This is a genomic window from Actinomadura hibisca NBRC 15177, from assembly GCF_001552635.1.
GTDB classification, from domain to species: domain Bacteria; phylum Actinomycetota; class Actinomycetes; order Streptosporangiales; family Streptosporangiaceae; genus Spirillospora; species Spirillospora hibisca.
Genome location: NZ_BCRO01000030.1, coordinates 1 through 56,538, shown reverse-complemented (window position 1 = coordinate 56,538; position 56,538 = coordinate 1). Strand labels below are relative to the sequence as shown.

52 protein-coding genes and 1 pseudogene (1 of these 53 only partly in view) are annotated in these 56,538 nt (G+C 73.9%); 35 read left to right on the top strand and 18 right to left on the bottom strand.

Features of this window, described 5'->3' with window-relative positions; translation table 11 throughout:
- Positions 1 to 470, bottom strand: the 5' portion of a protein-coding gene (locus AH6_RS15345) for a TetR/AcrR family transcriptional regulator (RefSeq protein WP_067479902.1). 148 nt of this gene lie to the left of the window's left edge; 470 of the gene's 618 nt are visible here — the first part of the coding sequence; it begins with the start codon at positions 468 to 470; its stop codon lies beyond the left edge, outside the window.
- 105 nt (positions 471 to 575) lie between these two features.
- On the opposite strand from AH6_RS15345, the gene AH6_RS15340 reads away from it, so the two are divergent.
- The 5 genes from AH6_RS15340 (at position 576) to AH6_RS15320 (ending at position 7,325) form a co-directional block, all read left to right on the top strand.
- Positions 576 to 1,556 (top strand): hypothetical protein, encoded by a 981-nt coding sequence (locus AH6_RS15340; RefSeq protein WP_218005831.1) that lies wholly within the window; start codon positions 576 to 578, stop codon positions 1,554 to 1,556.
- Between the two features lie 159 nt (positions 1,557 to 1,715).
- Positions 1,716 to 2,717 carry an ABC transporter permease gene (locus tag AH6_RS15335; RefSeq protein ID WP_067479900.1) on the top strand — a complete coding sequence of 334 codons (1,002 nt, stop codon included), beginning with the start codon at positions 1,716 to 1,718 and terminating at the stop codon, positions 2,715 to 2,717.
- Positions 2,714 to 3,553, top strand: a complete 840-nt coding sequence (locus AH6_RS15330; protein ID WP_067479898.1) for an ABC transporter permease — start codon at positions 2,714 to 2,716, stop codon at positions 3,551 to 3,553. Before AH6_RS15335 ends, AH6_RS15330 begins: the two co-directional genes overlap by 4 nt.
- A complete protein-coding gene (locus AH6_RS15325; RefSeq protein WP_083982872.1) occupies positions 3,550 to 5,640 on the top strand; it encodes a dipeptide ABC transporter ATP-binding protein in 2,091 nt (696 codons plus the stop codon). Before AH6_RS15330 ends, AH6_RS15325 begins: the two co-directional genes overlap by 4 nt.
- A complete protein-coding gene (locus AH6_RS15320; RefSeq protein WP_245679316.1) occupies positions 5,637 to 7,325 on the top strand; it encodes an ABC transporter family substrate-binding protein in 1,689 nt (562 codons plus the stop codon). Before AH6_RS15325 ends, AH6_RS15320 begins: the two co-directional genes overlap by 4 nt.
- Before the next feature lie 19 nt (positions 7,326 to 7,344).
- Here AH6_RS15320 and AH6_RS15315 read toward each other — a convergent pair whose 3' ends face one another.
- The 5 genes from AH6_RS15315 to aceB all read right to left on the bottom strand — a co-directional run bounded on the left by AH6_RS15315 (position 7,345) and on the right by aceB (position 13,894).
- Positions 7,345 to 8,070 carry a hypothetical protein gene (locus AH6_RS15315; RefSeq protein WP_067479894.1) on the bottom strand — a complete coding sequence of 242 codons (726 nt, stop codon included), beginning with the start codon at positions 8,068 to 8,070 and terminating at the stop codon, positions 7,345 to 7,347.
- A gap of 139 nt (positions 8,071 to 8,209) precedes the next feature.
- Positions 8,210 to 9,508 carry a (Fe-S)-binding protein gene (locus AH6_RS15310; protein ID WP_067479892.1) on the bottom strand — a complete coding sequence of 433 codons (1,299 nt, stop codon included), beginning with the start codon at positions 9,506 to 9,508 and terminating at the stop codon, positions 8,210 to 8,212.
- Positions 9,509 to 9,510: 2 nt separating this feature from the next.
- A complete protein-coding gene (locus tag AH6_RS15305) occupies positions 9,511 to 10,710 on the bottom strand; it encodes an FAD-binding oxidoreductase (protein ID WP_067479890.1) in 1,200 nt (399 codons plus the stop codon).
- A complete protein-coding gene (locus AH6_RS15300; protein WP_067479889.1) occupies positions 10,710 to 12,164 on the bottom strand; it encodes an FAD-linked oxidase C-terminal domain-containing protein in 1,455 nt (484 codons plus the stop codon). The genes AH6_RS15305 and AH6_RS15300 overlap by 1 nt, the downstream gene beginning before the upstream one ends.
- Positions 12,165 to 12,286: 122 nt before the next feature.
- Positions 12,287 to 13,894 carry a malate synthase A gene (gene aceB, locus AH6_RS15295; RefSeq protein WP_067479887.1) on the bottom strand — a complete coding sequence of 536 codons (1,608 nt, stop codon included), beginning with the start codon at positions 13,892 to 13,894 and terminating at the stop codon, positions 12,287 to 12,289.
- Positions 13,895 to 14,151: 257 nt separating this feature from the next.
- Between aceB and hflX the strand changes: the two genes are divergently transcribed.
- The 4 genes from hflX (at position 14,152) to AH6_RS15275 (ending at position 19,128) form a co-directional block, all read left to right on the top strand.
- A complete protein-coding gene (hflX, locus tag AH6_RS15290; protein WP_067479885.1) occupies positions 14,152 to 15,582 on the top strand; it encodes a GTPase HflX in 1,431 nt (476 codons plus the stop codon).
- Positions 15,583 to 16,114: 532 nt separating this feature from the next.
- Entirely contained in the window at positions 16,115 to 17,329 is a 1,215-nt protein-coding gene (gene hutI, locus AH6_RS15285; protein ID WP_067479883.1) for an imidazolonepropionase, read from the top strand.
- 48 nt (positions 17,330 to 17,377) lie between these two features.
- On the top strand, positions 17,378 to 18,226 hold the full coding sequence (locus AH6_RS15280) for a DegV family protein (protein WP_067479881.1): 849 nt from the start codon (positions 17,378 to 17,380) through the stop codon (positions 18,224 to 18,226).
- Positions 18,227 to 18,294: 68 nt separating this feature from the next.
- A complete protein-coding gene (locus AH6_RS15275) occupies positions 18,295 to 19,128 on the top strand; it encodes a ComEA family DNA-binding protein (RefSeq protein WP_083982870.1) in 834 nt (277 codons plus the stop codon).
- 149 nt (positions 19,129 to 19,277) lie between these two features.
- Here the strand turns inward: AH6_RS15275 and AH6_RS45895 are convergent, their stop codons facing one another.
- On the bottom strand, positions 19,278 to 19,631 hold the full coding sequence (locus tag AH6_RS45895) for a hypothetical protein (RefSeq protein WP_245679315.1): 354 nt from the start codon (positions 19,629 to 19,631) through the stop codon (positions 19,278 to 19,280).
- A 54-nt stretch (positions 19,632 to 19,685) separates the two neighbouring features.
- Between AH6_RS45895 and AH6_RS46615 the strand changes: the two are divergent.
- The 3 genes and pseudogenes from AH6_RS46615 to holA form a co-directional block, all read left to right on the top strand.
- A pseudogene (locus AH6_RS46615) lies at positions 19,686 to 20,006 on the top strand (ComEC/Rec2 family competence protein); the annotation flags it as partial.
- Between the two features lie 165 nt (positions 20,007 to 20,171).
- Positions 20,172 to 21,803: a ComEC/Rec2 family competence protein gene (locus tag AH6_RS15265; protein ID WP_281180238.1), complete on the top strand. Its 1,632-nt coding sequence runs from the start codon at positions 20,172 to 20,174 to the stop codon at positions 21,801 to 21,803.
- A 306-nt stretch (positions 21,804 to 22,109) separates the two neighbouring features.
- Positions 22,110 to 23,069: a DNA polymerase III subunit delta gene (holA, locus tag AH6_RS15260; protein WP_067479875.1), complete on the top strand. Its 960-nt coding sequence runs from the start codon at positions 22,110 to 22,112 to the stop codon at positions 23,067 to 23,069.
- Positions 23,070 to 23,080: 11 nt separating this feature from the next.
- Here holA and AH6_RS15255 read toward each other — a convergent pair whose 3' ends face one another.
- Positions 23,081 to 23,929, bottom strand: coding sequence for a LysR family transcriptional regulator (locus AH6_RS15255; protein ID WP_245679314.1), 849 nt, complete (start codon positions 23,927 to 23,929; stop codon positions 23,081 to 23,083).
- 84 nt (positions 23,930 to 24,013) lie between these two features.
- On the opposite strand from AH6_RS15255, the gene AH6_RS15250 reads away from it, so the two are divergent.
- The gene (locus tag AH6_RS15250; protein WP_067479871.1) at positions 24,014 to 24,556 is read left to right on the top strand and encodes a hypothetical protein; all 543 of its coding nucleotides are present in this window, start codon (positions 24,014 to 24,016) and stop codon (positions 24,554 to 24,556) included.
- On the opposite strand, the gene AH6_RS15245 is transcribed toward AH6_RS15250, so the two are convergent.
- Both AH6_RS15245 and rpsT read right to left on the bottom strand, forming a co-directional pair.
- A complete protein-coding gene (locus tag AH6_RS15245) occupies positions 24,501 to 25,040 on the bottom strand; it encodes an RNA 2'-phosphotransferase (RefSeq protein ID WP_067479869.1) in 540 nt (179 codons plus the stop codon). The genes AH6_RS15250 and AH6_RS15245 overlap by 56 nt on opposite strands.
- 91 nt (positions 25,041 to 25,131) lie before the next feature.
- On the bottom strand, positions 25,132 to 25,401 hold the full coding sequence (gene rpsT / locus AH6_RS15240) for a 30S ribosomal protein S20 (RefSeq protein WP_067479867.1): 270 nt from the start codon (positions 25,399 to 25,401) through the stop codon (positions 25,132 to 25,134).
- A 253-nt stretch (positions 25,402 to 25,654) separates the two neighbouring features.
- Here rpsT and lepA point away from each other — a divergent pair, with 253 nt between their 5' ends.
- A complete protein-coding gene (gene lepA / locus AH6_RS15235) occupies positions 25,655 to 27,496 on the top strand; it encodes a translation elongation factor 4 (protein WP_067479865.1) in 1,842 nt (613 codons plus the stop codon).
- Positions 27,497 to 27,724: 228 nt separating this feature from the next.
- Positions 27,725 to 28,480, top strand: coding sequence for a Uma2 family endonuclease (locus tag AH6_RS45335; RefSeq protein ID WP_067479863.1), 756 nt, complete (start codon positions 27,725 to 27,727; stop codon positions 28,478 to 28,480).
- Positions 28,481 to 28,496: 16 nt separating this feature from the next.
- On the opposite strand, the gene AH6_RS15225 is transcribed toward AH6_RS45335, so the two are convergent.
- The 3 genes from AH6_RS15225 to AH6_RS15215 all read right to left on the bottom strand — a co-directional run bounded on the left by AH6_RS15225 (position 28,497) and on the right by AH6_RS15215 (position 31,483).
- Positions 28,497 to 29,003: a DUF4870 domain-containing protein gene (locus AH6_RS15225; RefSeq protein WP_067479861.1), complete on the bottom strand. Its 507-nt coding sequence runs from the start codon at positions 29,001 to 29,003 to the stop codon at positions 28,497 to 28,499.
- Positions 29,004 to 29,093: 90 nt separating this feature from the next.
- A complete protein-coding gene (locus AH6_RS15220) occupies positions 29,094 to 30,482 on the bottom strand; it encodes a hypothetical protein (protein WP_067479859.1) in 1,389 nt (462 codons plus the stop codon).
- Between the two features lie 134 nt (positions 30,483 to 30,616).
- A complete protein-coding gene (locus AH6_RS15215) occupies positions 30,617 to 31,483 on the bottom strand; it encodes a hypothetical protein (protein ID WP_067479857.1) in 867 nt (288 codons plus the stop codon).
- A gap of 202 nt (positions 31,484 to 31,685) precedes the next feature.
- Between AH6_RS15215 and AH6_RS15210 the strand changes: the two genes are divergently transcribed.
- Positions 31,686 to 32,150 carry an antitoxin YezG family protein gene (locus AH6_RS15210; RefSeq protein ID WP_067479855.1) on the top strand — a complete coding sequence of 155 codons (465 nt, stop codon included), beginning with the start codon at positions 31,686 to 31,688 and terminating at the stop codon, positions 32,148 to 32,150.
- A 55-nt stretch (positions 32,151 to 32,205) separates the two neighbouring features.
- Entirely contained in the window at positions 32,206 to 33,417 is a 1,212-nt protein-coding gene (hemW, locus tag AH6_RS15205) for a radical SAM family heme chaperone HemW (RefSeq protein ID WP_067479853.1), read from the top strand.
- A 6-nt stretch (positions 33,418 to 33,423) separates the two neighbouring features.
- On the opposite strand, the gene AH6_RS15200 is transcribed toward hemW, so the two are convergent.
- Positions 33,424 to 34,062 (bottom strand): DUF4870 domain-containing protein, encoded by a 639-nt coding sequence (locus tag AH6_RS15200; RefSeq protein WP_067479851.1) that lies wholly within the window; start codon positions 34,060 to 34,062, stop codon positions 33,424 to 33,426.
- Positions 34,063 to 34,072: 10 nt separating this feature from the next.
- Complete coding sequence (locus AH6_RS15195; RefSeq protein WP_245679313.1) at positions 34,073 to 34,906, bottom strand: DUF3097 domain-containing protein; 834 nt, start codon at positions 34,904 to 34,906, stop codon at positions 34,073 to 34,075.
- A 163-nt stretch (positions 34,907 to 35,069) separates the two neighbouring features.
- On the opposite strand from AH6_RS15195, the gene hrcA reads away from it, so the two are divergent.
- The 3 genes from hrcA to AH6_RS15180 all read left to right on the top strand — a co-directional run bounded on the left by hrcA (position 35,070) and on the right by AH6_RS15180 (position 38,069).
- The gene (gene hrcA / locus AH6_RS15190) at positions 35,070 to 36,083 is read left to right on the top strand and encodes a heat-inducible transcriptional repressor HrcA (protein ID WP_067479847.1); all 1,014 of its coding nucleotides are present in this window, start codon (positions 35,070 to 35,072) and stop codon (positions 36,081 to 36,083) included.
- Positions 36,084 to 37,220 carry a molecular chaperone DnaJ gene (dnaJ, locus tag AH6_RS15185; RefSeq protein ID WP_067479845.1) on the top strand — a complete coding sequence of 379 codons (1,137 nt, stop codon included), beginning with the start codon at positions 36,084 to 36,086 and terminating at the stop codon, positions 37,218 to 37,220. It begins immediately after the preceding gene.
- Positions 37,221 to 37,337: 117 nt separating this feature from the next.
- Positions 37,338 to 38,069 (top strand): 16S rRNA (uracil(1498)-N(3))-methyltransferase, encoded by a 732-nt coding sequence (locus tag AH6_RS15180; protein WP_067479843.1) that lies wholly within the window; start codon positions 37,338 to 37,340, stop codon positions 38,067 to 38,069.
- Positions 38,070 to 38,159: 90 nt separating this feature from the next.
- On the opposite strand, the gene AH6_RS15175 is transcribed toward AH6_RS15180, so the two are convergent.
- Together AH6_RS15175 and AH6_RS15170 are read right to left on the bottom strand one after the other, a co-directional pair.
- On the bottom strand, positions 38,160 to 38,822 hold the full coding sequence (locus tag AH6_RS15175) for a hypothetical protein (protein WP_067479841.1): 663 nt from the start codon (positions 38,820 to 38,822) through the stop codon (positions 38,160 to 38,162).
- Positions 38,819 to 39,406, bottom strand: coding sequence for a SigE family RNA polymerase sigma factor (locus AH6_RS15170; protein WP_067479839.1), 588 nt, complete (start codon positions 39,404 to 39,406; stop codon positions 38,819 to 38,821). The genes AH6_RS15175 and AH6_RS15170 overlap by 4 nt, the downstream gene beginning before the upstream one ends.
- Before the next feature lie 296 nt (positions 39,407 to 39,702).
- Here AH6_RS15170 and AH6_RS15165 point away from each other — a divergent pair, with 296 nt between their 5' ends.
- From AH6_RS15165 to AH6_RS15105, 13 genes are all read left to right on the top strand, one after another.
- Positions 39,703 to 40,047, top strand: a complete 345-nt coding sequence (locus AH6_RS15165; RefSeq protein WP_067479835.1) for a histidine triad nucleotide-binding protein — start codon at positions 39,703 to 39,705, stop codon at positions 40,045 to 40,047.
- 204 nt (positions 40,048 to 40,251) lie between these two features.
- On the top strand, positions 40,252 to 41,307 hold the full coding sequence (locus AH6_RS15160) for a PhoH family protein (RefSeq protein WP_067479833.1): 1,056 nt from the start codon (positions 40,252 to 40,254) through the stop codon (positions 41,305 to 41,307).
- The gene (ybeY, locus tag AH6_RS15155; protein ID WP_067479831.1) at positions 41,308 to 41,784 is read left to right on the top strand and encodes an rRNA maturation RNase YbeY; all 477 of its coding nucleotides are present in this window, start codon (positions 41,308 to 41,310) and stop codon (positions 41,782 to 41,784) included.
- A 10-nt stretch (positions 41,785 to 41,794) separates the two neighbouring features.
- The gene (locus tag AH6_RS15150; RefSeq protein ID WP_067479830.1) at positions 41,795 to 43,093 is read left to right on the top strand and encodes a hemolysin family protein; all 1,299 of its coding nucleotides are present in this window, start codon (positions 41,795 to 41,797) and stop codon (positions 43,091 to 43,093) included.
- An 85-nt stretch (positions 43,094 to 43,178) separates the two neighbouring features.
- Positions 43,179 to 43,946, top strand: coding sequence for a hypothetical protein (locus tag AH6_RS15145; RefSeq protein WP_067479829.1), 768 nt, complete (start codon positions 43,179 to 43,181; stop codon positions 43,944 to 43,946).
- Positions 43,947 to 44,094: 148 nt separating this feature from the next.
- Complete coding sequence (locus tag AH6_RS15140) at positions 44,095 to 44,877, top strand: 2OG-Fe(II)-dependent halogenase WelO5 family protein (RefSeq protein WP_067479827.1); 783 nt, start codon at positions 44,095 to 44,097, stop codon at positions 44,875 to 44,877.
- 39 nt (positions 44,878 to 44,916) lie between these two features.
- A complete protein-coding gene (locus AH6_RS15135; RefSeq protein WP_067479825.1) occupies positions 44,917 to 45,615 on the top strand; it encodes a tRNA-dependent cyclodipeptide synthase in 699 nt (232 codons plus the stop codon).
- Positions 45,612 to 46,985 (top strand): MFS transporter, encoded by a 1,374-nt coding sequence (locus tag AH6_RS15130; protein ID WP_067479823.1) that lies wholly within the window; start codon positions 45,612 to 45,614, stop codon positions 46,983 to 46,985. The genes AH6_RS15135 and AH6_RS15130 overlap by 4 nt, the downstream gene beginning before the upstream one ends.
- Positions 46,982 to 48,595, top strand: a complete 1,614-nt coding sequence (locus tag AH6_RS15125; RefSeq protein WP_067479821.1) for an ABC transporter substrate-binding protein — start codon at positions 46,982 to 46,984, stop codon at positions 48,593 to 48,595. Before AH6_RS15130 ends, AH6_RS15125 begins: the two co-directional genes overlap by 4 nt.
- A complete protein-coding gene (locus AH6_RS15120) occupies positions 48,592 to 49,509 on the top strand; it encodes an ABC transporter permease (RefSeq protein WP_067479819.1) in 918 nt (305 codons plus the stop codon). Before AH6_RS15125 ends, AH6_RS15120 begins: the two co-directional genes overlap by 4 nt.
- Positions 49,509 to 50,690: an amidohydrolase family protein gene (locus AH6_RS15115; protein ID WP_083982866.1), complete on the top strand. Its 1,182-nt coding sequence runs from the start codon at positions 49,509 to 49,511 to the stop codon at positions 50,688 to 50,690. The genes AH6_RS15120 and AH6_RS15115 overlap by 1 nt, the downstream gene beginning before the upstream one ends.
- A complete protein-coding gene (locus AH6_RS15110; RefSeq protein ID WP_067479817.1) occupies positions 50,687 to 51,484 on the top strand; it encodes an ABC transporter permease in 798 nt (265 codons plus the stop codon). The genes AH6_RS15115 and AH6_RS15110 overlap by 4 nt, the downstream gene beginning before the upstream one ends.
- Positions 51,481 to 53,022, top strand: coding sequence for a dipeptide ABC transporter ATP-binding protein (locus AH6_RS15105; protein ID WP_067479816.1), 1,542 nt, complete (start codon positions 51,481 to 51,483; stop codon positions 53,020 to 53,022). The genes AH6_RS15110 and AH6_RS15105 overlap by 4 nt, the downstream gene beginning before the upstream one ends.
- Before the next feature lie 6 nt (positions 53,023 to 53,028).
- Here AH6_RS15105 and AH6_RS15100 read toward each other — a convergent pair whose 3' ends face one another.
- Complete coding sequence (locus tag AH6_RS15100; protein WP_067479814.1) at positions 53,029 to 53,370, bottom strand: cytidine deaminase-like protein; 342 nt, start codon at positions 53,368 to 53,370, stop codon at positions 53,029 to 53,031.
- 102 nt (positions 53,371 to 53,472) lie between these two features.
- Here AH6_RS15100 and AH6_RS15095 point away from each other — a divergent pair, with 102 nt between their 5' ends.
- Positions 53,473 to 55,614 carry an MMPL family transporter gene (locus AH6_RS15095; protein WP_067479812.1) on the top strand — a complete coding sequence of 714 codons (2,142 nt, stop codon included), beginning with the start codon at positions 53,473 to 53,475 and terminating at the stop codon, positions 55,612 to 55,614.
- A 45-nt stretch (positions 55,615 to 55,659) separates the two neighbouring features.
- Positions 55,660 to 56,538 (top strand): AfsR/SARP family transcriptional regulator (locus AH6_RS15090; protein WP_169807861.1); only part of this gene is annotated, 879 nt, incomplete at its 3' end.

Sequence of the window (56,538 nt, the reverse complement as noted above, 5' to 3'; positions counted from 1 at the left end):
GCGTCGGTCCCGGCGGGCAGGAGACCGGCCTCCACCAGCCGCCGCGCGTAGGCGATCCAGGTGTCGCGCAGCCGCGACATGGTCGCCCGCACGTGCTGCCCGAGCTCCGGGTCGTACAGCGCCAGCGCCCACGCCTGCGGCGCGAGCCGCACCGGGCCCGTCGCGGTCGCCATCGTCACCACGCGCTCGGCGAAGCGCGCGGCGACCTCGTCCAGCGGCAGCGGCGGGTCGGCCGAGGCGAGCTCGTCGAAGAAGTGCTGCAGGCCGCCGATCACGGTGACGGTGATGGCCCCGATGATCTCGTTCTTGCTCTTGAAGTAGCGGTAGACCGCCCCGGCCGACAGGCCGGACTCGGCGAAGATGTCCTGCATCGACGTCTCGTGGACGCCCTTGCGGATGAAGCAGACCCGGGCGGCGTCGAGGATCTGCTGGCGGCGGCGTTCCAGGTGCTCTTCGCTGACTCGTGGCATGCGGCGAATATAAAACGAACATTCGTTCTTGACCAGCGCGACCCGCCATGTGAGGATACGGGCGATAAAAGAGAACGAACATCCGATTTTCTGGAGATAGTCACCGTGTCCTCCTCTCTCGCCAAGCGCGCCGCGGGCGTCGCCCTCGCCGCCGCGGTGCTGCAGATGCTCATGATCCTGGCCTTCTCCTGGCCCGCCTCCCGGGTCGCCCCGCGCGACCTGCCCCTGGTGACGGCCGGTCCCCAGGCCGCCGCCGTCGCCGAGCGCCTGGAGCAGGAACGGCCCGGCGCCTTCGCGGTGAAGACCCTCCCCGACGAGGCCGCCGCCCGCCGCGCCCTGGCCGACCACGAGGCGTACGGCGCCATCGTCACCACCCCCGCCGGCCCCCGCGTGCTCGTCGCCTCCGCCGCCTCGCCGACGGCCTCCCAGCTGCTCGGCCAGCTCGCCCAGCAGCTCTCCCAGAGCCCCGCCGCGCCCGTCCAGGACGTGGTCGCCGCCGACCCCGACGACCCGCGCGGCGCCGCCTTCGGCACCCTGGCGCTGCCGCTGATCATGTCCGGGCTGGCCGCCGCCGTGCTGCTGACCTTCGTCGTCCCCGGCCTCGGCGCCCGCGCCGCCGGGGTGGCGGCCTTCGCGGTGCTCGGCGGGCTGGGCAGCACCCTGATCGCCCAGACGTGGTTGTCGCTGCTGCCCGGCTCCTACTGGGCCATCGCCGCCGTGATCGCCCTGACACTGCTGGCGGTGACCGGCACCGTGGCGGGCCTCGCCGCCGCCGTCGGCCGCGCCGGCATCGGGATCGGCGCGCTGACGCTCCTGCTGTTGGGCAACCCGCTGTCGGGCGCGACCTCGGCGCCGGAGATGTTGCCCGAGCCGTGGGGCGCGCTCGGCCAGCTCCTGCCGCCCGGCGCGGCGGCCACCCTGCTGCGCTCGGTCGCCTTCTTCGACGGCGCGGGCTCGGCCGGGCCGATCGCCGTCCTGGCGGTCTGGGCCGCCGCCGGGTTCGCCCTGATCGGCGTGGGCGTGCTGCGCGGCCGCCGCGCCGAGGCGGCGCCCGCCGCCGACCGCGAACCCGCCCTCGCCTCCTGAGCCCTCGCCCGTCCTCCTGAACCGAACGGTGACCTGCGCCTTTGCGGCCGGGTCACCATTCGATCACATTTGGTGACGCCTCGCCGGACCTCCTGCGCCGCAAGTGATCGATCAGTAGCATTCCGTAACTGACCTCACGCGCGCGGGGGAGGAGGGAGAATGGCGGGTTTCCTGCTGCGGCGTCTGGCCAACTACGCGGTGCTGGTCGTGCTGGCCGCCAGCCTCGCCTACCTGCTGGCGGCCACCGCGCTGCATCCGCGTGCCAACTTCGAGGACCGTGTCCCCCGGCCGCCCGACGCCGTCGTGGACGCAGAGTTGTCGCGGCTCAACCTCAACGACGAGGTCCCGCTCACGGAGCGTTACCTCACCTGGGGCGCCGGGGTCCTGCGCGGCGACTTCGGCCGCACCTGGCAGGGCGAGCCGGTCACCGCCGAGTTGTGGCGGCGCACGTGGGTGAGCCTGCGGCTGCTGCTGGCCGGCACCGTGGCGGGCTGCGCGCTGGGCGTCCTGCTGGGCGCCTACGCGGCGGTCCGGCAGCACCGGGCCCCCGACCGGCTCATCACGCTCGGCTCCTACCTGCTGCTGTCGGCGCCGGTGTTCGTGCTGGCGGTGCTGCTCCAGTCGGCCGCGCAGAAGGTCAACGACGTCACCGGCGTGCAGGTCTTCGAGTGGCTGGGCGAGACCGGGCCCGGCGCGTCCGAGGGCACCTTCGGCGCGCTCGGCGGGCTGGGCGACCGGGTGCGGCACCTGCTGCTGCCCACCGCCACGATCGCGCTCGCCCAGCTCGCCCTCTACTGCCGCTACCAGCGCAGCATGATGCTGGACGTCCTGACCGCCGACTTCGTGCGGACCGCCCGCGCCAAGGGCCTGCGCCACCGGTCGGCGGTGCTGCGGCACGGATTGCGCACCGCGCTGATCCCGATGACCACCTACTTCGCCTACACCTTCGGCCTGCTGCTGCTCGGCGGCGTGTTCGTGGAGAAGATCTTCGGCTGGCACGGCCTGGGCGAGTGGCTGATCGACTCCATCACGCGCGGCGACGTCCACGTCGTCGCCGCCGTCAACTGCTTCGCCGCGGTCGCGGTGCTGCTGGCCGGGCTGGTCTCGGACGTCCTGCACGGGACGCTGGACCCGCGCGTGCGGACCGGGGACGCGCCGTGACCGCGGTCGTGCGCGCCCTGGGCCGCAACCGGCGGGCCACCGCCGGGGCGGTCCTGCTGGCGCTGCTGTTCGCGCTGGCGTTCGCCGGTCCGGCGGTGTCGCCGTGGGGCTGGGAGGACACCGACTTCACCGCCTTCCGCCGCCCGCCGTCGGCCGACCACTGGTTCGGCACCACCCAGAGCGGCCGCGACGTGTTCGCGCTCACCCTGCGCGGGATGCAGAAGTCCCTGGTCATCGGCCTGCTGGTGGCGGTGCTGTCCACCGGGCTGGCGGCGCTGGTCGGCATGGTGTCGGGCTTCGTCGGCGGCTGGACCGACCGGATGTTGATGTGGGGCGTGGACCTGCTGCTGGTGCTCCCGGCGTTCCTGGTGGTGGCGGTGTTGTCGCCGCTGCTGCGCGACGGCCGCCCGCTGGTGCTGGTGGCGGTGCTCTCGGCGTTCCTGTGGATGGTCACCGCGCGCGTGGTGCGGGCCATGACGATCTCGCTGAAGGAGCGCGAGTACGTGCTGGCGGCCCGCTTCACCGGCGCGTCCACCCCGCGCGTGCTGGCCCGGCACATCCTGCCGCACCTGGCGTCGCTGCTGGCCGTGGACGCGAGCCTGAACGTCAGCGTGGCCGTCATCGCCGAGAGCGGCCTGTCCTACTTCGGGTTCGGCGTGCGGCCGCCCGACACCTCGCTGGGCACGGTGATCGCCGACGGGGGCTCCGCCGCCACCGCCTACCCGTGGCTGGCGGGGTTCGCCGCCGGGCTGCTGGTGCTGATCGTGCTGGCGGTCAACCTGCTGGGCGACGGCCTGCGCGACGCGCTCGACCCGACCTCCGGGCGGGCCCGGTGAACGGGCGCGAGGCCGGACCCGGCCCCTTCGCCCGGACCGCGCCGGGGACGGCGCCCGGCCCGCCGCCGGTGCTGGAGATCACCGATCTGCGCGTCACCTACGAGCCCGGCGTGCGCGCGGTGCGCGGGCTGGACTTCAGCGTCGGCCCCGGCGAGGTCCTCGGCGTCGTCGGCGAGTCGGGCTCGGGCAAGTCCGCCGCCGCGCTGGCCGCCGTCGGCCTGCTGCCGCCCGGCGCGCGGGCCGAGGGGTCGGTGCGGCTGCGCGGCCGCGAGCTGCTGGGCCGTCCCGACGCGGAGCTGTCGCGGGTGCGCGGCAAGGACCTCGCGATGGTGTTCCAGGACCCGCTGTCGGCGCTGACCCCCGTGCACACCGTCGGCGACCAGATCGCCGAGACCATCCGGGTGCACGCGGGCGCGACCCGCGCCGCCGCCCGCGCCCGCGCCGTCGAGCTGCTGGACCTGGTCGGCATCCCCGACGCGGCGCGCCGCGCGCGGGCCTACCCGCACGAGTTCTCCGGCGGCATGCGGCAGCGCGTGATGATCGCGATGGCGATCGCCAACGACCCGGTCGCCATCATCGCCGACGAGCCCACCACCGCGCTGGACGTCACCATCCAGGCGCAGGTGCTGGAGGTGTTGCGGGTCGCCAAGGAGACCACCGGCGCGGCCATCGTGCTGATCGCCCACGACCTCGGCGTGGTGGCCGGGTTCGCCGACCGGGTGATGGTCATGTACGCCGGGCGCGCGGTGGAGTCCGGGCCGGTCGGGGAGGTCTACGCCCGGCCCCGGATGCCGTACACGATCGGGCTGCTGAAGTCCCTGCCGCGCGTGGCGGGACCGCGCGTCCGGCCGGTGCCGGTCGAGGGCGCGCCGCCGCCCGCGACCGCGCCGGACGACGGCTGCGCGTTCGCGCCGCGCTGCCCGATCGCCGAACCGCGCTGCCGCGACGCCGTGCCCCCGCCGGTCCCGGTCGGCCCCGGGCATCTGGCCGCCTGCGTGCGCGCCGACGCCACCGAGGGCCGTGCCGAGATCTTCCCGGTGCCCGTGCCGCCGCCCGCGCCGCGCCGCCCGCCCCGCGACGAGCGCCCCGTCGTGCTGGAGGTGGACGGCCTGGTGCGGCACCATCCGATCTACGGCGGGACGTTCCTCAAGCGCCGCGCCGGGACCGTGCGCGCCGTGGACGGCATCGCCTTCGACGTGCGCGAGGGCGAGACGCTCGGCGTGGTCGGCGAGTCGGGCTGCGGCAAGACCACCGCCCTGATGGAGATCCTGCGGCTGGCGGCCCCGCAGGAGGGCGCCGTCACGGTGTTCGGGCAGGACACCGCCGCGCTGACCGCCGCGCGCCGCAAGGCCCTGCGCCGCGACCTCCAGGTGGTGTTCCAGGACCCGTTCGCCTCCCTGGACCCCCGGATGCGCGTCGCGTCGATCCTCGCCGAGCCCCTGGCGGCCCACGGCGTGCCCCGCGCCCGGCGGCGCGAGCGCGTCCGGGAGCTGCTGGACCTGGTCGGCCTCGATCCGGTGTACGCGGGCCGCTACCCGCACGGCCTGTCGGGCGGGCAGCGGCAGCGCGTCGGCATCGCCCGCGCCCTGGCGCTGGAGCCGCGCCTGCTGCTGCTGGACGAGCCGGTCGCCGCGCTCGACGTCTCCGTCCAGGCCGGGATCATGAACCTGCTGGCCGACCTCCAGACCCGGCTGGGCCTGGCCTACCTGCTGGTCGCCCACGATCTGGCGGTGGTCCGGCAGGTCGCCGACCGGGTCGCGGTGATGTACCAGGGGCGGCTGGTCGAGCTGGGCGCGGCCGACGCCCTCTACGCCGCCCCCGCCCACCCCTACACGCGCGCGCTGCTGGACGCCGTCCCGTCGCCGGACCCGGCCCGCGAGCGCCGCCGCCGCGTCCCGCCGCTGCCCGGCGACCCGCCCGACCCGGCCGCGCCGCCCGAGGGCTGCCGGTTCCGGCCCCGCTGCCCCCGCTACGCCGCGCTCGACGGCGACCGGCGGCGGTTGTGCGAGACCACCGACCCTGAGCCGCACCGCCCCGCCCGGGACGCCGACCGGCGCGTCGCCTGCCACCATCCGGGGGAGCGGTGAGGCCGCGCGGCGGAGCGGCGACGATGGCGGCGGTGCTGGGCTGCGCCGCCGTGACGGCCGGATGCCAGGGCGGGGGCGGCGCCCCGCCCGCGCCCGCCGCGGACCGCCCGCCCGGCTCCGACGTCAACCCGATGCCGCGCGACCGCGTCCGCGACGGCGGCACGCTGCGCTGGCCGCTGCCGGAGTTCCCCACGCAGTGGAACTTCCACCACGTCAACGGCAGCCGCGGCGTGGTCGAGCAGGTCGTCCAGGGCGTGCTGCCCTACCTGATGCGCTCGGACGCCAAGGCCGTGCCGCACCCCGTCCCGGCGTACCTGCGGTCGGCGCGGGTGGTGAGCACCAAGCCGCAGCAGGTGGTGGTCTACCGGCTCAACCCCAAGGCGCGCTGGTCGGACGGCAGGCCCATCGGCCCGGCCGACTTCGTCGCGCAGGCGCGGGCGTTGTCGGGCCGCGACCCCCGCTTCCAGATCTCCAACGCCACCGGGTACGAGCGCATCCGGAAGATCGGCCGCGGGGCCGGGCCGCACGAGGTGAAGGTGGTCTTCGCCCGCCCCTACGCCGACTGGCGCAGCCTGTTCAGCCCGCTGTACCCGGCGTCCACCTGCGCCGACCCGGCGGTGTTCAACGGCGGCTGGAGCGACCGGGTGCCGGTGAGCGCCGGGCCGTTCCGGGTGGCGCGCATCGACCGGACCGCCAAGTCCGTCACGCTGGAGCGCGACCCGGGCTGGTGGGGGCGGCCCGCCAAGCTCGACCGGATCGTGTTCCGCACCATGGACACCGCCGCGATGCCGGGCGCGTTCGCCAACGGCGAGATCGACCTGATGGACATCGGCGTGGACGCGAGCGCGCTGCGCCGCGCCGAGCACGTGCCGGGCGCGGTGGTGCGGCGCGCGGGGGCGCCGGACTGGCGGCACTTCACCCTCAACGCCGCCGGGCCCTTCCTGCGCGACGTCCGGGTGCGGCGCGCGATCATGCTGGCCGTCGACCGGCGCGTCATCGTCCGCTCCGACCTCGCCGACCTGGGCTGGCCCGAGCGCACGCTCGGCAACCACTTCTTCGTCAACACCCAGCAGGGCTACCGCGACAACTCCGGCGACCTCGGCCGCTACGACCCGGAACGGGCCCGGCGGCTGCTCGACCAGGCGGGCTGGGCGCCGCGCGGCGAGTACCGGGTGAAGGACGGGCGCACGCTGGCCCTGCGGTTCGTGATCCCGGCGACCGTGCCGGGCGGCAAGCAGGAGGCCGAGCTGGCGCGGGCGCTGCTGGAGCGCGTCGGCGTCCGGGTGGACATCCGGCCGGTGCCGACCGACGACCTGTTCGACCGGTACGTCACGCCGGGCGACTTCGACATCGTGCCGTTCTCGTGGCTCGGCACCTCGTTCCCGCTGTCGCCGCTGCGCTCGGTGTTCGCCCGGCCGCGCGGCGCGCGCATCCAGCAGAACTACGCGCGGGCGGGCACGGCGAGGATCGACGCGGCGATGGACCGCGCGATCGGCGAGATCGACCAGGCGAAGGCCCGGCGGCTGGTGAACGAGGCCGACCGGCTCATCTGGGAGCTGGCGATCGTGCTGCCGCTCTACCAGCGCCCGCAGATCGTCGCGACCCGGGGCGGGTTGGCCAACCTGGGCGCGGGCGGGTTCCACGAGACGGCCTACGAGGACATCGGGTTCACCGGTCCCCGCTAGTTCTTCGACCGTTCCCCGGTCAGGGGAAGGACAGTTCGATGCCCTTGCGGTCGTTGGTGAAGCGGGTCTCCCACACGTACAGCTTGACGTCGGAGTCGGCCAGGCCGTCCTTGACCGGCAGGTCGGTGGCGATCCGCACCAGGTAGGACGCGCCGGCCGGGATGAAGGTGTCGTCGTCCTGTTTGACCGGCGGCCGGGACCCGTTCAGCCGGGCGATCACCTTGCTGTGGTTGGGCAGCGTGCACATGGCCGACGGCACGCCCGGCTGCGGCATGCAGCGCTCCTGGGCCGAGGCGGGCACCCGGTCCTTGGGCAGGAACAGGTCGGCGGGGAAGTCCAGCAGCACCGGCCGCCGCTGGTTGTTGGTGAGCACGTAGTCGGCGTAGGCGTAGCCCGACCCGGCCGGGGACGGCTTGCTGCTGTCGAGGGGGTGGCCGTCGGTGCCCGCCTTGACGGCCGCGAGCCCGTACCCGTAGCCCTCGGGGGTGGTGAGGCTGAGCGGGGCGCCGGTCTTGGGCGCGGACCCCGCGGCCGGGATGGCGCCGCCCCCCTCGTCCTGCTGCCCGCCCGAGGCCGCCGCCGGGGGAGCGGCCGGGTCCGCGCCGCCGCCGTCCGGGCGCATCACCATGATCCCGACCGCCACCGCGGCGATGCCGACCACGCCGGTGAGCGCGCCCGCCAGCCCGAGACGACCGGCGTTGCTCTTCTTCTTCCTGCGGCGGTGCGAACGGTAGCTGTTGGACATGTTCTTCCCTGGGCTCTCGGGGGCCTGTCCAGCCTCGGTAAGCGCGTCCTGTCTCAAGCGCGAACACGATACAAGACGTCCGGAACACTCGTGACGGGCACCCGCACGTGCGGAAAGGGGCGGCGTTCCCGCCTGAAGATCACGAAGTGCGGGCGCGGAACACCTCCGGGCCGAGCCCCCGCAACGACGCGTCCAGCACCTCGGCGGTGTGCGCGACGGCCATCGGCACGCCCTTTCCGCCGGACTGGCGGCCCAGCGCGTCGGCGATCTGCATGGAGCAGCCGGGATTGGCCGCGACCAGCACTTCCGCGCCGGTGTCGCGGACGTTGGCGGCCTTGCGGTCGCCCAGTTGGGCGGCCGCCTCGGGCTGGAGGAGGTTGTAGGTCCCGGCCGATCCGCAGCAGACGCCGGGGTCGGTGATCTCCCGGACGGTCAGCTCCGGGATGCCCGCCAGCAGGGCGCGCGGTTGGGCCCGCACGCCCTGGGCGTGGGCGAGGTGGCAGGCGTCGTGGTAGGCGACGGTGACCGGTAGTGGCCGCCGTTCGGCGCGCGGCCCCAGCTCCACGAGGTACTCGGCCAGGTCCCGCGTCCTGGCCGACAGCGCCTCGGCGCGGCCGGCCCAGGCGGGCTCGTCGGCGAGCAGGTCGGCGTACTCCTTCATGGAGGAGCCGCAGCCCGCCGCGTTCACCACGACGACCTCGACCCGCTCGAACGCGGCGATGGTGCGGCGGGCGAAGGCGCGGGCCTCGTCTTCGCGGCCCGAGTGCAGCGACAGCGCGCCGCAGCACCCCTGGGACTTGGGGATGACGACGTCGCAGCCCTCCATCGCCAGGACGCGGGCGGTCGCGGCGTTGACGCCGGGGAAGAACTCGCGCTGCACGCAGCCGGTGAGCATGCCCACGGTGGCGCGGCGCTCGCCGCGCGCGGCGACGAAACCGGGCAGGCGGGGGGCCTTGCCGAGCGGCGGGGCCAGGCGCTCCATCGCCGCCAGCGACGGCGACAGCCGTTCCAGGACGCCGCTGCGGCGCACCAGGCGGTCCAGGCCGGTGCGCTGGTAGAGGCGCAGCGGGCCGCGCAGCGCGCGCAACCGCCGGGGGTAGGGGAACAGGCTGAAGATCATCTCGCGGATGGCGCGGTCGGCGGCGGAGCGGGGGTGCTCGCGCTCCACCTCGGCCCGCGTCATCTCGATCAGCCGGTTGTACTGCACGCCCGACGGGCAGGACGTCACGCACGCCATGCAGCCGAGGCAGGCGTCGAAGTGGCCGACCATGGCGTCGCTGAGCGGCGCGCCCTCCTGGTGCTGCTGCATCAGGTGGATGCGGCCGCGCGGGGAGTCCATCTCCTCGCCCCACAACACGTAGGTGGGGCAGGTCGGCAGGCAGAACCCGCAGTGCACGCAGTCGTTGAGGAGCTTCGGCAGTTCTTCCGGGGCGCCCATGGTCAGATCCCTCCCACGAAGCGGCCGGGGGACAACCGGCGCTCCGGATCGAACTGGTCCTTCACGCGGCGCATCAGGGACAGCGCGGGCACGGGGCCCCACACGTCCAGCGCGTCGCGGACGGGTTCGGGGGCGTAGCGGACGACCGCGCCGCCCTTGTGCGGGGCGAGCGCGGCGCGCAGGCCCTCCAGTGTCTCGGCGGCCCGCTCCGGGGTCAGGTCGCCGGGGAGTCCGAGCAGGCCGCGCCCGGCCGCGCTCCACGTCGCCGATCCGGTGAGCCAGTCGGCGTGCGCGAGGGCGGTCGGCGGCGCGGTGATCTCGATGAGGGTGGTGCCGTCGGGGTAGCCGCCCCACCAGGCGGGCGGCTCCTGCTCGACGCGCGCGCCGCCGCCGAACAGGTCGTTGACCTGGCCCGAGCGGGCGGTCACGCCGTCGGGGACCCCTTCCAGCAGGGCGCCGACCGCGATGCCGTCCGGAGTGGCGGCGCACTCGACGGCGCTGGGCGCGACGGGGGAGTGCAGCACGGACTGGACGGCCTCGTGCGCGGCGGCGGGGTCGGGGACGACGGTGGAGACGTAGGCGGCCGCGGCGGGCATCGGGTGCAGCCGGAAGGTGGCCTCGACGATCAGGCCGAGCGTGCCCCAGGAGCCGGCGAACAGGCGGCCGAGGTCGTATCCGGCGACGTTCTTGACGACCTTGCCGCCCGAGCGCGCGATCCTGCCGTCCGCCCGGACGATCGTCAGGCCGATGACCAGGTCGCGCGGCGAGCCGTACAGCAGCCGCAGCGGCCCGGCCGAGCCGGTGGCGACGGTGCCGCCGACCGTCGCGCCGGGCAGCGGGGAGTCCAGGGCGAGGCGCTGGCCGTGCTCGGCGAGGGCGGCGGCGAGGTCGCCGAGCCGCACGCCCGCCTCGGCCTTGACCACCAGGTCCCCGGCCTCGTGCTCGACGATCCGGTCCAGGCGGGCGGTGTCCACCAGCAGGTCGCAACGTTCGGGCGGCAGGCCCCAGTCCAGGCGGGTCTCCATGCCGCGCGGGACGACCGCGAGGCCCAGCTCGGCGGCGGCGCGCATCACCTCGGCGGCCTCGGCCACGGTCGCGGGGGCCGCCACCAGGCGCGGGACCGCGCCGAGCACGCCGTCCTCGGGTCCGGCGGCGCGCACGTCGCCGCAGACCTTCGCCAGGGAGTCGATCGGTGCCGTCATCAGAACAGGTCCGCCTTTCCCTGCTCGACGAGGGGGTGCACGCCCTTGCGGACGCCCGGGACCTCCCCGCACAGGCGCGGCGTGGGGAAGACCTTGCCGGGGTTGCACAACCCCGCCGGATCGAACCCGCAGCGCACCATCTGCATGGTGTCCAGGTCGGTGTCGGTGAACATGCGGGGCATGTAGCGGGACTTGTCGACGCCCACGCCGTGCTCGCCGGTGATGGACCCGCCGTGCTCGATGCACAGGTCCAGGATCGCGCCGGAGACCTCCTCGGCGCGCTCGGCCGCGCCCGGCTCGGCGTCGTCGAACAACACCAGCGGGTGCAGGTTGCCGTCGCCCGCGTGGAAGACGTTGGCGACGCGCACGCCCGACTCGGCCGACAGCGCGTCGATGCGGCCGAGGACCCGGGGCAGCGCGGTGCGCGGGATGACGCCGTCCTGCACCAGGTAGGCGGGGCTGATCCGGCCGACGGCGGCGAACGCCGACTTGCGGCCGCGCCAGATGAGCGCGCGGGCGGCGTCGTCGGCGGCGATGCGGATCTCGAACGCGCCCGCCTGGCGGCACAATCGCTCGACCTCGGCGAACTGGTGGGCGACCTCGGCGTCCGGGCCGTCCAGCTCCACGATCAGCACCGCGCCCGCGCCGGGCGGGTAGCCGCAGCTCACCGCGGCCTCGGCGGCCTCGATCGACAGGGCGTCCATCATCTCGATCGCGGCGGGCACCACGCCCGCGCCGATGATCGCCGACACCGCCGTGCCGCCGGACTCGATGGAGTCGAAGGCGGCCAGCAGGGTCTGCACGGTCTCGGGCACGCGGGTCAGCCGGACGGTGATCTTGGTGGTGATGCCGAGGGTGCCCTCGGCGCCGACGAACACCCCGAGCAGGTCGTAGCCGGGGCCGTCGGCGGTCAGCTCGGTGATCTCGCCGTCCGGGGTGACGATCTCGCAGGCCAGCACGTGGTGGGCGGTGAAGCCGTACTTCAGGCAGTGCGCGCCGCCGGAGTTCTCGGCCACGTTGCCGCCGACCGAGCAGATCTGCTGGCTGGAGGGGTCGGGCGCGAAGTAGTAGCCGTCGGCGCGGACGGCGCGGGTCACGTCGAGATTGATCACGCCGGGCTCGACCACCGCCCGCTGGTTGGGGATGTCGATCTCCAGGACGCGGCGCATCCGGGCGGTGACGATCAGGACGCCGTCGGTGCGGGGCAGCGCGCCGCCCGACAGGCCGGTGCCCGAGCCGCGCGCCACGTACGGCACGCCCTCGGCCGCGCACGCGCGCACGACGGCGGCGACCTGCTCGGCGGACTCGGGGAGCACCACCACGCCGGGCGTCGCGCGGTGGTTGGTCAGCCCGTCGCACTCGTAGGTGCGCAGGCGGACCGGATCGGTGATGACCCCGTCGGGGCCCAGCAGCGCGGTGAACCGCTCGGCCAACCGCGCGAGCGAGGTACTCATACAGCCACCCTTCCACGCCCCCCGAAGGACTTGAACGAGTGTGCTCCGGCCGCCCGGACCGGTTGGTCCGGGCGGCCGGGCGGGTGCGCCTGCGCGCGCGTGCGCGGCGGGCGCGGGTGCCGTTACGGGAAGTGCACGTAGGCCGGGGTGGTCAGGAACTCCTGGTACTCGTCGGCCAGGGTGACCTGCTTGAACAGCTCGACGGCCTCGTTGTAGCCGGGCTCGTCGTAGGCGTCGCCCAGCTCGGTGCGGATCTTGGCCAGCTCCTCGTCCAGCAGCTCGGCCACCCACTCCTTGGTGATCTTGCGGCCCTCCTTGGTGGAGATGCCGTTGTAGATCCACTGCCACACCTGGGAGCGGGAGATCTCGGCGGTGGCCGCGTCCTCCATCAGGTTGTGGATGGCGACCGCGCCCGAGCCGTTCAGCCAGGCGGCGAGGTAGCGCAGCGCGACGTCGATGTTGCCGCGCAGGCCCGCCTCGGTGATGTCGCCCGGGGTCGCCTTGATGTTGAGCAGGTCGCCGGCCGAGACGGTGACGTCCTCGCGCCGCCGGTCGCGCTGGTTGGGCTTGTCGCCCAGCACGCCGTCGAAGACCTCGCGGCAGACCGGGACCAGGTCGGGGTGGGCGACCCAGGAGCCGTCGAAGCCGTCGCCGGACTCGCGGGTCTTGTCGGCCCGGACCTTCTCCAGCGCGGCCTTGTTCACCTCGGCGTCCCTGCGGGACGGGATGAACGCGGCCATGCCGCCGATGGCGTGCGCGCCGCGCTTGTGGCAGGTGCTCACCAGCAGCTCGGTGTAGGCGCGCATGAACGGCGCGGTCATCGTGATCGAGTTGCGCTCGGGCAGGATGAAGTCGGCGCCCCGGTCCCGGAACTTCTTGATCACCGAGAACAGGTAGTCCCAGCGGCCGGCGTTCAGGCCCGCCGAGTGGTCGCGCAGCTCGAAGAGGATCTCCTCCATCTCGAACGCGGCCGGGATGGTCTCGATCAGCACGGTGGCGCGGATGGTGCCGCGCGGGATCTCCAGGTGGTCCTGCGCCAGGTTGAAGGCGTCGTTCCAGAGGCGGGCCTCCAGGTGCGACTCCATCTTCGGCAGGTAGAAGTAGGGGCCCTTGCCCTTGTCCAGCTGGCGGCGCGCGCAGTGGAAGAAGTACAGGCCGAAGTCGAACAGCGAGCCGGACATCGGCTCACCGTCGACCAGCAGGTGCTTCTCCTCCATGTGCCAGCCGCGCGGGCGCACCACGATGGTGGCGAGCTCCTCGTCGGCCTTCAGCGCGTAGGACTTGCCCGACTTCGGGTCGGTGAAGTCGATGGTGCGGTCGAGGGCGTCGCGCAGGCTGAGCTGGCCCTCGATCATGTTGTTCCACAGCGGGGTGTTGGCGTCCTCGAAGTCGGCCAGCCACACCTTGGCGCCCGAGTTGAGGGCGTTGATGGTCATCTTCTTGTCGGTCGGGCCGGTGATCTCGACCCGGCGGTCCACCAGGCCCGGCGCGGGCTCGGCCACCCGCCAGGTCTCGTCGGAGCGCACGCCCGCGGTCTCGGGCAGGAAGTCCAGGGTGCCCCCGGCCGACAGCTTGCGCTGCCGCTCGGCGCGGGCCTCCAGCAGCTCCTTGCGGCGGGCGCCGAACTCCCGCTGGAGGTGGGCGAGCAGGCTGAGCGCCTCGGGCGTCAGGATCTCGTCGTACCGCTCGTGGAGGGGGCCCGTCATCTCCACGCCTTCGAGTGCAGCCATCCGCCTGCCCTTTCGCATCGTGAAATTTCACTTCTGTTCCGTGGAGAACGCTACTCGCCGGTACGGAGCCGGGTCAAAGCGGGTCCCGGTGGCCTTGACCACGCCCTTCGCCCCATGCGAGGAGGTCGGGAGGGGTCAGCGGGTCCGATCCGGGGCATGCCCCGGACGTGGCGGGATAATCGAATGCCCCGCGGTCGCGGAGCGTGAGACGATCCGCGGGAAGACACGGCCGCACCGCGGCGTTCTACAGAGGACATATGACTGAACCTTTCTCTGAAGACCACACCCTGGACCCCTTCGACGACGAGCCGATGACCGGGGACCTCGACCTGGAGGACCGCCGGGCACTGCGCCGCGTGGCGGGCCTGTCCACCGAGCTCACCGACGTCACCGAGGTCGAGTACCGGAAGCTGCGCCTGGAGCGGGTCGTCCTGGTGGGCGTCTGGACCGACGGCACGGCCGAGGAGGCCGACAACTCCCTGCGCGAGCTCGCGCTGCTGGCCGAGACGGCCGGCTCGGAGGTGCTGGAGGGCCTGGTCCAGCGCCGCCACCGTCCCGACCCGGCCACCTACATCGGCTCGGGCAAGGCCGCCGAGCTGCGCGACGTGGTGATCTCCACCGGCGCCGACACCGTCATCTGCGACGGCGAGCTGGCGCCCAGCCAGCTGCGGCACCTGGAGGAGACCGTCCAGGTCAAGGTGATCGACCGCACCGCGCTGATCCTCGACATCTTCGCCCAGCACGCCAAGAGCCGCGAGGGCAAGGCGCAGGTCGAGCTGGCCCAGCTCAACTACCTGCTGCCGCGGCTGCGCGGCTGGGGCGGCAACCTGTCCCGGCAGGTCGGCGGCCGGGCCGCCGGCGGCGTCGGCATCGGCGGCCGCGGCCCCGGTGAGACCAAGATCGAGCTGGACCGGCGGCGCATCCGCACCCGGATGGCCAAGCTGCGCCGCCAGATCGCCGAGATGGGCAAGTCGCGCGACACCAAGCGCGGCGAGCGCCGCCGCAACGCGGTGCCCGCCGTCGCCATCGCCGGGTACACCAACGCCGGCAAGTCCTCGCTGCTCAACCGGCTGACCGGCGCGGGCGTGCTGGTGGAGAACGCGCTGTTCGCCACCCTCGACCCGACCGTCCGCCGGGCCGAGACGCCGGGCGGGCGCGCCTACACGCTGGCCGACACCGTCGGATTCGTCCGGCACCTGCCGCACCAGCTGGTCGAGGCGTTTCGCTCCACCCTGGAGGAGGTGTCCGACTCCGGGCTGATCCTGCACGTGGTGGACGGCTCCGACGCCGACCCCGAGGCCCAGCTCGACGCGGTGCGCGAGGTGTTCCGCGAGATCGGCGCCGACAAGGTGCCCGAACTGGTGGTCATCAACAAGGCCGACGCCGCCGACGACCTGGCGATCGCCCGGCTGCGCCGCCGCGAGCCCAACAGCGTCGTGGTGTCGGCCCGTACCGGGCAGGGCATCGAGGAGCTGCGCGCCGTGATCGAGGAGCGGCTGCCGGGCCTGGACGCCGAGGTGCGGGTCCTGCTGCCCTACGGGCGCGGCGACCTGGTCACCCAGGTGCACGAGCGCGGCGAGGTGCTGGCGCAGGAGCACCAGGCCGAGGGCACGGCGCTGCACGCGCGGGTCCCGGCCGACCTGGCGGGGGAGCTGGCCCCGTTCGAGGTGGCGGCGACCACCTCCTGAGCGCACGACGCCGTCGGCCCGGCCGGGAAACCGGCCGGGCCGACGCGTGCGCGCCCCGATTTCGCGAAGACCCGGTCGCCGAACGGTGACAGCTTCTCCATTCCGCTTGACGCGCCTTCCGGATTCCGTACGGTCTTATGACTAAGGGGCGGGGTGATGGCGACATGCTCGACGGCCGGAAACTTTCACGAATTAACAAGAGGTTTGCGTACTTTGTCCGGTTGTTGTGCCGTGGTGGCCTGGCCCGATCCGCGTTCCCGCCGCCGCCCGCGGGCCGCCGCCCGCGCCGCCGGAACTTATCGCTGGGCTCCCGCGTTTGCCGGCCAGAGGTTGTCGGGCGGGCCTTCAGTGCACTACCGTGACGAAACCGATATCTGCGGTCTCGTTGCTCATGGTGGCCACCCGGCCACCGACCCTCCAACGGTGAACCGCCGGCACCCAGTCGGCGTTGCGGATCGAGAGCAGGTGGCCCCTCCCATGGCGTCCGGTACCGCGGCCCGCGCCGCTTCGTCCCCCTCGGGTCGGTGACCCTATGACGGTACGGCTGTTGACGAACATCGGCCGGCTCTGGACGGGCACCGACGTCTGCAGCAACGCCGCCGTCCTCATCCACGACGACCGCATCGTGTGGGCCGGCCCCGCCTCGGACCTCCCGCAGAGCGTGCCGGGCATCATCGACGACATCGTCGACGTCGACCACGTGGAGAACCTCGGCGGCGGCCTGGTCACCCCCGGGCTGATCGACGCCCACTCGCACCCGGTCTACGCGGGCAACCGCTGGGCCGAACTGGCGATGCGCACCTCCGGGTCGTCCCACTCGGCCATCACCGCCGCGGGCGGCGGCGTCAACTCCACCGTCACCGTGACCCGCGGCACCGACCCCTGGACGCTCTGCAACGCGGTCCGCGAGCGGCTGCGCCAGTGGATCCTGGCGGGCACCACCACCGTCGAGGCCAAGACCGGCTACCACCTGACCCGCGACGGCGAGCTGGCCGACATCCGCATGTTGCGCTCGCTGGAGGGCGAGCCGTCGATGCCGCGCGTGCACGCCACCTTCCTGGCCGCGCACATCCTGCCGCCGGAGTTCTTCGGCCGCCGCCGCGACTACATCGAGGCCGTGCGGCTGTGGGCGGGCGACGCGGCCGCGGCGGGCGCCGACTCCATCGACGTCTACTGCGACGAGGGCCACTTCACCGCCGAGGAGGCCCGCGCCCTGCTGCTGACCGGCAAGCGCGCCGGGCTGAAGGCCCGCATGCACGCCTGCGCCAACGAGCGCGTCGGCGCGGCCCAGGTCGCCGCCGAGGTCGGCTGCGCGTCGGCCGACCTGCTGACCCACGCCAACGAGGACGACATCAAGGCCCTGGCGCACGCCGGCGTCACCGCCACCGTCTGCCCCGGCAGCGCCCTCAACAGCTCCCGGCCGCCCGCCCCGGTCCGCGCGATGCTCGACCGCGGCGTCACCGTGGCGCTCGGCACCGACCACAACCCCGGCCAGTGCGGCATCACCTCGATGCCGCTGGTCATCGGCCTGTCGGTGGCGATGTACGGCCTGTCGGTCACCGAGGCGCTGCGCGCGGCCACGCTCGGCGGCGCGGCCGCCCTGCGGGTCGGCGACCGGGGCTCGCTGGCGCCGGGGATGCTGGCCGACATCGTGTTGTGGGACGCCGACCACGAGGGCGCGTTCGCGTGGGCGTTCGGCCTGCGCGCGTTGCGGGTGTGGCGCGGCGGCGCGCCGGTCCAGCCCTGACATCGGCCCGTGACGACGGCGGCATCGCCAGGGGGTAGGTTCGCTTCCATGAGCGCGGTCGCGGTCGTCACCGATTCCACCGCCTACCTTCCCGCCGACCTCGTCGAGCGGCACCGCCTGACGGTGGTCCCCCTGCAGATCGCGATCGGCGGCGCGGTCCGCGACGAGGACGACCTGACCACGGCCGAGGCGGCGCGGGCGCTGAAGGAGTGGCAGCCGGTCACCACCTCGCGCCCGGCCCCCGAACGGTTCGCGCACGCCTACAAGGCGGCGGCGGGCGGCGGCGCGCGGGAGATCGTCTCGGTGCACCTGTCGGCGGCGATGTCGGGCACGGTGGAGGCGGCCCGCATGGCGGCCGAGGAGGCGCCGGTCCCCGTGCACGTGGTGGACAGCGGCACCATCGGCCTGGGCCTGGGGTTCGCGGCCCTGTCGGCGGCGGCCGCGGCCCTGCGCGGCGAGGACGCGGCCGGGGCCGTCGCGGCGGCGCAGCGGCGGGCCGACGAGTCCCGCTCCCTGTTCTATGTGGACACCCTCGAACACCTGCGGCGCGGCGGCCGCATCGGGGCCGCGGCGAACCTGCTGGGCTCGGCGCTGATGGTGAAGCCGCTGCTGGGCATCGACCAGGGCAAGATCGCCCCTTTGGAGAAGGTGCGCACGTCCTCTCGCGCGCTGGCGCGCCTGACGGAGCTGGCGGTCGCGGAGGCGGGCGACCGTCCCGTGGACCTGGGCGTGCAGCACCTGGCGGCGGAGGGCCGCGCGGAGACGCTGGCCGCCCGGCTGCGGGAACGCATCCCGAACGTCGAGGACATATACCTGGGCGAGGTGGGCCCCGTCATCGGCGCGCACGTGGGTCCGGGGATGCTGGGCGTGGTGGTGGCGCCCCAACTGCCCCGCTAAACGATCGGTTATCCACAGGCGGGCGAAACCCCTTCCGCCCCACCGCCCGCCTGCCTACCGTCGAACGCATGAAGCTCCACGACCGGTTGCGCCGCCCCACCCCGTTCGGCGAGGGCACACCTCTGGGTCCACCGCGCAACGCCCCGCCCGCCGCGCACTTACGGTCCTCGCCGGACCCGCCCGAACGTGTCCGCATCCCGGCGGCCGAAGAACCTGGCCCTCGCGTGCCCACGACCAAGGACCTGCTCGCGGGCCCGAAGAGCGTCCGCATTCCCGGCATCGACGACCTGGACCCGGGCCCGAGGAGCATCCGCACGCTGATCGTGATCGGCGTGATCGCGGCCCTGGCGGCGGTCGCGTACCTATGGATGGCCCGCCCAACACCAGAACCGGCCCCCTCCGTCCAGTCAGCTCCGTCCGCGTCGCCCGACCCCCAAACGCCCCAACCCCTGCCCTCTCCTTCGACCAACGTGACGGTCCACGTCTTCGGCAAGGTGAAAGACCCCGGCGTGATCTCCCTCCCCACCGGATCACGCATCGCGGACGCGATCAAAGCCGCAGGCGGAACGCGCCCGGACGCGACGACGGGCACCCTGAACCTCGCCCGCAAGCTGCAAGACGGCGAACAGATCCCGGTAGGCGTCCCTGCTCCGACCCCACCCCCGAACCAACCCGCCGCAGACACCGCCCCCTCCACTACCGGCGGCACGACGAACGTGGACCTCAACAACGCCTCGGCCGCCGAACTGGACGCGCTGCCCGGCGTGGGCCCGGTGCTGGCCCAGCGGATCGTGGAGTACCGCACCCAGCACGGCGGCTTCCGCTCGGTGGAACAACTCCAGGAGGTCACGGGCATAGGCGCCCGCCGCTTCGCGGAACTGAAACCGATGGTGCGGATATGAGCACCCCCGACCCTCCAGAACGGGGCCCTGACCTGCACCTGGTGGCCCCGGCCCTGGCGGTCTGGCTGACAGCGGCCCTGACGCTGGGCTTCTCCCCGCTCATCGCCTACACGACCGCAGCCGCCACAACCCTGACCGCCCTGGCCCTACTAACCAAAGCCCGCCGCACCCGCCAGCCTCTCCCGCGACGGTTCCACCGGCGCCCGCGCCCATGGCGTCAGCCATGGCTGTACCTGCGGCCAGGAGCGAGCCAGCGGCAGAGACGCGGCCACGACCAGGGACAGGGCCACGGCCGGGGATACGAGCACGGTCAGGGAGATAGCCACGACCACGGACACGACCGGAACCAGGAACAGGGCTACAACGACGGACAGGACCACGACCACGACCGGGACCAGGAACAGGGCTACGACCACGACCAGGGACATGACCAAGGTCAGGAGCGGGACCAGCGGCGGAACGGCTTCTGGGGCCAGCGCGGGGACGGAAGCCGCAGACGGCATCAGAGCCATGACGGAAGCCGGAGCCACCAGCAGCGAGAGCGAAGGCGATGGCAAGGAGTGATGGGGATGGTCCTGGTGTGTGCGGCGGCGTCGGCGGTCGGGGTCGGGTTGCGGGGCTCGGCGGTGGCGAGCGGACCGGTCAGGGAAGTGGCCAAGGCCAAGGAACGGGTGACGGTCGAAGCCGTGGTCACTGCAGATCCGCAGGTCACGCGTGGCACAGGGCGGATGATCCTGCTGGTGCGGGCGCGTGCCGAGGCGTTGTGGCGTGACGGGCGGCGGACCGGGGTCCGGGTTCCGGTGTTGCTGATCGCCGGAGACCCGCAGTGGCGCGGGTTGTTGCCGAGCCAGCGGGTGCGGTTGACCGGGCGGCTGGAGCCGCCGCGCGGCGGCGAACTGCTGGCCGCCGTGGTGGCCGTCCGGGGCCCGCCGTCGCTTCTCGGCGCGCCCTCGACGGTCCAGCGCGCGGCCGAGACGGTCCGCGCGCGGCTGCGGCAGGCGACCGAGCGGCTGCCGCCCGACCAGCGGGGCGTGTTGCCCGGCATGGTCGTCGGCGACACCTCGCGCCTCGACCCCCGGCTCGCCGAGCAGTTCCGGACGGCCGGGCTGACACACCTGCTGGTGGTGTCGGGCGCGAACCTGGCGATCGTCATCGGGGCGGTCATGGGATTGTGCCGGGCGGTCGGACTGGACCGCCGGTCCGCGCCCCCGGTGGTGCTCTGCGCGGTGCTGGCGTTCGTGGTGGTGGCCCGGCCGGAGCCCAGCGTGCTGCGGGCGACGGTGATGGGCATGATCGGCCTGCTGGCCTACACCAGCGGCCGACAGCGTCAAGGCGTGTCCGCGCTGAGTGCCGCCGTACTGGTGCTGGTGCTGATCGACCCCGCGCTGGCACGGTCGTACGGGTTCATACTCTCGGTGCTGGCCACGGCCGGACTGCTGGTGCTGGCCCCGGGCTGGCGGGACCGCCTGCGCCGTCGGCTGCCCGGCCCGCTCGCCGACGCCGTCGCGGTGGCAGCGGCCGCCCAGATCGCCGTCGCACCGGTCCTGGTGATGCTCTCGGGCGAGATCGGCATCGTCGCCCTGGCCGCCAACCTCCTGGCAGCCCCGGCCGTCGCACCCGCGACGCTGCTGGGAGCGCTCGGCGCGCTGACGGCGCTGGTGACGGTGCCGGTGGCGCAGTTCGTGGTGTGGCCCGCCGGCCTTGCCGCAGGCTGGATCGCCGGAATCGCCCGCCTGGCCGCCGCGCTGCCGTACGCGACCGTGCCCTGGAAGAACGGCGGGTTGGGAGCACTGTCGCTGCTGGTGGCCGGTGCGATCGCCGTCCTGGCCCTGAGGTCTCGCCGCGTGCGATTGGTCATGGCGGCCGCCCTGGCCGGTGTGCTGATCGGCGTCATCGCGCTACGCGCGATCATGCGGGGGTGGCCGCCCCCGTCGTGGGCGATGGTGGCCTGTGACGTAGGGCAAGGCGACGCCCTGGTGCTGGCCGCCGGGCCGGGCCGGGCGGTGGTGGTGGACGCCGGGCCCGATCCCCGGACGGTCGACGCGTGCCTGGACAGGCTGGACGTCCGGGAGGTGCCGCTGCTGGTCCTCACCCACCCGCACGCCGACCACATCGACGGCATCGCGGGCGTCCGCCAGGGCCGCGCGGTGCGGACGACGCTGACCACACCACGCTCGTCCGGCCGCGAAGCACGGCTCGGCCGGGGCCTGGACATCCGCGCGGCCCTCCCCGGACAACGCTGGAACGTCGCCGATCTCACGCTCTCGGTGCTCGGGCCGTTGTCGGTCGGCCCGCACCTTGCGGGCACCGACGACGGCAGCACGATCAACAACGCCAGCCTGGTGCTGGTCGCCCGGAGCCCCGGGTTCAGCGCCCTGCTGGCCGCCGATGTGGAGCTGGAGGCACAACGGTCGCTGGCATCGCTGGTGCCTCCGGTGCAGGTCTTGAAGATTCCGCACCACGGATCGCGAAGCCAGGACCGGGCTTTCCTGGCGGCGGCGCGGGCCCCGATCTCCCTGATCTCGGTCGGGAAGGACAACGACTACGGCCACCCGTCCCCGGCGACGCTGTCCCTGCTGCAAGGCCTGGGCACCCGGGTCTACCGCACCGACAAGGCGGGGGACATCGCCGTCACCCGCACGGCCGCCGGTCTCGCGGTCGTCCAGAGAGGATGAGCGCCCCTGACCCAAACCCGAACCCGAGCCCAAACCCGAACCCGAACCCGAACCCGAACCCGAACCCGAACCCGAACCCGAACCCGATGCTCTGAGATACCCCCATGTCCTGCGGTGCCCATGTCCTGCGGTGCCCATGTCCTGCGGTGCCCATGTCCTGCGGTGCCTTGCCCTCGTGCCCCTGGCCCCGCCATGTCCCCATGCTTTGAGGTCCTGATGTGAAATTGCTGGAGGAGGCGACGGCAGGGACACGATGGTGGGAGTGGGGCGGCGCGATCATGGGGTGGGGCGTGGCATGCTGCTGGGGTGCCAGCGGACGCCATCACCCTGATCGTCGGAGACGAAGAGCTGCTCGTGGAGCGGGCCATCGGCGAGGTGGTCGCCAGTGCCCGGTCCGCCGATCCCGAGACCGAGGTGATCGATCTGCTGCCGGGCGGGCTGGAGCCCGGACGGCTGGCGGAGCTGACCTCGCCGTCGTTGTTCGGCGGGGCCAAGGTCCTGGTGTTGCGGTCGGCCCAGGATCTCGGCAAGGACCTGAGCGCCGAGGTGCTCAAGTACGTCAGGACTCCGGCGCCCGAGGTCGCGCTGGTCGCGGTGCACCACGGCGGGGCCAAGGGCAAGGCGCTGGTGGACGGGCTGGGCAAGGCGGGGGCCCGCAAGGTCTCCTGCCCGAAGATCAGCAAGGCGGGGGAGCGCATCGACTTCGTGCGGGCCGAGTTCCGGCGGCACGGCGGGAAGATCTCCGTGGACGGCGCGCGCACGCTGGTGGAGGCGGTCGGCAACGACCTGCGGGAGCTGGCGGGCGCGGCGAGCCAGCTCATCTCCGACACCGGCGGCAAGGTCGACGACGCCGCCATCGCCCGCTACTACCGGGGGCGCGCGGAGGTCAGCGGGTTCACCGTCGCCGACAAGGCGGTCGAGGGACAACTCGCCGAGGCGCTGGAGCAGCTCCGCTGGGCGCTGGCCACCGGCGTCGCGCCCGTCCTGATCGTCAGCGCGCTCGCGCAGGGCGTGCGGGGGCTGGCCAAGGTCGGCGGGGCTCCGCGCGGCGCGCAGCCCGCCGCGTTGGCCCGGGATCTCGGGATGCCGCCCTGGAAGATCCAGCGTGTGCAGAAGCAGTTGCGGGGCTGGTCCGGCGACGGGGTCGCGCGGGCGCTCACCGCGGTCGCCAAGGCCGACGCGCAGGTCAAGGGCGGGGCCGCCGACGCCGCCTACGCCCTGGAGAAGGCCGTGGGCGACATCGTCGCCGCCCGCTCGATGCGCTGAGGGGCGCGGCGTCAGGGCAGATTGGCGCGGATCGAGGTCAGGAGACCTTCGACCAGGGGGTCGTCGTGGCGCGCGGGGAGATGCACGGCGTAGTACGGGACCGGGGGCAGATCCGTGATCTCGCGTTGGACCATGCCCTTGGGGGGACGGACGCAGCCATTGACTACGGCCAGGCCCACGCCCAGGGATGCGAAATGCAGGATCAGCGGCCATCCGGTCGCCTCCACCGCGATCGTCCAAGGGACCTCGGCTGCGCGCAGGGCTCGTTCCAGCATGATCCGGTGCGGGCCGTGGGGTGGCGGAACCACCAGCGCGGCTCCCGCCAGGTCTTGCAGGGGCAGGGTGGGGCGAGACGCCAGCGGGTGGTCTTCGGGGACGACCAACGTCTGCGGGTAGGTCGCCAGCGGCGTTGCTTCCAGGTCGGTGGGCAGCACGTCCAGTACGGCCACGCCCAGGTCCGCCCGGCCGGTGCGGACGGCGGTCAGGGTGCGGGCGCGGTCGGCGTTGATCAGGCGCGGGCGGGGCGAAGCCGTGCGCACCGTCTCGCCGAGCAGGTAGAGGAAGGCACCTTCGCCTGCGGCCAACGTTGGGATGCGTTCGGGGGAGGTGCCTTGTAGCTCGGCCAGGAAGGAGGTCGTGCGGGTTTCCAGGTCGCGCGCGAAGCGGGCCACCGCCTCGCCCTCAGGGGTGAGGTGAAGGCGGCGGCCTTCGCGACGGTAGAGAGGGCGGCCCAGCGAGTCGGCCAGTTTCTGCACTTTGACGTGCAGGGACGGCTGTGAGATATGCAGCTCTTCCGCCGCCCGCGTGAAGTTCAGATGCTCGGCGAACACCGCGAACGAGGCAAGGGCGTCTGCGGACATCCTTCCTAGATGCATAGTCGGAGGCTATAGCTGGACGGAGTATCCATAGTTCTGTTTTGGGGCTGCGGAAACCAGCCTTGGAGCATGAACACGGGAAACGAACTCCGGCTCGGCATCGACTTCGGCCGCGTCATCCACGGCGGTCCGCTCGCGCCCGGCGGCGCCGACACCGCCTTCCTCAGCGGGAGCTTCGAGGACGCCATGGCCTCGCCCGCCACCGACGGCGCGTTCGAGGTGCTGCCGGACCTCGTCGCCCGGTTCGGCGGGCGCGCCTGGATCATCTCCAAGTGCGGCGAGCGGGTGCAGCGGCGCACGCTGGCCTGGCTGGACCGGCACGACTTCTACGAGCGCACCGGGCTGCGGCGCGGCAACGTCCGCTTCTGCCGCAAGCGCAGCGGCAAGGCCGGGCACTGCGCCGAACTCGGCATCACCCACATGATCGACGACCGGGACGAGGTGTACCGGGTCCTGGAGGGGATCGTGCCCTACCGCTACCTGTTCGGGCCGCAGCCGGACGGCGTGGCCGGCGGGACGCGCAATCCGCTGGGCTGGGCGGAGACGGTCGAGATGATCAGCGCAGATATCGCGGCGGCACCGACGCCACCAGCCACACCCCGTTCGCGCTGACCCGGAACGGGTGACCGGCCTCGGCCATCCGCGCGGCCTCGACCGTCAGGACGACCGGCTCGCCCCGGCGGGCCCCCACGCGCCGCGCGGTCTCCGCATCGGGGGACAGGTGCACCGCGTGCCTGGCCATCGGGCGCAGGCCCTCGCGGCGGATCGCCTCCAGGGCCGCCGCCACGGTGCCGTGGTAGAGCAGGTCGGGCGGGACCGCGACCGGCAGGTCCAGGTCCACTTCGATCGAATGACCCTGGTTCGCCCTGATGCGGCGGCCCTCGGCGTCGAAGGCGTAGCGCTGCTTGTCGTTGGCGGCCACCACGTGCTCCAGCTCCGCCCGCGTCACCGGGAAGCCGTGCCGCGCGCACGCCGCCAGCAGCTCGTCCACCTCCGCCCAGCCGTCGGGCGAGAGGGTCAGCCCGATGCGCTCGGGCCGGTGCCGCAGGTGCTTGGCCAGGTACTTGGAGATCTTCACCTGCCGGCGGTCGTCCATGGCGGCCCTTCCGGTACGGCGACGAGGCCGCGGTCCCCAGGGGACCGCGGCCTCGTCGGAGCGCAGCGTTACTCGGCGGGACCGAGCGGCGTCACTTGGCCTGCAGCTCGGCGGCCTGGCGGGCGATCGCCGACTTGCGGTTGGCGGCCTGGTTCTTGTGGATGACGCCCTTGCTCACGGCCTTGTCGAGCTTGCGGGCGGCGTTGCGCTGAGCGGCCACCGCGTCCTCGACGTTGCCCGCCTCAGCGGCCTCGCGGAACTTGCGGATGGCCGTCTTCAGCTCGGACTTGACGGCCTTGTTGCGAAGGCGGGCCTTCTCGTTCTGCTTGTTCCGCTTGATCTGGGACTTGATGTTAGCCACGTCGTAGTGCCTCAGCTTGGTTGCGATCCTCGCCTGCCACCCGGAAGCGGGGCAGGCTCCAACGAACGTTAAACGGGGCGACGGTGCCCCGGGGCACGACGCTACGCCACACGCAGTGGCTCAGCTTACCAATCCCCGGGGCGGGCCCAAAACCGGAAGCGGTGCACAGAGCACGGCGCAGGGCATGGGACTATGGGATACGGCAAGATCTGCCACTTCCCTGTCCACCAGCTGAGTTTGCGAACGGATTTCGGTGCCAGCGCCTGAGCCCAACAAGACCGACCCCGCGATCATCCGCAACTTCTGCATCATCGCGCACATCGACCACGGCAAGTCCACGCTGGCCGACCGCATGCTGCAGTTGACCGGGGTCGTCGAGGAGCGCCAGATGCGCGCCCAGTACCTCGACCGGATGGACATCGAGCGCGAGCGCGGCATCACCATCAAGAGCCAGGCGGTGCGGCTGCCGTGGACCGGCGCCGACGGCACCGACTACGTGCTGAACCTCATCGACACCCCCGGCCACGTGGACTTCTCCTACGAGGTGTCCCGGTCGCTGGCCGCGTGCGAGGGCGCGGTGCTGCTGGTGGACGCCGCGCAGGGCATCGAGGCGCAGACGCTGGCCAACCTGTACCTGGCGCTGGAGGCCGACCTCCACATCATCCCGGTGCTGAACAAGATCGACCTGCCCGCCGCCCAGCCGGACAAGTACGCCGAGGAGCTGGCCGGCATCATCGGCTGCGAGCCCGCCGACGTGCTGCGCGTCTCCGGCAAGACCGGCGAGGGCGTCACCGAGCTGCTCCACCGCATCGTCGAGACGGTCCCGGCCCCGGTCGGCGACCCCGACGGCCCGGCCCGCGCGCTGATCTTCGACTCGGTGTACGACACCTACCGCGGCGTGGTCACCTACGTCCGGATCGTGGACGGCCGCCTGTCGCGCCGCGAGAAGAGCATGATGATGTCCACCGGCGCCGCGCACGAGACGCTGGAGGTCGGCGTCATCTCGCCCGAGCCCAAGCCGGTGGCCGGCCTGGGCGTCGGCGAGGTCGGCTACCTGATCACCGGCGTGAAGGACGTGCGGCAGGCCCGCGTCGGCGACACCGTCACCACCGCCTCCCGCCCGGCCCCCGACTCGCTCGGCGGCTACCAGGACCCCCGGCCGATGGTGTTCTCGGGCCTGTACCCGATGGACGGCGACCAGTACCCCGACCTGCGCGACGCGCTGGACAAGCTGCGGCTGAACGACGCCGCGCTGGTCTACGAGCCGGAGACCTCGGCCGCGCTCGGCTTCGGTTTCCGCTGCGGCTTCCTCGGCCTGCTGCACATGGAGATCGTCCGGGAGCGGCTGGAGCGCGAGTTCAACCTCACGCTGATCTCCACCGCGCCCAACGTCGTCTACCGCGTGGTGATGGAGGACGGCACCGAGCACGTGGTGACCAACCCCAGCGAGTTCCCCGAGGGCAAGATCGGCCAGGTGTACGAGCCGATCGTCAAGGCCACGCTGCTGTCGCCCAGCGACCACATCGGCGCGATCATGGAGCTGTGCCAGGGCCGCCGCGGCGTGCTGCTCGGCATGGACTACCTGTCGGAGGACCGGGTCGAGATCCGCTACACGCTGCCGCTGGCGGAGATCATCTTCGACTTCTTCGACCAGCTGAAGTCGCGCACCCGCGGCTACGCCTCGCTGGACTACGAGCCCAGCGGCGAGCAGGAGTCCGACCTCGTCAAGGTGGACATCCTGCTCCAGGGCGAGTCGGTGGACGCCTTCAGCCAGATCGTCCACAAGGACAAGGCCCGCGAGTACGGCCTGATGATGACGGCCAAGCTCAAGGAGCTCATCCCTCGGCAGCAGTACGAGGTGCCCATCCAGGCCGCCGTCGGCGCCCGCATCATCGCCCGCGAGAACATCCGCGCCATCCGCAAGGACGTCCTCGCCAAGTGCTACGGCGGCGACATCTCCCGCAAGCGCAAGCTGCTGGAGAAGCAGAAGGAGGGCAAGAAGAGAATGAAGACGATCGGCCGCGTCGACGTTCCTCAGGAAGCCTTCGTCGCCGCCCTGTCGACGGGCGAGAGCGCGGAGAAGCCGAAGAAGTAGCGGCTGCGCCGCTGGCAAGAAGCGCATGCTGTGCTACCAGCGGCCGCGTCGACGTTCCTCAGGAGGCCTTCGTCGCCGCCCTGTCGACGGGTGAGAGCGCCGAGAAGCCCAAGAAGTAGGACGACCCCCGCCGTCCCCGGACCGCCGAGCGTTCCGGGGACGGCGCATGTTACGGGGGATATCGCAAAGCGGTGGTAACGGGGTGTCCGCGAGAGGACACTGGGCGTTGTGAACCACACGCTGCTGCATCAGGTTCTCGTCTCGGATCTCGTGGTCCCCGTCGGGCTGGCCGAGGAACCCGGCCAGGAGTCGCTCACCGGCTTCGGCGCCCGGCTCGCCCATGACACCTGGATCCGCTGCGACCTGATGGTCTACCGCAAGGACCAGGCGCGCGGCGACCTCTGGTACATCCGGGGCGCCCCGCTGCTGGCCGTCGAGGTCGTCTCCGACGCCTCCCGCTCCGCCGACCTCGGCCCGAAGAAGGACCTGTACGAACGGTTCGGGGTGCCGTCCTACTGGGTGGTGGACCTCAAGGGCGACGAGCCCGAGATCCGCGTGCACGAGCTGGCCGGCGACGGCCGCTACGCCGAGCGGGCCCGGGTCGGCCGGGGCCACCGCGTCGCGCTCACCCGGCCGTTCGGGATCGAGCTGACCCCCGACCAGATCTTCGACCGGCTGCCCGGCCGCGCCGCCCCCCGAAGGAGAGCCACCGTGTCCCACCAGGCCCCGGCCCGCCAGGCGGGCCCCGACCTGCCGCACAGCGAGGAGCCCATCCTCATCGACGCGTTCGGGCACCGCTGGCCGACCGGCGCGGAGAAGATCGAGCTGTGGGACGGCTGCCCCGTCTTCTACGGCGAGTGGGACGAGCGCGACGTCGCCATCGCCGAGCGCGCCTACCCCGGCCGCGTGGTGCGGCTGGACCAGCCGCCCGGCGAGCCCGGCACGATGACGATCATGCCGGGGCCCGCCGCCGAGGACGGCTGACCGCCCCCGGCCGGCCCTACTTGACCAGCGGCCAGGCCAGGAACGGCGGCACCTGCCGGAACTCGCCCCGGTTGGCGGCGCGCGCCGCGTACACCAGGTAGCACATGATCGCGGCGGTGAAGGCCAGCGGCACCCAGATCAGCGGCTCGAACAGCATCTGGAGCAGCAGTCCCGCCGTCCACACCACCACCGACGCGATGCCCATGTTCAGGCCCTGCGCCGCGTGCCGGCGGACGAACGGCGACCGCGCCCGGCCCAGGTACACGGCGGCGGGCGCGATCACCGCGACCAGGAACTGGCCCACGTAGGCCATCAGCGCCCAGGTCTTGTCTTCGTCGCTCACCGGGCCGTAGTGGCCGGGCATCGGCGTGGTCCCCGGGGAGGGCGGCGGCTGCTGCCAGCCACCGGGCGGCGGCGGGGGCTGCTGCCAGCCGCCCTGCGGCGCCTGACCGCCCTGCCAGGGCGACTGCTGCGCGCCGGGCCGCGGACCGTGGCCGGGCGACGGGGGCTGCCCGTAGGCCATGGGGGAGTCCTCCGAGTTCCTGGGGGCTATTGGCGAAGTGTACGACTACTTCGACGCGCCCGGAGTTCGCGGGTTCCCCCGGTTATCGCCTCACGGCCGCCACACCACCGCCGACGGGCGCGCGGCCGTCAGGACGGCCGAGCCGCTCCACCGGACCGCCGACGCCCCCGGCAGGTACGACCGGTTCAGGAAGAAGCCCCGGTTGAGGGCGGTCACGGTCGCGGGGGCGCCGTTGTCGCCGAGCCCGACCGGCCGCCGGACCGCCTCGACGGAGGCGATGTCGGCGGCGGTGGTCCCGGCGGGCAGCTCGACGGTCGTGGCCGCCGCGCCGTCGCGCTCGATCGACCACGTCGGCTCGCCGTGGTCGGAGCGGTAGAGCCGGGACGGGTCCCGCCGCAGCCGCACGCCCAGCGTCACGCCCGGGGCCGACCCGCTCCCGGTGGCCGCGCCGGTGCGCTTGACCAGCTCCGCGTACAGGTAGGTCCGCTGGTCGCCGACCTCGCGGGTCGCGGGGTCGGACCGCTTCTCGATCTTCCCCTCGCGCACCATCTCCTGCGCCATGACCCGGTAGGTCCAGGGCTCGCGGTCCATGACGGCCTCGCGGGCCCGCCCGGCGGGCAGCGTGCGCGAGGCGTCCGGCAGGAACCGCAGCGGTGACCCCGGCATGATCACGTCGCACATGTTGTTGTTCTGCGTGCACGTCTGGAGCACCGGGTGGTCGCCCTCGTAGCGGCCGGTGAACTTCAGCGTCAGGTGTTGCGGGGCCTGGTAGACGCCGGTGCCCGGCACGCGCCGCCCGGCCGCGTCCACCTCCACCCGGTACACCCACTCGATGTCGGTGGTACGGCCCCAGCGGGCCATCAGCGCGGGGCTGTCGGTGCCGCCGTCCTCGTTGCTCCACACCACCGAGTACTCCAGCACCCGGTGCCCGGCCGTGGCGGCGGGCCGCGCCTCGTGCCAGGCGATCAGCGGGGTGTCGGTGCGCGCGTTCTGGTAGGCGTCGCCGAACGGCCAGCCGGTCCGCCCCACCACGATCGGCGCGTGCCGCAGGGCGAGCTGGTCCGCCCGTGGCATCCGCACCCGCGTCCCGGCGAGCACGACGCGCCGTGCCGCGGCGGCGCTCCCCTTGGCGAACCGCAGCGTCACCTTGTGGCGGCCGCGCTTGACCGCGCCCAGGCCCAGGCTGCGCGGCGTCGGGTCGGCGGACGGCACCACCAGGTCGGTCACGTGCCGCCCGTCCACCGCGACCGACACCACGGCGGCCTCGGCGCCCTTGCGCGCCCAGGAGACGCCGGGCGCGGCGGCGCGGAAGGCGATGACGGCCTCGCCGTCGCGGTCGGCGGTGAACGGCACGGTGCGGGCGGGGCCGCCGCGCTGCACGACCAGCGGGCCGGAGGCGGCGGCGGGGACGGCGGTCAGGCCGCCCGCCAGGGCGAGGGTGGTGAGGCCGAGGACGAGGTGACGCGCGCGGCTGGTCATGAGCGGTGAATGTAGGGAGGCGGGGTTGCGTTCAGGTGACGAACGGGCCCCGCGTGCATGACGGGTCCGTTGCGCCCGGTCTGCGGCGGCCCGTTCACGGCGGCCCATCCAAGGAGACCCGCCCGCGCGGCCCGTCACCGCCAGCCGTGTGCCAGCGCCTCCGGCAGCCGCAGCCCCGCCGCGCCGAACCGGCCGGTCTCCGCCGGGTGCAGCGCCAGCCCCATCGCCGGGACCCGCACCACCCCGTGCCGCCGGACGATCTCGTGCCCGAGGCCGTCCAGCAGCTCCAGCACGTCGGCCACGGGCTCGTCCAGCAGGTCGATGCCGTCCAGCCGGAACCGCAGCTCGGGATTGCCGCCCCAGGCCGTCAGCCGCACCGCGTGCAGCTCGCCGAGCCGCTCGGCGCCGTCGGAGCCGCGCTGGGTGGAGGCGTGCAGCACGCTGCGCCCGACCCGCACGCTGCGGTGGTCGTCCCAGCCGCACAGGAAGCTCGCCTGCGGCGCGGGTGAGCCGTGCGCGCCCGCCAGCGTCTCCAGCGTGCTCCACACGTCGGACGCCAGCGTGGAGAACAGCAGGTGCGCGTCGGGCAGGACGGCCCCGCGCCCCGGCTCCAACGTCACCACCAGCGGCGCGACCTCGCCGGGGAAGCGCGCCGGGTCCGCGTCGCGCAGGGTGACCAGGCCCTCCCACACGCACGGCTCCTCGACCTCGAACCAGGCGATGTCGGCCTCGGCGCCCAGCTCGCCGAAGGTGCGGTCGGTGAGGGTCCAGGCCAGGCGCTCGCGCAGCGCCCCGGCGGTCTCGGCGAGCCTGCGCCGCCACCAGCCCGGCTCGGGCCCGCCGCGCGGCCCCTCGGCCCAGCCGGTGCCGCCGCCGGGCAGCTCGCCCCGCTCGGGCGCGCCGTGGTCGTAGCCGAACTCGTAGTGCCACCCGGCGGGCCCGCCGCGCAGCAGCACCCGCGCGGGCAGGCGCCCGAACGCCGCCGCCTCCTGTCCTCGCATCCGGCGACCCTATCCGGCGGGGCGCGCGGCGGCGCCCCGGACGATGCGGCGATCTTGTGGGGATCGGGCCCGGAACGTCCCGCAACCTCCCCGGACCGGGCCCGACGGGATCGGCGCGACACGGCGGCCCTCCCGCGACCCGCGCGGATCTGTCGGTACGGTCGGAGCGACCGCACGCACAGGGTTTCCGGAGGTTCCAAGCGTGACGCGATCCGAGCAGGTTCTCCGCACTCCGAAGGAGCGGGAGACGGTGAACGGCGTGGTCCGCGCGCTGCGCTCGGGCGCCCCGTTCGGGTGGGAAAGGCTCGGTCTGGAGTTCCGCGCCACGATCGGCATCGACAGCGTCTCCTTCGAGATCGTCGACTCCGCCGGCACGGTCAGCGTGGCCATGCCGCCCGGCCAGGCCGTGAGCAAGCTCGACGAGCTGCGCCGGGTGATGTACCGGCACGGCACGGGGGCCTGGTTCACCGCGCGCCTGGAGGTGGAGCGGGCGGGCCGGTTCAGCGTGGAGTTCGACTACGACGGCGAGCCCGACTTCACGCCGCCGCTGACCCCGGACGCCTACGCCCTGGACCTGGACCGGTTCCCGCGCACCGCCGAGCACATCCCGGGCTGGCTGCGCGCCAAGCTGCGCGCCGCCGAGCTCTCGGAGCGGTCCACCCGCTGACGGCCGCAGGCCGCCGACGGTCCGAGCAGCGCCGGGGGCACGGCAGACTGGAACGGTGCCCGCGACCCTGCCCGACGGCGACCCCGTACCGTACGACGGCGCGCTGCCCGGCAGCGCCCTGACCGGCCTGGGGGAGCGCCCCTTCGCCTTCTACGTGCACGTGCCCTTCTGCGTGACGCGCTGCGGGTACTGCGACTTCAACACCTACACCGCCACCGAGCTGGGTCCGGGCGCGAGCCGCGACTCCTACGCCGACACCGCCATCGCCGAGGTCCGCATGGCCCGCCGCGTGCTCGGCGCTGCCGACCTGCCCGTGCGGACGGTCTTCGTCGGCGGCGGCACCCCCACCCTGCTGCCGCCCGGCGACCTCGGCCGCGTCCTGGCGGCGATCGACGCCGAGTTCGGCCTGGCCCCCGGCGCGGAGGTCACCACCGAGGCCAACCCCGAGACCGTCGACCCCGCCTACCTGGACGGGTTGCGCGCCGCCGGGTTCACCCGCGTCTCCTACGGGATGCAGAGCGCCCGCGAGCACGTGCTGAAGGTGCTGGAGCGCACCCACACCCCCGGCCGGGTGCCGCAGGTGGTGGAGTGGACCCGCGCGGCCGGGTTCGAGCACGTCAACCTCGACCTGATCTACGGCACGCCCGGCGAGAGCGACGACGACTGGCGCGCCTCGCTGGAGGCGGCGCTGGCCTGCGGCCCCGACCACGTGTCGGCGTACGCGCTGATCGTGGAGGAGGGCACCCGGCTGGCCGCGCAGGTCCGCCGGGGCGAGCTGGCCGCCCCCGACGACGACGCGATGGCCGACCGCTACGCCATGGCCGACGAGCTGCTGAGCGCGCACGGCCTGCACTGGTACGAGATCTCCAACTGGGCCGCCTCGCCCGAGGCGGCCTGCCAGCACAACCTGCTCTACTGGACCGGCGCCGACTGGTGGGGCGTCGGCCCCGGCGCGCACAGCCACGTCGGCGGCACCCGCTGGTGGAACGTCAAGCACCCCGCCGCCTACGCCGCCCGCCTCGCCGAGGGGACGACGCCCGCGCACGCCCGCGAGGTCCTGACCGACGACGACCGGCGCGTCGAGCGGATCATGCTGGAGCTGCGGCTGGCCGACGGCTGCCCGGCCGACCTGGTGGACGACGCCGCGGTCCGGCCGCTGATCGCCGCGGGCCTCGTCGCGGAAGAGCCCTACCGCGAGCGCGCCCGCGCGGTGCTCACCCCGCGCGGGCGCCTGCTCGCCGACGCCGTGGTCCGCGACCTGACCTGACCGTGACTACTTGATCATCGGCCAGGCCATGAAGGCCGGGAAGCGGTACCACTCGCCCCGGTTGGCGGCGACCGCCGCCATGATGATGAACACCAGCGTCGCCACCGCCTGGACCAGCGCGGTCACGATGCCGATCAGCACGAACATCAGCACGAAGTTGATCAGACCGTAGAAGATCTGCGTGATGCCGAAGTTCAGCCCCTGCACGCCGTGGTGGCGCAGGAACGGCGACTCGTCCTTCTTGACCAGGTAGACCACCAGCGGCGAGAACACGCCGAACAGGAGCTGGCCCAGGTGGCAGAGCAGCCCCCAGGTGCGCTCGTCGGAGGACGGCTGGCCGGTGTAGGCCGACCCGTACGGCTGCATCTGGCCGCCGTAGGCGGGCGCCTGGCCGTACCCGGCGTACTGGTCGTGCCCCGGCTGGCCGTACCCGGGCTGCTGCCCGTATCCCGGCTGGCCGTACCCGGGCTGCTCGTAGCCCGACTGCCCGTAGCCCGGCTGGCTGTTGCCCGGCTGCCCGTAGCCGGACTGCCCGTACCCCGGGTGACTGCTGCCCGATTGTCCGTAGCCCGGCTGCTGCCCGTACGGGTCCTGCCCGTACCCGGGCTGGCCCTGGTATCCGGGCCCCTCAGGGGGATTGGTCATGCCATGCTCCTCACTCGAACGGCGGGGGGCCGGGGGCGGTCACGAAATCGATCAGTTCCTCGACCCGGCCCAGGAGCGCCGGCTCAAGATCGGTGAAGCTCGACACCGACCCCAGGATGCGTTGCCATCCCGCGCCCACGTTGTCCCCCCAGCCGAGTGCTTGGAGCACCCCTTCCTTCCAGGGTACGCCGCGCGGCACGCGGGGCCAGGCCGCGATGCCGACGGCGGCCGGCTTGACCGCCTCCCAGACGTCGACGAACGGGTGCCCGGTCACCAGCACGTACGGCGACGTCACCTGCGCCGCGATCCGGCTCTCCTTGGACCCGGCCACCAGGTGGTCCACCAGCACCCCGAGCCGCCGCCCCTCGCCGGGCCCGAACTCCGCGACGATGGCGGGCAGGTCGTCCACGCCCTCCAGGTACTCCACGACCACGCCCTCCACCCGCAGGTCGTGGCCCCAGATCTTCTCCACCAGCTCGGCGTCGTGCCGGCCCTCGACGTAGATGCGGCTCTCCTTGGCCACCTTCGCCCGCAGTCCCCGCACCGCGACCGATCCCGACGCCGAGCGCGCCGGGGCCTTCGGCGCGGCGGCGGGCCGCACCAGCGTGACCGGCCTGCCGTCGATCAGGAAGCCCGCCGCCGTCAGCGGGAACACCCGCCTGTTGCCGAACCGGTCCTCCAGCGTCACGCCGAACTTGTCGCAGCCGACCACCGCCCCGCAGAACCCGCTGTCGGGATCCTCGGCCACCAGGCCCGGCTCGGCGGGGATCTCCGGGATCTGACCCTTGCGGGGCAGCCGCCAGTCGCCCGCCAGAACGTCGTTTCCGTAGTCCTTACTCTGCACAGGTCGGCACATTAATCCAGCCGGGCGCCCGCGGTCGCGGCCCCGCGATCTCCCGGCGTGGCGGGCGCCGCGCGACCCGGACCCTCCAGAGTGGCCCCGCCGGGCCGTACACTTGGCACTCGGAAGCAAGGAGTGCCAGTACGGGGGCAGCGGAGGTGACCACGTGCTCGACGACCGGAAACTCGCGGTCCTGCGCGCCATTGTCGAGGACTACGTCTCCACCAACGAGCCGGTCGGCTCCAAGTCCTTGGTGGAGGGCCACAACCTGGGCGTGTCCTCGGCGACCATCCGCAACGACATGGCGGTGCTGGAGCAGGAGGGGTACATCACCCAGCCGCACACCAGCGCGGGCCGGGTGCCCACCGACAAGGGCTACCGGCTGTTCGTGGACCGGCTGTCCACGATCAAGCCGCTGTCGTCGGCCGAGCGCCGCGCCATCGAGACGTTCCTGAACGGCGCCTACGACCTGGACGACGTGGTCGGCCGCACCGTGCGGCTGCTGGCCCAGCTCACCCGGCAGGTCGCGGTCGTGCAGTACCCCTCGCTGACCCGCTCGACGGTGCGGCACGTGGAGCTGGTCCCGGTGGCGGCGCACCGGCTGCTGCTGGTGCTGATCACCAACACCGGCCGGGTCGAGCAGCGGGTGATCGAGACCCCCGCCCAGCTGACCGAGGAATCGATCGGCCACCTGCGGGCGTTGCTCAACACGTGCCTGGACGGGTGCGGCCTGGGCGAGGTGCCCACGGCCGTGGCCGACCTGCCGGAGAAGGTCGGCGCCGACGAGCGGCCGGTCGCGGCCTCGGTGTTGTCGGTGCTGCTGGAGACGCTGGTGGAGAAGCACGAGGAGAAGATCGTGTTCGCCGGCGCCGCCAACCTGGCCCACGTGGACTTCTCGCAGAGCCTGCGGGACGTCCTGGAGGCGCTGGAGGAACAGGTCGTGCTGATGCGGCTGCTCGGCGAGACCGGCGATTCCTCTACTGTTACGGTGCGGATCGGCACCGAGAACCCCGACGAGGGGCTCCGGTCCACCTCGGTCGTCGCCGCCGACTACGGCGTGGGCGACCTCACCCTGGCCCGGCTCGGAGTGCTCGGGCCGACACGCATGGATTACCCCGGCACGATGGGAGCGGTACGCGCAGTGGCACGCTACGTGGGACAGATCCTGGCGGGGTCGTAAGTGGCCAACGACTACTACGCGACCCTCGGCGTCCGGCGCGACGCCAGCCCGGACGAGGTCAAGAAGGCGTATCGCCGGCTCGCCCGCGAGCTCCACCCGGACGTCAATCCGGACCCGGAGACGCAGGAGAAGTTCAAGGAGATCACCCAGGCCTACGAGGTGCTCTCCGACCCGCAGAAGCGGGAGATGTACGACATGGGCGCCGACCCGTTCGCGCGCGGCGGCGCCGGGGCGGGCGCCGGCGGCTTCGGCGCGGCCGGGTTCCCCTTCAGCGACATCATGGACGCCTTCTTCGGCACCGCGTCCGCGCGCGGCCCGCGCAGCCGGGCCCGCCGCGGCCGCAACGCCACGCTGCGCGTCGAGCTCGACCTGAACGAGACCGCCTTCGGCACCACCCGCGAGCTGTCCATCGACACCGCGGTCGCCTGCACCTCCTGCCAGGGCGAGGGCACCGCGCCCGGCACCCGCCCGGAGACCTGCGAGACCTGCGAGGGCCACGGCGAGGTCGTCATGCGGCAGCGCTCGTTCCTCGGCGAGGTCCGCACCGCGCGCCCCTGCCCGCAGTGCGGCGGCTTCGGCAGCGTGATCCGCACCCCCTGCCCCGAGTGCTCGGGCGACGGCCGGGTCCGCACCCGCCGCACCGTCAAGGTCAAGATCCCGGCGGGCGTGGAGAACGGCATCCACATCCAGCTGGCGGGCGAGGGCGAGGTCGGTCCCGGCGGCGGCCCGCCCGGCGACCTGTTCCTGGAGATCGTGGAGAAGCCCCACGCGATCTTCGAGCGGGAGGGCGACGACCTGCACTGCACCGTCGAGATCCCGATGACCGCCGCCGCCCTCGGCACCAGCGTCACCGTGGAGACCCTGGACGGCGCCGAGGACGTCGACATCAAGCCCGGCACCCAGTCCGGCCAGGTGATCACCCTGTACGGGCGCGGCGTGCGCCACCTCAACGAGTCCGGCCGCGGCGACCTGCTCATCCACGTGACCGTGGAGACCCCCGGCAGGCTCGACGAGGAGCAGGAGGAGCTGCTGCGCAGGCTGGCCAAGCTGCGCGGCGAGGAGCGCCCGCCCGGCAAGTTCGCGCCGGGCCAGCGGGGCGTGTTCTCCCGGCTGCGGGACGTGTTCAACCAGCACTGAAGAGAGACCGTGGCGGCCTATCACGAGGGCCGCGACGGCTGACGGCCCCCCGTCGCGACCCGAGTGCGGTCGCGGCGGGGTTCTGTCGTCTGAGGGCAGCGTCTCTGAGGGGGTTTCATGAGTCCGCCGGTGTTCCTCGCCGACCGCGAGCGGCTGGCCGCCGACCGGGTGGTCCTGGACGGCCCGGAGGGGCGGCACGCCGCCACCGTGCGGCGGTTGCGGCCCGGCGAGCGGGTCGACCTGACCGACGGCGCGGGCTTGATGGCCGAGTGCGTCGTGGTGGCCGCCGACAAGGCGTCGCTGACGCTGGAGGTCGGCGCGCGCCTCACCTGGCCCGAGCCGAGCCCCCGCCTGGTGGTGGTGCAGGCGCTGCCCAAGGGCGACCGGGGCGAGCTGGCCGTGGAGACCATGACCGAGGTCGGCGTGGACGTGATCGTGCCGTGGTCGGCCGCGCGCAGCATCACCCAGTGGAAGGCCGAGCGCCGCGACAAGGCCCTGGGCCGCTGGCGCAACACCGCCCGGGAGGCCGCCAAGCAGGCCCGGCGCGCCCGCTTCCCCGAAGTGGCCGACCTGGCGACGACCGCGCAGGTGGCCGACCTGGTGGCGGGCGCTGCGGGCGCGCTGGTGCTGCACGAGGCGGCCGACGCGCCGCTGACGGCGTTCGCGCCCCCGGCGGCGGGCGACATCGTCGTGATCGTGGGCCCCGAGGGCGGCGTCAGCGACGAGGAGATCGCGCGGTTCGCCGAGGCGGGCGCGCGCACGGCGCTGCTGGGCCCGACGGTGCTGCGCACCTCGACGGCGGGCGTGGCGGCGGCGTCGGTGCTGATGGCGGCCACCGGCCGCTGGTGACCGCCCGGCGGACGGCCGGGCACGGGCGGACTCCGGCCCTCGGGGTCGGTGGGCACAGGACCAGGCGGACCACCGGCCCCGGTGGGCGGCTCAGGGGCCGCTGGCGGGCACCTGCGGCTCGGCCGCCGGGGTCGTCGGCGTCTCGGTCGGCGGCGCGGGCGTGGTGGTGGTCGGCGCGGGCGTCGTGGGCGCCGGGGTGGTCGGCGTGGCCGTCGGGGTGGGGGCCGTGGTGCTCGGCGTCGGGCAGGCGGTGCCGGACGGCGGCTTCGGCGAGGTCGGCGGGGGCGGGGTGCGGGTGTTGCCCGGCGTGCTCGCCGGGGGACAGCTCACCGTCCCGGAGGCCGACACCGACACCGGGGCGTCGGGATCGTCGCTGGCCTCGCCGGTCGGGCGGTCGGCGGAGCGGGGGTCCTGCGGGTCGGCGGTGGGCCCGTTCCGCTCGGACAGGGTGCCGCCCGCCGGGGGCTGCTCGTTCCGCCGGGACTCGCCGTGGTTGCCCGCCGACTGGATGAGGTCCATCGTCTGGGGGGCCGAGACGCCGATGCCGGCGATGGCGACGGCGGCGCCGACCGCCAGCACGGGTCGCCCCCAGTTGGCGGTGAACCACTCCCACCCGAACCGGCGCCGGCGCCGCTCGTCGATCCGGGCCCGGATGCGCTCCAGGCCGTCGGCGGAAGGGTCGACCGTCTCCGCCTCCGCGCTGAGCGCACGGCGCAGGATCTCGCCGTACTCGTCGTGGGGGTCGGTGGTCATGAGAACTGCTCCAGGACGTTGCGCAGCGCGGCCATCCCGCGCGCGGTATGGCTCTTGACGGCGCCGCGGGAGATCCCCATGCTCTGGGCGATCTCCGCTTCGGACAGGTCGGCGTAGTAGCGCAGGACCAGCGCCTCGCGCTGCCGCGTCGGCAGCCGGTGCAGCGCGTCCACCACCGCCGAGCGCTCCAGCTCCCCGATGGCGCCCGCCTCGGCGCTGGGCGCGTCGGGTAGCCCCTTGGGCGCGTACTTCTCCACCACCGCCCGGTGGCGCAGCACCGACCGGGACCGGTTCACCACCGACTGGCGCAGGTAGGACAGGGCCTTGTCGGGGTCGCGCAGCCGGCGCCACCCGCCGTGCATGGCGACGAACGCGTCCTGGACGACCTCCTCGGCCGTGCCCGCGTCGCGCACCAGCATCGCGGCGAGCCGCACCAGCGAGCGGTAGTTGGCGCTGTAGAGCGCCGTCACCGCCTGGTCGGCGTCCCAGGCGACGGCCACCGCACCGGCCGTGCCCCTGGCCACGAGGGTCTCGGTCACGTCAGTGGGACGCGCGCCCTCGTCGTCGGGTTTACGAAAGGGCATGTTCTGTCTTGCCTCGGTCACCTATCCGCCGCCTTCGCCGCCCCGGGGCCGTCCATTCGGATGACGACCCGCGGTTACGGCGTGGATGGACAAGGCGAACCCCGGCCGGGCGGGCGGGGCGTTGGTGCGTGCGGTGCGCGCGTCGGGGGGAACGCCTGAGTTGCCAACCTTAGCCATTGCACGGGCCTTATGCGGCCTATCCCCGGGTGCGGCTTTACTCCCCGGGGTCACGGCCGGTCATGGCGCGGGCCGCCCCGGTAGGATGCCGCCGACCGCGCGCGCTTGGGAGGAGAGCGATGACCGACTGCCTGTTCTGCAAGATCGTGTCAGGGGAGGTGCCCGCCAAGATCGTCCGCGAGGGCGAGCGCACGGTGGCGTTCCGCGACATCAACCCCCAGGCGCCCACGCACGTGCTGGTGATCCCCAAGGACCACCACCCCACGGTCGGCGAGCTGGCCGCCGCCGACGCCGAGCTGCTGGCCGAGGTGGTGGGCGAGGCGCACCGGGTCGCGGTGGACGAGGGCGTCGCCGACGGCGGCTACCGCGTGGTGTTCAACACCGGCGCCCAGGCGGGCCAGACGGTGTTCCACGTGCACGCCCACGTCCTGGGCGGCCGCGGCCTCAACTGGCCCCCCGGATAGCCGGGACGGGCCCCGGGACGAGAAGCGCCGCCGGGGCCGCCGTCCGGGCCCCCGGCCCGCCCGGCGGATCGGCGGCCCCCTGCCGGACGGGCGCTCGTAAATACGGCGGCGTGACCGCGCGGGCGCCCAGTACCATGGAAGCGACAGAAGCGGAACACTCTGAGCGGACAGAAGGCAGGTCGGAGAGGCCGCAAGGCCCGGCTGATGGTCGAATCAACTCACGCGGGACGCGCCGGCCGCACCGGCGAGCGCTCCCAGATCAAGATCGTGGTGCCGGACGACCAGTCGATGGTGGGCCTGCTGGGCTCCCGCGATGAGTTGCTCCACGTCATCGAGCGCGCCACCGACAGCGATGTGCACGTGCGCGGCAACGAGATCACCGTGACCGGGCCGCAGGGCGAGACCGACCTGGTCTCGCGCCTGTTCGACGAGCTGCTCGACCTGCTGAGGAGCGGGACGCAGCTCACCCCCGACGCGGTCGAGCGGAGCCTCGGCATGTTGCGCAACCGGACCGAGGAGCGGCCGGCCGAGGTGCTGACCCTGGACATCCTGTCCAGCCGCGGCCGCACCATCCGCCCCAAGACCCTCAACCAGAAGAAGTACGTCGACGCCATCGACCAGCACACGGTGGTCTTCGGCATCGGCCCCGCGGGCACCGGCAAGACCTACCTGGCGATGGCCAAGGCGGTCAAGGCGCTCCAGGACAAGCAGGTCAACCGGATCATCCTGACCCGGCCGGCGGTCGAGGCGGGCGAGCGGCTGGGCTTCCTGCCCGGCACCCTCTACGAGAAGATCGACCCCTACCTGCGGCCGCTGTACGACGCGCTGCACGACATGGTCGACCCCGACTCGATCCCGCGGCTGATGGCGGCCGGCACCATCGAGGTGGCGCCCCTGGCGTACATGCGGGGCCGTACCTTGAACGACTCGTTCATCATCCTGGACGAGGCGCAGAACACCTCGCCCGAGCAGATGAAGATGTTCCTCACCCGGCTCGGCTTCGGCTCCAAGGTCGTGGTGACCGGCGACGTCACCCAGGTCGACCTGCCCAACGGGCAGCAGAGCGGCCTGCGGGTCGTGCAGGACATCCTGGAGGGCGTCTCCGACATCCACTTCTGCCGGCTGAACAGCCACGACGTGGTGCGGCACAAGCTGGTCACCGACATCGTGGACGCCTACAACCGGTGGGACGAGGCGCGGGTGCCGGAGATCAAGCAGGGGGCGGCGGGACGCGGCGCGTCCCGCAAGCGGGGGCGTTAGATGAGCATCGAGGTGTTGAACGAGTCGGGCGTCGGGGTCGACGAGCAGGCCCTGGCGCGCCTGGCCCGGCACGTGCTGGACGGCATGCGCGTCCATCCGCTGGCGGAGCTGTCGCTGCTGCTGGTGGACGAGGAGGCGATGACCGAGCTGCACGTCAAGTGGATGGACGAGCCCGGTCCCACCGACGTGTTGTCGTTCCCGATGGACGAGCTGCGGCCCGGCCACCTGGCGGACGCCGACGACGACGATGAGGCCGACCCCGGCCTGCTCGGCGACGTGGTGTTGTGCCCGGCGGTCGCCGAGCGGCAGGCGAAGACGGCGGGCCACTCCACCGAGGCGGAGCTGGAGCTGCTGACCGCGCACGGCATCCTGCACCTGCTCGGGTACGACCACGCCGAGCCCGAGGAGCACAAGGAGATGTTCGGCCTCCAGGACGAGCTGCTGGCGTCGTGGCGGGACGAGCGCAAGCGGACGTGAGCGCGCGTCCATGAGTTCCATACAGGGATGGCTGCTGGCGGTCGCGGTGGGTCTGGTCGTCCTGGCCGGGCTGCTGGCGGCGACCGAGGCGGCGCTGACCCGCGTCTCGCGGGTGCGGGTGGAGGAGCTGGTCCGCGAGGGGCGGCGCGGCGCGCCCCGGCTGGCGGCGGTGGTCGCCGACCCGGCCCGCTACCTCAACATGGTGCTGCTGCTGCGGATCAGCGCCGAGCTGGTCGCCACGGTGATCGTGGCGGACCTGTGCATCACCTGGCTGGAGGAGGGCTGGAGCGCCTACGTGACCGCCGCCGCGATCATGATCGTGGTGAGCTACGTCGCGGTCGGCGTCGGCCCCCGCACGCTGGGCATCCAGCACGCCGACCGGTTCGCGCTGGCGGGCGCGGCGGTGATCCACCCGGTGACCCGGGTGCTGGGCCCGCTGCCCCGGCTGCTGATCCTGCTGGGCAACGCGCTGACCCCCGGCAAGGGCTTCCGGGAGGGGCCGTTCGCCTCCGAGGCCGAGCTGCGCGACCTGGTGGACCTGGCCGAGCAGCGCAGCCTGATCGAGCCGGACGAGCGGCAGATGATCCACTCGGTGTTCGAGCTGGGCGACACGCTGGTCCGCGAGGTCATGGTGCCGCGCACCGACATCGTGTTCATCGAGCGCGGCAAGACGTTGCGGCAGGCGATGTCGCTGGCGCTGCGCAGCGGCTTCTCGCGCATCCCGGTGGTGGGCGAGAACGAGGACGACGTGGTCGGCATCGCCTACCTCAAGGACATCGTGCGGCGCAGCCAGGAGCACCGGGCGGGCGAGACGGTGGAGAAGGTGGAGTCGGTGATGCGCCCGGCCACCTACGTGCCCGACTCCAAGCCCATCGACGAGCTGCTGCGCGAGATGCAGGCCCGGCAGATCCACCTCGCGATCGTCATCGACGAGTACGGCGGCACCGCCGGGCTGGTCACCATCGAGGACGTGCTGGAGGAGATCGTCGGGGAGATCACCGACGAGTACGACGTCGAGACGCCCCCGGTGACCTGGCTGGAGGACGGCGCGGCGCGGGTCACCGCGCGGCTGCCGGTGGAGGATCTGGCGGAGCTGTTCGACGCGGAGATCGACGTGCCGGAGGTGGAGACGGTCGGCGGGCTGCTGGCGCACGCGCTCGGCCGGGTGCCGATCGAGGGCTCCACCGCCACCGTGGCGGGCCTGACGCTGAAGGCCGAGAGCATCGCCGGGCGGCGCAACCGCATCGGCACGGTGCTGGTGCGGCGGGTGCCGCGCCCCGCCGAGGCGGCCCCCGAAACCGCCGGTTAGCGACATCTACCCCGCCGGACCCCGACGTTAAACGGCGGCGCCCGGCGGGGATGATCTTGCGCGTCGAGGGGTTCGGGGGGATCTCATGTCGCGCAGGGCTCGGGGCACGCTGCTGCCCGCCGCCGCCACGTCCAGGGCGGTCGCGCCCGGGTCCATGCCGGTGCCGGTTCCGGCGTTCGTGCTGGCGACGGTGCTGGCGGGCGTGCTGGCGGCCGCCGGGTGCGGGGCGCCGCAGGCCGACGTCGCGCCGGCCGCCGCCGGGACGGCGGCGATGGGCCCGGCCCTGCTGTCGCAGCGGGAGGTGCCCGCGGGCTTCCTGCCCGCCGGGCCGCAGCGGGCCTTCACCGGCATCCGGCCCGCCGACCCCGACTGCGCCAGGCTGCTGCGGCTGGCCGACAACGCCGGGGCGCGCGAGGGGCGCGACGCGTCGCACGCGCAGGCGGCCTACTACCGCACCGAGCCGGGCGCGACGCTGGTGCAGCACGTGTACCGGCTGCGCAAGGGGCGGGCGGCGGCGCTGGTGGCCGAGGCGCGGGAGGCGGTCACCGGCTGCCCGAAGATCGGGCTGGACGTCGGCGACGACCGCGAGACGCTGCTGTACCGCGTCCCGCTGCGCCACGCCCGGACGGCGGGGGAGACCGTCGCGGTCCGCTACACCAGCCGGGGCGCGCGGCAGGCCGGGCTGGACGTGGTGCTGACGCAACTCGGCGACGACCTGCTGACGGTCGCGGCGCCCGGCGAGTTCGGCCGGGGCGGGGCGCAGGGCATCGAGCTGGCCGAGGCCAGGGCGATCCGCAAGCTGCGCGACGCCCGCGACCGGATCGGCACCGCGCCGGGCGCGCCGGAGGAGTGACCGAGCGCGTTCCTCCCGTACGCTCCGCGTGATCCCGGTCACTCCCCACGGAGGCCCAGGTCGACTTCTTGCGTATTACCTACTTTTTCTGTAGGAAATATATGCAGTCCCGCGTACCGGTCCCCCGGCAGTGACGAGGAGCAGCCCGATGAGCCGTATCCTGCGCACCACCCGCAACGACCTGGACCACCACGACCTGCTGTCGGTCGTCAAGAAGGAGCACCTGGCCGTCCACGTGCCGGGCTTCTCCCGCCCCGAGGCGCTGCGCGCCGCCCGCGAGCAACTGCTCGACCACTCCGACCGCGGCGCGCTCAGCCAGGCCCGCGAGTTCGGCCGCATCGGCCACGCCTACTCCGAGATCGCCGACGAGGCCTCCCGCCGCGCCTACCACGACGCCGCCCTGCCCAACGCCCGCCGCATCCGCGAGCTGTTCGCCCCCCACCTGTCGCCCACCGACGAGCTGCGCCTCACCCTCGACGAGATCTGGCCGGGCGGCGCGCGCCTGCTGGAGGTGGACGGCGCCAAGTGCTTCGTCGGCATCGTCCGCTACCAGGACCACGACGTCGACCTCAACCCGCACACCGACGCGCTGGAGCGCAACCTGCCCGCCGCCTACCTGGCCGACCTCCAGGCGCAGCTGTCGGTGAACGTCTACGTCAACATCCCCGACGAGGGCGGCGAGCTGGAGTTGTGGGACATCGAGCCCGCCGAGGACGAGTACCGGAACCTGGTCGGCGACCGCGCCTACGGCATCGACCGCGACAGGCTCCCCCCGCCGGTCGAGGTCCTCAAGCCCGCCGCCGGCGACCTGGTCCTGCTCAACCCGCGCCTGATCCACGCCGTGCGCCCGTCCGGCGACACCACCCGCGTCACCATCGGCCACTTCCTCGGCTACCAGGGGGAGGAACGGCCGCTCGCCCTGTGGAGCTGAGCCCGTCCCCCGAACCGAGCAGGAGAGAGGACCGCGAACATGACGATCACCGGCCGTTCCAAGGCGTCGTTCGGCAAGGTCGCCCAGGAGCTGGACTTCACCGGCACCAAGGCGATCCTGCTGGTCAGCGTTGGCCAGCGCTACCACGAGGAAGACAAGCTCAGCGCCACCGTCGACCTGGTCAACCGGTCCGGCATCGAGCACCTGACGATCGCGGTGGCCGACGCGTTGCAGCGCCACAACCACCAGGACCTGCCGCCGGACGCCGCCTACGCGCACGCGCTGCGCTCGGGCGACGAGTGGCTGGCGCGCAACGGGGAGACCCTGGACCGGCTCCTGGTCGGCCGCGACGTGCTGCGCTGGCACACCGCCCTCACCGACGACCGCTACGTGGGCCTCCGCGAGCGGGTGGAGGCGGAGTACCGGAGCAATCCGGACTACCACGCGGCCGTGGAGGCGACGATCGGCCGCTTCCTGGAACGGTTGAAGTCCCGCGACGAGCACGCCGACCTGGCGGCCGCGCACGCCAAGTGCCTGACCTACCTCATGGAGGAGTGCCCGATCATCCAGCCGCTGTGGGCGGCCGACGGCTACGACTTCGTCATCTACCCGCAGCCGATGACCGACGCGATGGCGAAGACGCGCGAGATCTTCGTCGAGCCGCACCATCCCGGCAAGGGCGTGTGGTTGTCGCTGCGGTTCAAGAAGCGCGCGCTGGAAGCGGCGGGCGCGGCGTGAGCGCGCGGCGCCGCTGGCGCGCCTTCACCGGCGTCGCGATCCTCAGCTTCCTCGGCTGCGTGGACCTGACCATCGTCAACACCGCCGTGCCCGCGATCGGCCGCGACCTGCACGCGCCGGTCGCGCGGCTCCAGCTCGTGGTGGGCCTGTTCATCGTCGCGCTGTCGATGTCCATGGTCACGATGGGACGGCTCGCCGACGCCCACGGCCGCCGCCGCGTCCTGTACCTCGGCACGGCGGTGTTCGGGGCGGCGTCCCTGGGGGCGGGCTCCGCCACCGACGTGGAGTGGCTGGTCGCGTTCCGGTTCGTGCAGGGCGCGGCCTGCGCGGTGCTCTACACCAGCACCAGCGCGATCGTCGCCAACGTGTTCCCCGAGGACGAGCGCGGCAAGGCGATCGGCGCGCTGTACGGCGTGAACGGCCTCGGCCTCGCGCTCGGCCCGGTGCTCGGCGGCCTGCTGGTCGCCGGGCCCGGCTGGCGGTGGGTGTTCTGGCCGAACGTGCCGCTGATCCTGCTGGCGCTGGCGATCTGCCGGGGCAGCGTGCCCGAGTCGCGCGGCGAGGAGCGGGGCGCGCGGGTGGACTGGACGGGCCTCGTCCTGCTCACCGCAGGGCTCCCCGCCCTGGTGCTGGGGCTCACGCTGGGCGACACCTGGGGCTGGACGTCGTGGCGGACGCTCGCCTCGATCGGCGCGGGCGTCGCGGCGCTGGCGGCGTTCGCGGCGGCCGAGCGGGTCGCCGAGTCGCCCATCATCCAGTTCCGGCTGTTCGCGAACCGGCTGTTCATCAGCGCGATCACGGCCGACTTCGCGCTGGCGTTCTTCTACTGCCTGGCCTTCTTCCTGATGCCGCTCTATCTGGAGACGGTCCGCGGCTACGCGGGCCTGCGCGTCGGGCTGATGTTGCTGCCCTGCACGGCGCTGGTGGCGCTGCTGTCGCCGGTGGCGGGGCGGCTGGTCGACCGGGTCGGGCCCCGGCCGCTGCTGTGCGCGGGGTTCGGCGCGTTCGTCCTGTCGGCGCTCTTTCAGGCGCGGCTCGGCGAGGGCAGCGGGCTGGTCCACGTCGTGGTCGCGTTCGCGCTGATGGGCGCGGGCTGGGCGTTCATCCTCGGGCCCGCGACGGTGGCGGCGCTGTCGGCGGTGCCCGAGCGCATGGCGGGCCTCGCCGTCGGCTCGTCGTGGACGTTCCACAACCTCGGCGGGGCCCTCGGCCTCGCCCTCGGCATGGCGGTGTTCCGCTCCGGCGGCCAGCAGGCGGCGATGTGGCTGCTGGCCGGGGTGTCGGCCGCCGCGCTGCTGTTCATCGCCGTCGCCGGGCGTCCCGCCACCGCCCCCCTGTCCACCCCTATCCCCGTCAAGGAACGCACATGACCGCACGGTCCCCCCACCGTCACCTCCTCGCCCCGGCCGCGCTGCTGGCGGCGTCCGCGCTCGGGCTCGCCGCGTGCGGCGGCGGCTCCGGCGCGTCCGCCGGGGCCGCCGGCGGCCTCGCCTACGCCAGCGACAGCGAGCCGACCTGCCTGGACCCCAACGTCAGCCCGCAGGACGTCACCGCGCGGCTGATGCGCAACGTCTACGACTCGCTGGTGTTCCAGGACCCGCGGGGCGAGCTGCACCCGTGGCTGGCTACCACGTGGAAGGCCGCGCCGGACCTGAAGAGCTACACCTTCACGCTGCGCGAGGGCGTCACCTTCCACGACGGGACGCCGCTCACCGCCGAGGCGGTCAAGGCCACCTTCGACCGCGTGGTGGACCCGGCGACCAAGTCGCAGTACGCCGCCACCCTCATCGGGCCCTACGCGGGCAGCACCGTCATCGACGACCGCACGGTGAAGGTGTCGTTCAAGAAGCCGAACGCGGCCTTCCTCCAGTCGGCCAGCCAGACCTTCCTCGGCATCACCTCTCCCAAGGCCGACAAGCGGGACTACTGCGCCAAGCCGGTCGGCTCGGGCGCCTACGCGGTCGCCGGGTACGTGCGCGGCGACAACCTCACCCTGCGCCGCCACGAGCCGTACCGCTGGGGCCCTTCCACCGCCCCCGGTCCGGCGAAGGAGCCCAAGGTGACGGTGCGGTTCCTGCCCGAGGACTCGGTGCGGATCGGCGCGATCACCAGCGGGCGCGCGCAGATCGCGGCGGCCGTGCCGCCCAAGCGGGTCGCGGGCCTCGGCGGACGCGTCCGGATCGTCCGGGCCGACCTGCCCGGCGGCACCTACAGCCTGCACCTCAACACCTCGCGGGCCCCGTTCTCCGACGAGCGGCTGCGGCGGGCGTTCCAGAAGGCCGTGGACACCAGGCAGCTCGTGTCCGCCGTGTACGCCGACCAGTACAAGGCGGCGCGCGGGCCGCTCGGCCCCACCACACCGCTGTACGACAAGGCCCTGGACTCTCGGCCCGGCCACGACCTCGCCGAGGTGGACAAGCTGCTCGGCGAGGCCGGGTACACCGGCCGCGACGCGCAGGGCTACCGCACCAAGGACGGCAAGCGCCTGACGGTGTTGTGGGTGTTCAACAAGCAGCAGGTGCGCGAGCAGCGCGACCTGGTCGCCCAGCTCGTGCAGGAGCAGGCCCGCAAGGCGGGCATCGAGCTGCGCATCGAGAACATGTCCACCGGGCAGTGGTTCGACGCCCGCGACACCGGCCGCTTCGACGTGTTCGACCGGAGCTGGGTGTCGGGCAACCCCGACATCCTGCGCAGCTTCTACGCCTCCTACAACCACCCGGCCAAGGGCAAGGTCGGCTACAACGCCTCGTTCGCCAAGGACTCCCGGCTGGACGGCTGGCTGGAGGACGCCCTCGCCACCGGCGACCAGGCCGAGCGCGGCGAGCTGTACGCCAAGGTGCAGCAGGAGGTCGTGGACCGTGCCTACCTGGTGCCCATCTACGTGCCCGCCGCCATCACCGCCACCTCCACCAAGGTGGGCGGCCTGACCTTCGACGGGCAGGCGAGCCCGCTGCTGGCCGGGGTGGAGCTCGGCAAGTGAAGCGGCGTCCCGCGCCCCGGCGGCCCGGGGCGGCCCGCCGGGTGGCGCGGCGCGTGGCGGGCATGGCCGCCGTGCTCGCCGGGGCCGGGACGCTCGCCTTCGCGGCGCTGCGGCTCATCCCCGGCGACCCGGCGGCGACGCTGCTCGGCGGCGCGCCCGCCACGCCCGAGACGCTGGCACGCCTGAACGCCGAACTCGGGCTGGACCGGCCGCTGGCGGTGCAGTACCTGGCGTTCCTCGGCCGGGCGGTGACCGGCGACCTCGGCTGGTCGTTCCAGCACGGCGCGCCCGTCACCACCGTCCTCGGCCAGGAGATCGGCCCGACCGTGCGGCTGACGCTGACCGCGTGCGCGCTGGCCGTGGCGGGCGCGGTCGCGGTGGCGCTGCTGACGGCCGGACGCCGCGCGAGCCGGGCCCTGGCCGGGGCGGTGGAGCTGGTGGCCTCCTCCACCCCGACCTTCTGGCTGGGCATCGTGCTGCTGACGTTGTTCTCCTTCCACGCCGAGGGGATCTGGTTGCCTGCGCTGACGCTGGCGATCCCGGTCGGCGCGGTGCTGGCGCAGGTGTTGCGCGAAGGGCTGGAGGACGCGCTGACGCAGCCGTTCGCGCTGACCGCGCGGGCGCGCGGCCTGGGGGAGTGGCGGGTGCGGTGGGCGCACGCCCTGCGGCACGCACTCGTCCCCGCCCTGACGATCCTCGGCTGGACGGCGGGCCACCTGCTGGCCGGGGCGGTCGTCGTGGAATCGGTGTTCGCGCGGCCCGGCGTGGGCCGGGTCGCGGTCGAGGCGGTGCTCGCCAAGGACCTGCCGGTGGTGGTGGGCGCGGTGCTGCTGGCCTCGGTCGTCTATGTCGTGGTCAACACCCTGGTGGATCTCGGCCACCTGCTGGTGGACGCCCGGTTGCGGGAGGCGTGATGGGACAGCTGTTGATCTCGGCCGGGCGGGTGCTGCCCGGCCCGGCGGGCGAAGTGATCGAGGACGGCGCGGTGCTCGTCCGGGACGGCCGGATCGCCTGGACGGGCCCGCGCGCGGAGGCGCCGGGCACGCCGGACGTGGAGCATCCGGACGGCACCCTGCTGCCGGGCCTGATCGACGTGCACGTCCATCTGGCTTTCGACGCCGGTCCCGAACTGGAGGCGGGACTCGCGGCGGCCTCCGACGACGAGCTGTACGAGCGGATGGCGGGCAACGCCCGGCGGCTGCTGGCCGCAGGCGTCACCACCGCCCGCGACCTGGGCGACCGGGGCGGCCTCGCGGTCCGGCTCCGCGACGCCGTCGCGGCGGGCGCGCTGCCTGGCCCGCGCGTGCTGGCCGCGTGCGCGCCCGTCACCCCGCCGAACGGGCACTGCCACTTCCTCGGCGGCGTCGCGCACGGCATCGAGGGTGTGCGCAAGGCCGTGCAGCGCAACGCGGCGGCCGGTGCCGACGTCATCAAGGTCATGGCGGGCGGCGGCTACCTCACCAACGGCGGCGCGCTGCCCTGGGAGCGGCAGTTCACCGACGCCGAACTCGCGGCGGTCGTCGTCGAGGCCCGCGCGCACGGCCTGCGGGTCGCCGCGCACGCGCACGGCGTCTCGGCCATCGCGGCGTCGGTCCGGGCGGGCGTGGACACCGTCGAGCACTGCGGCTGGGAGGTCGAGGGCGGCGCGACCCGGGTGGACGACGCGCTGGTCGAGCGTCTCGCCGCCGACGGGATCGCGGTCTGCCCGACGGTGCACACCGGCTGGCCCGCCATCGCCGCCCGCCGCCACGAAGGCTGGCTGGCGGAGCGGTTCGCGATCCTGGCACGCCTGCACGCGGCCGGGGTGCGGCTGGCCTTCGGCACCGACAGCGGCGTGCGCGGCGCGCCGTTCGGCGAGGTCGCCGACGCGCTGGCGCTGCTGGTGGACGCCGGGCTGAGCCCGGCGCAGGCGCTGGAGTCCGCGACCGTCACCGCCGCCGACGCCTGCGGGCTCGGCGGCGTCACCGGGCGGCTGGCCCCCGGCCTGCGCGCCGACCTGCTGGTGGTCGGCGGCGACCCCACCGCCGACGTGCGCCGCGTGGCGGACGTGCGCCTGGTGATCGCCGACGGCGTGGACGCAGGGGTACCGGCGTGAGGTTGTCGCGCGGCGCCCTGGCGGCGGCGGCCGTCGGGCTGGTGCTGCTGGCGTTCGCGCTCGCGCCGTCGCTGTTCTCCCCGCACCCGCCCTACCGCGCCGACCCGGACGCGCTGCTCGCCCCGCCCGGCGGCGGCCACCCGTTCGGCACCGACCAGCTCGGCCGCGACGTGCTCGCCCGCGTGATCCACGGCGCGGGCACCTCGCTGGCGATGGGTTTCGGCGCGACCGCGCTCGCCCTCGCGGCGGGCCTGGTGCTGGGGCTGGCCGCCGCGCTCGGCGGCGCGCCGGTCCGCGAGGCGCTGATGCGGGCCATGGACGTGCTGCTGTCGTGCCCCGGCCTGCTGCTGGCGCTGGTGGCGGTCGCGCTGATCGGCCCCGGCACGACCGGCGCGACGCTCGCGGTGGCCGTCGCCGCCACCCCCGAGTACGCGCGGCTCGTCTGCGCGCAGGTGCGGACCGTGCGCACCTCCGGCTACGTCGAGGCGGGGACGGCGCTCGGCCAGTCCCGCCCGGCGCTGGTGCTGCGGCACGTGCTGCCCAACGCGCTGGGCCCGGTGCTGGTGCTGGCGACCCTCGGCGTCGGCACCGCCATCCTGTACGGCGCGGCGCTCAGCTTCCTCGGCCTCGGCCCCAACCCGCCCGCCGCCGAGTGGGGCGCGCAGCTGTCCGACGGCCGCGACTTCCTGGAGTCGGCCTGGTGGGTGGCGTTCTTCCCGGGCCTGGCGATCACCCTGACCGTCGTCGTGGTGAACGTCGTCGGCCGCGACCTGCGAAGGAGGTACCTGCGGTGACGCTGCTGGACGTCGCGGGCCTGACCGTGGACTTCGGGACGGGCGAGGCCGCCGTGCGCGGGGTGTCGTTCCACCTCGACCCCGGCGAGTGCCTGGCGATCGTGGGGGAGTCGGGCTCGGGCAAGAGCGTCACCGCGCGCGCCCTGCTCGGCCTCAGCGGCGGCGAGGTCGCCGCCGACCGGCTCCACCTCGACGGGCGGGACCTGCGGACGCTGAACGAGCGCGCCTGGCGCGACGTCCGGGGCCGCCGCATCGGCTTCGTGCTCCAGGACGCCCTCCAGGCCCTCGACCCGCTGCGCCGCATCGGCCGCGAGGTCGCCGAACCGCTGCTGGTGCACCGCACCGTCCCGCGCGGCGAGGTGGCGGGGCGCGTGCGGCGGCTGCTGGCCGACGTCGGGATCCCCGACCCCGAACGGCGTGCCCGCGAGCACCCGCACCAGCTCTCCGGCGGCCTGCGCCAGCGCGCGCTGATCGCCTCCGCGCTCGCCTGCGGCCCCGAGCTGATCATCGCCGACGAGCCGACCACCGCGCTCGACGTCACCGTCCAGGCGCAGGTCCTGGACCTGCTGGCCGGGCTGCGCGCGGCCGGGACCGCCGTGGTCCTGATCAGCCACGACCTCGCGGTGGTCGCCCGGCTCGCCGACCGCATCGCGGTCATGCGGGACGGCACGATCGTCGAGCAGGGCCCGGCCGAGCGGATCCTCACCGACCCCGGCGACCCCTACACCAAGGCGCTGCTGGCCGCCGTCCCTGAGGGCACGGCCCCGCCCGCGACGCCGGGACCGCCCGTTCTCCAGGCCCGCTCGATCACCAAGCGGTTCGGCGACCGGACCGCGCTCGGCGACGTCTCGTTCGACCTGCACGCCGGAGAGACCCTGGGCCTGGTCGGCGAGTCGGGGTCGGGCAAGACGACGCTCGCCCGCATCGCGCTGGGCCTGCTGCCCGCCGACTCCGGCGAGGTCACGTTGACCGGGGAGCCCTGGAGCGCCCTGCCCGAACGCCTCCGCAGGCCGCACCGGCACCGCATCCAGCCCGTCCCGCAGGACCCCGCCGGGGCGTTCGACCCGCGCCACACCGTCGCCCGCATCCTCACCGAGGCGCTGGCGGTCGCCGGGACGCCCCGCGCCGACCGGCGCGACCGGGCGGCCGACCTGCTGCGGCAGGTGGGGCTCGGCCCCGAGCATCTCGGCCGACGCCCGCGCCAGTTGTCCGGCGGCCAGCGGCAGCGCGTGGCGATCGCCCGCGCCCTCGCCTCGGACCCGGCCGTGCTGGTCTGCGACGAGCCGACCTCGGCGCTGGACGTCTCGGTGCAGGCGGAGATCCTGGCGCTGCTCGGCCGTCTCCAGGCCGAGCACGGCCTGGCGATGTTGTTCATCACCCACGACCTGGCGGTGGTGCGGCAGGTCGCGCACCGGGTCATGGTGCTGAAGGACGGCGACGTCGTGGAGTCGGGCCCGGCCGCCGAGGTCCTGGCCTCGCCCGAGCACCCGTACACGCGGACGCTGCTGGCGGCGGCCCCGCGCCTGCCGGTCCGCTAGAAGGGGCTACCCGGCGGCCAGGGTGGTGCGCAGCGTGCCGTCCGGGCCCGCCACCAGCACCGGGGCCTTCGCGCCCAGGTCGCGCACGGCGGCCACGTCGGCGTCGGCGGCGCTGTCGGCGGCCGTCACCAGCGCGGCGGCCTCCAGGTCCTCGGCGCCGCTGGACACCGCCATCGCGACCGCGACCTGGAGGGCCGACAACCTCAGCGACGGCAGGTCCACGCTGGTCGCCGAGTAGGTGCGGCCGGTCTCGTCGCGGACGGCCGCGCCCTCGGCCGCGCCGGTCCGGGCGCGGGCCGACCGCGCCAACGTGATGATCTTCGCGTCCTCGGCGTTCAACTCGCTCACGGCCCCAGCCTAGAGGTCGGCGGCAAGTCGCCTCCAAGTGGACCGCAAGTGCGGCGGGCGACCATCGAACCCTTCGTAGGGCCCGTGATGGGGGAGAGCGATATGTCCCGGTTGTTGTACCGGTTGGGCAAGGGGGCGGCGACACGTCCCTGGCGCGTCGTCGTGGCGTGGGTGCTGCTGGTGGGCGTCGTCGCGGGGGTGGCCGTCCTCGCGGGCGGCACCGCGCAGGACGACTACACCCTCAAGGGCACCGGTTCGCAGCGGGGGACCGACCTGCTGCGCGAGCGGTTCCCGGCGTTGTCGGGCGCGGACGCGCGCGTGGTCGTGCACGCCCGCACCGGCGCGGTGGACCAGGCCAAGGTGGCGGAGGCCGTCGCCGGGCTGCGGCGGCTGCCGCACGTCAGCGCGGTCGATCCGGCCGTGCCGAGCAAGGACGGCGCGACCGCGCTGATCACCGTCCGCTACGACGTGCCGGTCACCGGCCTGAAGCCCAAGCCGACGCTGGAGGAGCTGCGCACCGCGACGACCGTGCTCACCGGGGCCGGGCACCAGGTGGAGTTCGGCGGCCAGGTGCCCGAGAACGTGACCGCGCCCGGCGGCGTCGCCGAGGCGATCGGGGTCGTGGCGGCGTTGATCATCCTGCTGCTGGCGTTCGGGTCGGTGGTCGCCGCCGGGCTGCCGCTGGTGGTGGCGCTGGCCGGGCTCGGCGCGGGCATGGCGGGGATCACGATCCTGGCGGCGTTCGCGAACGTGGCCAACGCCGCGCCGACGCTCGCGGCCATGGTCGGCCTGGGCGTCGGCATCGACTACGCGCTGTTCATCCTGACCCGGCACCGCGAGGGCCTGGCCCAGGGCCTCCCGGTGCCGGAGGCGGCGGGCCGCGCCATCGCCACCGCCGGGAAGTCGGTGGTGTTCGCGGGCCTGACGGTGCTGCTGGCGCTGTGCGGGCTGGTGTTGTCGCGCATCCCGGTGTTCATGACGATGGGGTTCGCGACCGGGATCGTGGTGGCCGCCACCATGGCGGGCGCGGTGACGCTGCTGCCCGCCGTGCTGGGCCTGGCAGGCCCCAAGGTGCTGCGCCGCCGCGACCGCGCGGCCGGGGCGGCGCCGTCCGTCGAGTCGCCCCGCGTGCGGCGCTGGGCCGACCGCGTCGCGGCGCGGCCGTGGGCGTGGCTGCTGGCCGCGCTGGTGCTGATGCTGGCGCTGGCCGCGCCCGCGCTGGGCATGCGGACCTGGCCGAGCGACGCCAGCAGCGAGCCGGACTCCAACACCGCCCGCCGCGCCTACGACCTGGTGGCCGAGGGGTACGGGCCGGGCGTGAACGGGCCGCTGCTGGTCGCGGTCGATCTCCGCAAGTCGGGTGAGGGCACGCTGCCCGCCGTGCGCGAGAAGCTGGCCGGGGTCCAGGGCGTCGTCGCGGTGTCGCCGCCGCAGCTCGCGCCGGACCGCTCGGCCGCTGTGATCATGGTGACGCCCGCGTTCGGCCCGCAGGACGAGCGGGTCCCCGGCCTGGTGGACCGGGTCCGGGAGGGGGCGCTGCCGCCGGGCGCGGAGGTCACCGGCTTCACCGCCGCCTACACCGACCTCAGCAGGCTGCTGGACCAGCGGTTGTGGCCGGTGATCGGCGTGGTGGTCGCCACCTCGTTCCTGATGCTGGTGGTCGTGTTCCGGTCGGTGCTGGCCCCGCTGAAGGCCGCCCTGCTGAACCTGCTGTCGATCGGCGCGGCCTACGGCGTGCTGACGATGGTGTTCCAGTGGGGCTGGGGCGCGGAGCTGCTGGGGCTGCCGCACGGCGTCCCGGTGTCCAGCTTCCTGCTGCTGCTGATGTTCGCGGTGCTGTTCGGCGTCTCGATGGACTACGAGGTGTTCCTGCTGTCGCGGGTCCGGGAGGAGTGGCTGCGCACCGGGGAGGCGCGCGCCTCGGTCTCGGCGGGCCTCGCGGCCACCGGCCGGGTCATCACCAGCGCCGCGCTGATCATGGTGGCGGTGTTCCTGGGCTTCGCGCTGGACCCCGGCCTGGTGATCAAGCAGATGGGCGTCGGCCTCGCCGTCGCGGTCGCGCTGGACGCCACCGTGGTGCGGCTGGTGCTGGTCCCGGCCACGATGGCGCTGCTCGGCCGCGCCAACTGGTGGCTGCCCGGCTGGCTCGACCGGATCCTGCCCCGGTTCGACGTCCACGGTGAGGCGTTCGAGGCGTCCGGGACCCCTGGAACGCCGGTGGAACGGGAGCCGTCGCGGGTGTGACCCCGCGCCTGCGGTCGCCGTGCCCCGGTCTAGGCTGGCCGGGACATGGCGACCGTACGCGTGCTCGGCGCTTTCGAGGCGGTGGTGGCGGGCTCCCCGGCCGATCTCGGCGGGCCCCGCCGCCGGTCGGTGCTGGCCAGGCTGGTGGCCGCGCAGGGCCGGATGGTCCCGGCCGACCAGTTGGTGGCCGACCTGTGGCCCGACGCCGCGCCGCCCCAGGCCGCCGCCGGGCTCCAGTCGCTGGTGTCCCACCTGCGCCGCGTCCTCGAACCGGACCGCCCGCCGCGCACCCCCGCCGCCGTCCTGGTCACCGCGCCGCCCGGCTACGCGTTGCGGCTGCCGCAGGAGCGGGTGGACGCCTGGTGGTTCGACGCCCTGGTGGACCGGGCCGCCGACGCCGACCCCGCCGAGGCCCGCCGGTGCGCCGAGCAGGCCCTCGCCCAGTGGCGCGGCCCCGCCTACGCCGAGTTCGCCGACCTGGCGTGGGCCGCCACCGAGATCGCCCGGCTCGACGAGCGCCACCGGATCGCCGTCGAGCGCCGCGCCGACGCCCTGCTGCGGCTGTCGGCCGCCGCCGAGGTCGTGCCCGACCTGGAGGCCCACGTCGCCGCCCACCCGCTGCGCGAGGAGGCGTGGCGGCTGCTGGCCCTGGCCCTGTACCGGGCGGGCCGCCAGGGCGACGCCCTGGGCGCGCTGCGCCGCGCCCGCGCCACCCTCACCGAGGAACTGGGCGTGGATCCCGGCCCCGCGCTGCGCCGTCTGGAAGCCGACATCCTCGCCCAAGCTCCCGACCTGGAACCCCAACGCCGGGAGACCGCGAGCGCGGTGCCCGAGCCGCACGCGCCGCCCACACCGCACGCGCCGCCCACACCGCACGCGCCGCCCACACCGCACGCGCCGCCCACACCGCACGCGCCGCCCACA

Coding starts and splice junctions, on each gene's coding strand:
- AH6_RS15180 (WP_067479843.1), top strand. CDS start 37,338: ATGAGTCCGCCGGTGTTCCTCGCCGACCGCGAGCGGCTGGCCGCCGAC.
- AH6_RS15305 (WP_067479890.1), bottom strand. CDS start 10,710: ATGACGGCACCGATCGACTCCCTGGCGAAGGTCTGCGGCGACGTGCGC.
- AH6_RS15200 (WP_067479851.1), bottom strand. CDS start 34,062: ATGACCAATCCCCCTGAGGGGCCCGGATACCAGGGCCAGCCCGGGTAC.
- AH6_RS15125 (WP_067479821.1), top strand. CDS start 46,982: ATGACCGCACGGTCCCCCCACCGTCACCTCCTCGCCCCGGCCGCGCTG.
- AH6_RS15265 (WP_281180238.1), top strand. CDS start 20,172: ATGGTCGTCGGCGACACCTCGCGCCTCGACCCCCGGCTCGCCGAGCAG.
- AH6_RS15140 (WP_067479827.1), top strand. CDS start 44,095: ATGAGCCGTATCCTGCGCACCACCCGCAACGACCTGGACCACCACGAC.
- AH6_RS15175 (WP_067479841.1), bottom strand. CDS start 38,822: ATGACCACCGACCCCCACGACGAGTACGGCGAGATCCTGCGCCGTGCG.
- AH6_RS15275 (WP_083982870.1), top strand. CDS start 18,295: ATGAAGCTCCACGACCGGTTGCGCCGCCCCACCCCGTTCGGCGAGGGC.
- AH6_RS15170 (WP_067479839.1), bottom strand. CDS start 39,406: ATGCCCTTTCGTAAACCCGACGACGAGGGCGCGCGTCCCACTGACGTG.
- AH6_RS15245 (WP_067479869.1), bottom strand. CDS start 25,040: ATGGACGACCGCCGGCAGGTGAAGATCTCCAAGTACCTGGCCAAGCAC.
- AH6_RS15225 (WP_067479861.1), bottom strand. CDS start 29,003: ATGGCCTACGGGCAGCCCCCGTCGCCCGGCCACGGTCCGCGGCCCGGC.
- AH6_RS15160 (WP_067479833.1), top strand. CDS start 40,252: ATGGTCGAATCAACTCACGCGGGACGCGCCGGCCGCACCGGCGAGCGC.
- aceB (WP_067479887.1), bottom strand. CDS start 13,894: ATGGCTGCACTCGAAGGCGTGGAGATGACGGGCCCCCTCCACGAGCGG.
- AH6_RS15150 (WP_067479830.1), top strand. CDS start 41,795: ATGAGTTCCATACAGGGATGGCTGCTGGCGGTCGCGGTGGGTCTGGTC.
- AH6_RS15115 (WP_083982866.1), top strand. CDS start 49,509: ATGGGACAGCTGTTGATCTCGGCCGGGCGGGTGCTGCCCGGCCCGGCG.
- AH6_RS15165 (WP_067479835.1), top strand. CDS start 39,703: ATGACCGACTGCCTGTTCTGCAAGATCGTGTCAGGGGAGGTGCCCGCC.
- AH6_RS15300 (WP_067479889.1), bottom strand. CDS start 12,164: ATGAGTACCTCGCTCGCGCGGTTGGCCGAGCGGTTCACCGCGCTGCTG.
- AH6_RS15215 (WP_067479857.1), bottom strand. CDS start 31,483: ATGCGAGGACAGGAGGCGGCGGCGTTCGGGCGCCTGCCCGCGCGGGTG.
- AH6_RS45895 (WP_245679315.1), bottom strand. CDS start 19,631: ATGCCGTCTGCGGCTTCCGTCCCCGCGCTGGCCCCAGAAGCCGTTCCG.
- AH6_RS15310 (WP_067479892.1), bottom strand. CDS start 9,508: ATGGGCGCCCCGGAAGAACTGCCGAAGCTCCTCAACGACTGCGTGCAC.
- AH6_RS15315 (WP_067479894.1), bottom strand. CDS start 8,070: ATGTCCAACAGCTACCGTTCGCACCGCCGCAGGAAGAAGAAGAGCAAC.
- AH6_RS15255 (WP_245679314.1), bottom strand. CDS start 23,929: ATGTCCGCAGACGCCCTTGCCTCGTTCGCGGTGTTCGCCGAGCATCTG.
- AH6_RS15145 (WP_067479829.1), top strand. CDS start 43,179: ATGTCGCGCAGGGCTCGGGGCACGCTGCTGCCCGCCGCCGCCACGTCC.
- AH6_RS15095 (WP_067479812.1), top strand. CDS start 53,473: ATGTCCCGGTTGTTGTACCGGTTGGGCAAGGGGGCGGCGACACGTCCC.
- AH6_RS15220 (WP_067479859.1), bottom strand. CDS start 30,482: ATGACCAGCCGCGCGCGTCACCTCGTCCTCGGCCTCACCACCCTCGCC.
- hutI (WP_067479883.1), top strand. CDS start 16,115: ATGACGGTACGGCTGTTGACGAACATCGGCCGGCTCTGGACGGGCACC.
- AH6_RS15280 (WP_067479881.1), top strand. CDS start 17,378: ATGAGCGCGGTCGCGGTCGTCACCGATTCCACCGCCTACCTTCCCGCC.
- AH6_RS15135 (WP_067479825.1), top strand. CDS start 44,917: ATGACGATCACCGGCCGTTCCAAGGCGTCGTTCGGCAAGGTCGCCCAG.
- AH6_RS15250 (WP_067479871.1), top strand. CDS start 24,014: ATGAACACGGGAAACGAACTCCGGCTCGGCATCGACTTCGGCCGCGTC.
- AH6_RS15335 (WP_067479900.1), top strand. CDS start 1,716: ATGGCGGGTTTCCTGCTGCGGCGTCTGGCCAACTACGCGGTGCTGGTC.
- hflX (WP_067479885.1), top strand. CDS start 14,152: ATGACTGAACCTTTCTCTGAAGACCACACCCTGGACCCCTTCGACGAC.
- ybeY (WP_067479831.1), top strand. CDS start 41,308: ATGAGCATCGAGGTGTTGAACGAGTCGGGCGTCGGGGTCGACGAGCAG.